Annotated in this window: 58 protein-coding genes and 1 pseudogene; 27 read left to right on the top strand and 32 right to left on the bottom strand. The window is 54.4% G+C overall.

Annotated elements, in window-relative coordinates; genetic code table 11:
* Positions 1 to 174: 174 nt before the first annotated feature.
* Both aac(3)-IVa and aph(4)-Ia read left to right on the top strand, forming a co-directional pair.
* Entirely contained in the window at positions 175 to 951 is a 777-nt protein-coding gene (gene aac(3)-IVa / locus HBO10_RS23280; RefSeq protein WP_169922119.1) for an aminoglycoside N-acetyltransferase AAC(3)-IVa, read from the top strand.
* A gap of 228 nt (positions 952 to 1,179) precedes the next feature.
* Positions 1,180 to 2,205, top strand: a complete 1,026-nt coding sequence (gene aph(4)-Ia, locus HBO10_RS23285; RefSeq protein ID WP_000742814.1) for an aminoglycoside O-phosphotransferase APH(4)-Ia — start codon at positions 1,180 to 1,182, stop codon at positions 2,203 to 2,205.
* 421 nt (positions 2,206 to 2,626) lie between these two features.
* Here aph(4)-Ia and HBO10_RS23295 read toward each other — a convergent pair whose 3' ends face one another.
* The gene (locus tag HBO10_RS23295; protein ID WP_000602738.1) at positions 2,627 to 3,379 is read right to left on the bottom strand and encodes an IS6 family transposase; all 753 of its coding nucleotides are present in this window, start codon (positions 3,377 to 3,379) and stop codon (positions 2,627 to 2,629) included.
* Between the two features lie 61 nt (positions 3,380 to 3,440).
* Here HBO10_RS23295 and HBO10_RS23300 point away from each other — a divergent pair.
* A pseudogene (locus HBO10_RS23300) lies at positions 3,441 to 4,964 on the top strand (Tn3 family transposase); the annotation flags it as partial.
* A gap of 90 nt (positions 4,965 to 5,054) precedes the next feature.
* Here HBO10_RS23300 and HBO10_RS23305 read toward each other — a convergent pair.
* From HBO10_RS23305 to HBO10_RS23325, 5 genes are all read right to left on the bottom strand, one after another.
* Complete coding sequence (locus tag HBO10_RS23305; RefSeq protein WP_000376623.1) at positions 5,055 to 5,555, bottom strand: GNAT family N-acetyltransferase; 501 nt, start codon at positions 5,553 to 5,555, stop codon at positions 5,055 to 5,057.
* Between the two features lie 127 nt (positions 5,556 to 5,682).
* A complete protein-coding gene (sul1, locus tag HBO10_RS23310) occupies positions 5,683 to 6,522 on the bottom strand; it encodes a sulfonamide-resistant dihydropteroate synthase Sul1 (RefSeq protein WP_000259031.1) in 840 nt (279 codons plus the stop codon).
* The gene (locus tag HBO10_RS23315) at positions 6,516 to 6,863 is read right to left on the bottom strand and encodes a quaternary ammonium compound efflux SMR transporter QacE delta 1 (RefSeq protein WP_000679427.1); all 348 of its coding nucleotides are present in this window, start codon (positions 6,861 to 6,863) and stop codon (positions 6,516 to 6,518) included. Before HBO10_RS23315 ends, sul1 begins: the two co-directional genes overlap by 7 nt.
* A 190-nt stretch (positions 6,864 to 7,053) precedes the next feature.
* Positions 7,054 to 7,458 (bottom strand): hypothetical protein, encoded by a 405-nt coding sequence (locus HBO10_RS23320; protein WP_169904211.1) that lies wholly within the window; start codon positions 7,456 to 7,458, stop codon positions 7,054 to 7,056.
* A 121-nt stretch (positions 7,459 to 7,579) separates the two neighbouring features.
* Positions 7,580 to 8,368 carry an ANT(3'')-Ia family aminoglycoside nucleotidyltransferase AadA4 gene (locus HBO10_RS23325; RefSeq protein WP_004356282.1) on the bottom strand — a complete coding sequence of 263 codons (789 nt, stop codon included), beginning with the start codon at positions 8,366 to 8,368 and terminating at the stop codon, positions 7,580 to 7,582.
* A gap of 527 nt (positions 8,369 to 8,895) precedes the next feature.
* On the opposite strand from HBO10_RS23325, the gene intI1 reads away from it, so the two are divergent.
* Together intI1 and HBO10_RS23335 are read left to right on the top strand one after the other, a co-directional pair.
* Positions 8,896 to 9,909 carry a class 1 integron integrase IntI1 gene (gene intI1 / locus HBO10_RS23330; RefSeq protein ID WP_000845048.1) on the top strand — a complete coding sequence of 338 codons (1,014 nt, stop codon included), beginning with the start codon at positions 8,896 to 8,898 and terminating at the stop codon, positions 9,907 to 9,909.
* Positions 9,910 to 10,210: 301 nt separating this feature from the next.
* Positions 10,211 to 11,146, top strand: coding sequence for a recombinase family protein (locus HBO10_RS23335; RefSeq protein WP_003089068.1), 936 nt, complete (start codon positions 10,211 to 10,213; stop codon positions 11,144 to 11,146).
* Positions 11,147 to 11,237: 91 nt separating this feature from the next.
* Here the strand turns inward: HBO10_RS23335 and HBO10_RS23340 are convergent, their stop codons facing one another.
* Together HBO10_RS23340 and HBO10_RS23345 are read right to left on the bottom strand one after the other, a co-directional pair.
* Positions 11,238 to 13,388 (bottom strand): hypothetical protein, encoded by a 2,151-nt coding sequence (locus tag HBO10_RS23340; protein ID WP_078465735.1) that lies wholly within the window; start codon positions 13,386 to 13,388, stop codon positions 11,238 to 11,240.
* Between the two features lie 74 nt (positions 13,389 to 13,462).
* The gene (locus HBO10_RS23345) at positions 13,463 to 14,311 is read right to left on the bottom strand and encodes a hypothetical protein (RefSeq protein ID WP_078465736.1); all 849 of its coding nucleotides are present in this window, start codon (positions 14,309 to 14,311) and stop codon (positions 13,463 to 13,465) included.
* Positions 14,312 to 14,913: 602 nt separating this feature from the next.
* Here HBO10_RS23345 and HBO10_RS23350 point away from each other — a divergent pair.
* A complete protein-coding gene (locus HBO10_RS23350) occupies positions 14,914 to 17,514 on the top strand; it encodes an autotransporter outer membrane beta-barrel domain-containing protein (RefSeq protein WP_078465737.1) in 2,601 nt (866 codons plus the stop codon).
* A 521-nt stretch (positions 17,515 to 18,035) separates the two neighbouring features.
* Here the strand turns inward: HBO10_RS23350 and HBO10_RS23355 are convergent.
* On the bottom strand, positions 18,036 to 18,197 hold the full coding sequence (locus HBO10_RS23355; protein WP_161952140.1) for a hypothetical protein: 162 nt from the start codon (positions 18,195 to 18,197) through the stop codon (positions 18,036 to 18,038).
* 281 nt (positions 18,198 to 18,478) lie between these two features.
* Between HBO10_RS23355 and HBO10_RS23360 the strand changes: the two genes are divergently transcribed.
* The 4 genes from HBO10_RS23360 (at position 18,479) to HBO10_RS23375 (ending at position 20,889) form a co-directional block, all read left to right on the top strand.
* Complete coding sequence (locus HBO10_RS23360; RefSeq protein WP_078465739.1) at positions 18,479 to 19,054, top strand: hypothetical protein; 576 nt, start codon at positions 18,479 to 18,481, stop codon at positions 19,052 to 19,054.
* A gap of 84 nt (positions 19,055 to 19,138) precedes the next feature.
* Positions 19,139 to 19,375, top strand: a complete 237-nt coding sequence (locus HBO10_RS23365) for a hypothetical protein (protein WP_078465740.1) — start codon at positions 19,139 to 19,141, stop codon at positions 19,373 to 19,375.
* A gap of 746 nt (positions 19,376 to 20,121) precedes the next feature.
* Positions 20,122 to 20,319: a hypothetical protein gene (locus HBO10_RS23370; protein ID WP_078465742.1), complete on the top strand. Its 198-nt coding sequence runs from the start codon at positions 20,122 to 20,124 to the stop codon at positions 20,317 to 20,319.
* A gap of 39 nt (positions 20,320 to 20,358) precedes the next feature.
* Positions 20,359 to 20,889 carry a hypothetical protein gene (locus HBO10_RS23375; protein ID WP_078465743.1) on the top strand — a complete coding sequence of 177 codons (531 nt, stop codon included), beginning with the start codon at positions 20,359 to 20,361 and terminating at the stop codon, positions 20,887 to 20,889.
* Positions 20,890 to 20,967: 78 nt separating this feature from the next.
* Here HBO10_RS23375 and HBO10_RS31675 read toward each other — a convergent pair whose 3' ends face one another.
* Positions 20,968 to 21,885, bottom strand: coding sequence for a TonB family protein (locus tag HBO10_RS31675; protein ID WP_153045939.1), 918 nt, complete (start codon positions 21,883 to 21,885; stop codon positions 20,968 to 20,970).
* Between the two features lie 173 nt (positions 21,886 to 22,058).
* Between HBO10_RS31675 and HBO10_RS23385 the strand changes: the two genes are divergently transcribed.
* Positions 22,059 to 22,760, top strand: coding sequence for an ERCC4 domain-containing protein (locus HBO10_RS23385; RefSeq protein WP_078465745.1), 702 nt, complete (start codon positions 22,059 to 22,061; stop codon positions 22,758 to 22,760).
* 4 nt (positions 22,761 to 22,764) lie between these two features.
* Positions 22,765 to 23,232, top strand: a complete 468-nt coding sequence (locus HBO10_RS23390) for a hypothetical protein (protein ID WP_078465746.1) — start codon at positions 22,765 to 22,767, stop codon at positions 23,230 to 23,232.
* A gap of 50 nt (positions 23,233 to 23,282) precedes the next feature.
* On the opposite strand, the gene HBO10_RS23395 is transcribed toward HBO10_RS23390, so the two are convergent.
* The 3 genes from HBO10_RS23395 to HBO10_RS23405 form a co-directional block, all read right to left on the bottom strand.
* Complete coding sequence (locus tag HBO10_RS23395) at positions 23,283 to 24,023, bottom strand: TonB C-terminal domain-containing protein (protein WP_169904209.1); 741 nt, start codon at positions 24,021 to 24,023, stop codon at positions 23,283 to 23,285.
* A gap of 559 nt (positions 24,024 to 24,582) precedes the next feature.
* Complete coding sequence (locus tag HBO10_RS23400) at positions 24,583 to 25,386, bottom strand: M48 family metallopeptidase (RefSeq protein WP_186353504.1); 804 nt, start codon at positions 25,384 to 25,386, stop codon at positions 24,583 to 24,585.
* Positions 25,387 to 25,397: 11 nt separating this feature from the next.
* Positions 25,398 to 25,634, bottom strand: a complete 237-nt coding sequence (locus tag HBO10_RS23405) for a hypothetical protein (RefSeq protein WP_078465749.1) — start codon at positions 25,632 to 25,634, stop codon at positions 25,398 to 25,400.
* Between the two features lie 494 nt (positions 25,635 to 26,128).
* On the opposite strand from HBO10_RS23405, the gene HBO10_RS23410 reads away from it, so the two are divergent.
* Complete coding sequence (locus tag HBO10_RS23410; protein ID WP_169904208.1) at positions 26,129 to 26,623, top strand: hypothetical protein; 495 nt, start codon at positions 26,129 to 26,131, stop codon at positions 26,621 to 26,623.
* A gap of 30 nt (positions 26,624 to 26,653) precedes the next feature.
* On the opposite strand, the gene HBO10_RS23415 is transcribed toward HBO10_RS23410, so the two are convergent.
* The gene (locus HBO10_RS23415; RefSeq protein WP_169904207.1) at positions 26,654 to 27,136 is read right to left on the bottom strand and encodes a hypothetical protein; all 483 of its coding nucleotides are present in this window, start codon (positions 27,134 to 27,136) and stop codon (positions 26,654 to 26,656) included.
* A 308-nt stretch (positions 27,137 to 27,444) separates the two neighbouring features.
* Here HBO10_RS23415 and HBO10_RS23420 point away from each other — a divergent pair, with 308 nt between their 5' ends.
* The 4 genes from HBO10_RS23420 (at position 27,445) to HBO10_RS23435 (ending at position 31,349) form a co-directional block, all read left to right on the top strand.
* Entirely contained in the window at positions 27,445 to 28,011 is a 567-nt protein-coding gene (locus HBO10_RS23420) for a hypothetical protein (protein WP_169904206.1), read from the top strand.
* Between the two features lie 101 nt (positions 28,012 to 28,112).
* Positions 28,113 to 29,822 (top strand): protein-disulfide reductase DsbD domain-containing protein, encoded by a 1,710-nt coding sequence (locus HBO10_RS23425; RefSeq protein WP_169904205.1) that lies wholly within the window; start codon positions 28,113 to 28,115, stop codon positions 29,820 to 29,822.
* Positions 29,823 to 30,307: 485 nt separating this feature from the next.
* Entirely contained in the window at positions 30,308 to 30,745 is a 438-nt protein-coding gene (locus tag HBO10_RS23430) for a hypothetical protein (RefSeq protein ID WP_169904204.1), read from the top strand.
* Between the two features lie 97 nt (positions 30,746 to 30,842).
* A complete protein-coding gene (locus HBO10_RS23435) occupies positions 30,843 to 31,349 on the top strand; it encodes a hypothetical protein (protein ID WP_169904203.1) in 507 nt (168 codons plus the stop codon).
* Between the two features lie 145 nt (positions 31,350 to 31,494).
* Here the strand turns inward: HBO10_RS23435 and HBO10_RS23440 are convergent, their stop codons facing one another.
* The 4 genes from HBO10_RS23440 to HBO10_RS23455 all read right to left on the bottom strand — a co-directional run bounded on the left by HBO10_RS23440 (position 31,495) and on the right by HBO10_RS23455 (position 35,162).
* Positions 31,495 to 31,890 (bottom strand): hypothetical protein, encoded by a 396-nt coding sequence (locus HBO10_RS23440; RefSeq protein WP_169904202.1) that lies wholly within the window; start codon positions 31,888 to 31,890, stop codon positions 31,495 to 31,497.
* Between the two features lie 228 nt (positions 31,891 to 32,118).
* Positions 32,119 to 32,889, bottom strand: coding sequence for a ParB N-terminal domain-containing protein (locus HBO10_RS23445; RefSeq protein WP_346343137.1), 771 nt, complete (start codon positions 32,887 to 32,889; stop codon positions 32,119 to 32,121).
* Positions 32,890 to 33,520: 631 nt separating this feature from the next.
* Positions 33,521 to 33,901: a hypothetical protein gene (locus HBO10_RS23450; RefSeq protein WP_169904200.1), complete on the bottom strand. Its 381-nt coding sequence runs from the start codon at positions 33,899 to 33,901 to the stop codon at positions 33,521 to 33,523.
* An 88-nt stretch (positions 33,902 to 33,989) separates the two neighbouring features.
* On the bottom strand, positions 33,990 to 35,162 hold the full coding sequence (locus HBO10_RS23455) for a site-specific integrase (protein WP_169904199.1): 1,173 nt from the start codon (positions 35,160 to 35,162) through the stop codon (positions 33,990 to 33,992).
* 158 nt (positions 35,163 to 35,320) lie between these two features.
* Between HBO10_RS23455 and HBO10_RS23460 the strand changes: the two genes are divergently transcribed.
* The 4 genes from HBO10_RS23460 (at position 35,321) to HBO10_RS23475 (ending at position 39,042) form a co-directional block, all read left to right on the top strand.
* A complete protein-coding gene (locus HBO10_RS23460) occupies positions 35,321 to 36,181 on the top strand; it encodes a DNA-binding protein (protein ID WP_116827301.1) in 861 nt (286 codons plus the stop codon).
* Positions 36,182 to 36,203: 22 nt separating this feature from the next.
* Positions 36,204 to 36,932, top strand: a complete 729-nt coding sequence (locus tag HBO10_RS23465; protein ID WP_169904198.1) for a hypothetical protein — start codon at positions 36,204 to 36,206, stop codon at positions 36,930 to 36,932.
* Positions 36,919 to 37,347, top strand: a complete 429-nt coding sequence (locus HBO10_RS23470) for a hypothetical protein (RefSeq protein WP_169904197.1) — start codon at positions 36,919 to 36,921, stop codon at positions 37,345 to 37,347. The genes HBO10_RS23465 and HBO10_RS23470 overlap by 14 nt, the downstream gene beginning before the upstream one ends.
* A gap of 258 nt (positions 37,348 to 37,605) precedes the next feature.
* Entirely contained in the window at positions 37,606 to 39,042 is a 1,437-nt protein-coding gene (locus HBO10_RS23475; protein ID WP_169904196.1) for a hypothetical protein, read from the top strand.
* An 803-nt stretch (positions 39,043 to 39,845) separates the two neighbouring features.
* Here the strand turns inward: HBO10_RS23475 and HBO10_RS23480 are convergent.
* Together HBO10_RS23480 and HBO10_RS23485 are read right to left on the bottom strand one after the other, a co-directional pair.
* The gene (locus HBO10_RS23480) at positions 39,846 to 41,111 is read right to left on the bottom strand and encodes a tyrosine-type recombinase/integrase (RefSeq protein WP_233100538.1); all 1,266 of its coding nucleotides are present in this window, start codon (positions 41,109 to 41,111) and stop codon (positions 39,846 to 39,848) included.
* Positions 41,104 to 41,991: an A24 family peptidase gene (locus HBO10_RS23485; RefSeq protein WP_078465770.1), complete on the bottom strand. Its 888-nt coding sequence runs from the start codon at positions 41,989 to 41,991 to the stop codon at positions 41,104 to 41,106. Before HBO10_RS23485 ends, HBO10_RS23480 begins: the two co-directional genes overlap by 8 nt.
* 92 nt (positions 41,992 to 42,083) lie before the next feature.
* On the opposite strand from HBO10_RS23485, the gene HBO10_RS23490 reads away from it, so the two are divergent.
* Complete coding sequence (locus tag HBO10_RS23490; protein ID WP_153045946.1) at positions 42,084 to 42,608, top strand: hypothetical protein; 525 nt, start codon at positions 42,084 to 42,086, stop codon at positions 42,606 to 42,608.
* 98 nt (positions 42,609 to 42,706) lie between these two features.
* Here HBO10_RS23490 and HBO10_RS23495 read toward each other — a convergent pair whose 3' ends face one another.
* From HBO10_RS23495 to HBO10_RS23535, 10 genes are all read right to left on the bottom strand, one after another.
* Positions 42,707 to 43,111 (bottom strand): response regulator, encoded by a 405-nt coding sequence (locus HBO10_RS23495; protein ID WP_078465772.1) that lies wholly within the window; start codon positions 43,109 to 43,111, stop codon positions 42,707 to 42,709.
* Between the two features lie 55 nt (positions 43,112 to 43,166).
* Positions 43,167 to 43,604, bottom strand: coding sequence for a hypothetical protein (locus HBO10_RS23500; RefSeq protein ID WP_078465773.1), 438 nt, complete (start codon positions 43,602 to 43,604; stop codon positions 43,167 to 43,169).
* 224 nt (positions 43,605 to 43,828) lie between these two features.
* Positions 43,829 to 45,505 (bottom strand): hypothetical protein, encoded by a 1,677-nt coding sequence (locus tag HBO10_RS23505; RefSeq protein ID WP_078465774.1) that lies wholly within the window; start codon positions 45,503 to 45,505, stop codon positions 43,829 to 43,831.
* Between the two features lie 10 nt (positions 45,506 to 45,515).
* On the bottom strand, positions 45,516 to 46,085 hold the full coding sequence (locus tag HBO10_RS23510; protein WP_078465775.1) for a hypothetical protein: 570 nt from the start codon (positions 46,083 to 46,085) through the stop codon (positions 45,516 to 45,518).
* A gap of 103 nt (positions 46,086 to 46,188) precedes the next feature.
* Positions 46,189 to 47,124 carry a DUF808 domain-containing protein gene (locus HBO10_RS23515; protein ID WP_078465776.1) on the bottom strand — a complete coding sequence of 312 codons (936 nt, stop codon included), beginning with the start codon at positions 47,122 to 47,124 and terminating at the stop codon, positions 46,189 to 46,191.
* 63 nt (positions 47,125 to 47,187) lie between these two features.
* Positions 47,188 to 48,264, bottom strand: coding sequence for a hypothetical protein (locus HBO10_RS23520; protein WP_169904195.1), 1,077 nt, complete (start codon positions 48,262 to 48,264; stop codon positions 47,188 to 47,190).
* Between the two features lie 148 nt (positions 48,265 to 48,412).
* Positions 48,413 to 49,237, bottom strand: coding sequence for a hypothetical protein (locus HBO10_RS23525; protein ID WP_169904194.1), 825 nt, complete (start codon positions 49,235 to 49,237; stop codon positions 48,413 to 48,415).
* Positions 49,238 to 49,640: 403 nt separating this feature from the next.
* Positions 49,641 to 50,093, bottom strand: coding sequence for a hypothetical protein (locus tag HBO10_RS31460; protein WP_262378120.1), 453 nt, complete (start codon positions 50,091 to 50,093; stop codon positions 49,641 to 49,643).
* The gene (locus HBO10_RS31465) at positions 50,081 to 50,668 is read right to left on the bottom strand and encodes a phospholipase D family protein (protein WP_262378121.1); all 588 of its coding nucleotides are present in this window, start codon (positions 50,666 to 50,668) and stop codon (positions 50,081 to 50,083) included. The genes HBO10_RS31460 and HBO10_RS31465 overlap by 13 nt, the downstream gene beginning before the upstream one ends.
* A gap of 23 nt (positions 50,669 to 50,691) precedes the next feature.
* Positions 50,692 to 51,366: a hypothetical protein gene (locus tag HBO10_RS23535; RefSeq protein ID WP_078465780.1), complete on the bottom strand. Its 675-nt coding sequence runs from the start codon at positions 51,364 to 51,366 to the stop codon at positions 50,692 to 50,694.
* A gap of 382 nt (positions 51,367 to 51,748) precedes the next feature.
* Between HBO10_RS23535 and HBO10_RS23540 the strand changes: the two genes are divergently transcribed.
* From HBO10_RS23540 to HBO10_RS23555, 5 genes are all read left to right on the top strand, one after another.
* On the top strand, positions 51,749 to 52,921 hold the full coding sequence (locus HBO10_RS23540; protein ID WP_078465781.1) for a hypothetical protein: 1,173 nt from the start codon (positions 51,749 to 51,751) through the stop codon (positions 52,919 to 52,921).
* 42 nt (positions 52,922 to 52,963) lie between these two features.
* Positions 52,964 to 54,001: a hypothetical protein gene (locus tag HBO10_RS23545; RefSeq protein ID WP_153045947.1), complete on the top strand. Its 1,038-nt coding sequence runs from the start codon at positions 52,964 to 52,966 to the stop codon at positions 53,999 to 54,001.
* A 130-nt stretch (positions 54,002 to 54,131) separates the two neighbouring features.
* A complete protein-coding gene (locus tag HBO10_RS23550; protein WP_078465783.1) occupies positions 54,132 to 54,473 on the top strand; it encodes a hypothetical protein in 342 nt (113 codons plus the stop codon).
* Positions 54,474 to 54,644: 171 nt separating this feature from the next.
* On the top strand, positions 54,645 to 54,773 hold the full coding sequence (locus HBO10_RS31470; protein WP_262378122.1) for a hypothetical protein: 129 nt from the start codon (positions 54,645 to 54,647) through the stop codon (positions 54,771 to 54,773).
* 99 nt (positions 54,774 to 54,872) lie between these two features.
* Positions 54,873 to 55,214: a hypothetical protein gene (locus HBO10_RS23555; protein ID WP_169904193.1), complete on the top strand. Its 342-nt coding sequence runs from the start codon at positions 54,873 to 54,875 to the stop codon at positions 55,212 to 55,214.
* Positions 55,215 to 55,269: 55 nt separating this feature from the next.
* Here HBO10_RS23555 and HBO10_RS23560 read toward each other — a convergent pair whose 3' ends face one another.
* On the bottom strand, positions 55,270 to 56,043 hold the full coding sequence (locus tag HBO10_RS23560) for a hypothetical protein (protein WP_153045948.1): 774 nt from the start codon (positions 56,041 to 56,043) through the stop codon (positions 55,270 to 55,272).
* A gap of 134 nt (positions 56,044 to 56,177) precedes the next feature.
* The gene (locus HBO10_RS23565; RefSeq protein ID WP_155007503.1) at positions 56,178 to 56,333 is read right to left on the bottom strand and encodes a hypothetical protein; all 156 of its coding nucleotides are present in this window, start codon (positions 56,331 to 56,333) and stop codon (positions 56,178 to 56,180) included.
* Between the last annotated feature and the right edge of the window lie 448 nt (positions 56,334 to 56,781).

Here is a 56,781-nt window from a genome sequence, read left to right on the forward strand (position 1 = left end):
ACCAGCGTACGGCCCACAGAATGATGTCACGCTGAAAATGCCGGCCTTTGAATGGGTTCATGTGCAGCTCCATCAGCAAAAGGGGATGATAAGTTTATCACCACCGACTATTTGCAACAGTGCCGTTGATCGTGCTATGATCGACTGATGTCATCAGCGGTGGAGTGCAATGTCGTGCAATACGAATGGCGAAAAGCCGAGCTCATCGGTCAGCTTCTCAACCTTGGGGTTACCCCCGGCGGTGTGCTGCTGGTCCACAGCTCCTTCCGTAGCGTCCGGCCCCTCGAAGATGGGCCACTTGGACTGATCGAGGCCCTGCGTGCTGCGCTGGGTCCGGGAGGGACGCTCGTCATGCCCTCGTGGTCAGGTCTGGACGACGAGCCGTTCGATCCTGCCACGTCGCCCGTTACACCGGACCTTGGAGTTGTCTCTGACACATTCTGGCGCCTGCCAAATGTAAAGCGCAGCGCCCATCCATTTGCCTTTGCGGCAGCGGGGCCACAGGCAGAGCAGATCATCTCTGATCCATTGCCCCTGCCACCTCACTCGCCTGCAAGCCCGGTCGCCCGTGTCCATGAACTCGATGGGCAGGTACTTCTCCTCGGCGTGGGACACGATGCCAACACGACGCTGCATCTTGCCGAGTTGATGGCAAAGGTTCCCTATGGGGTGCCGAGACACTGCACCATTCTTCAGGATGGCAAGGTGGTACGCGTCGATTATCTCGAGAATGACCACTGCTGTGAGCGCTTTGCCTTGGCGGACAGGTGGCTCAAGGAGAAGAGCCTTCAGAAGGAAGGTCCAGTCGGTCATGCCTTTGCTCGGTTGATCCGCTCCCGCGACATTGTGGCGACAGCCCTGGGTCAACTGGGCCGAGATCCGTTGATCTTCCTGCATCCGCCAGAGGCGGGATGCGAAGAATGCGATGCCGCTCGCCAGTCGATTGGCTGAGCTCATGAGCGGAGAACGAGATGACGTTGGAGGGGCAAGGTCGCGCTGATTGCTGGGGCAACACGTGGAGCGGATCGGGGATTGTCTTTCTTCAGCTCGCTGATGATATGCTGACGCTCAATGCCGTTTGGCCTCCGACTAACGAAAATCCCGCATTTGGACGGCTGATCCGATTGGCACGGCGGACGGCGAATGGCGGAGCAGACGCTCGTCCGGGGGCAATGAGATATGAAAAAGCCTGAACTCACCGCGACGTCTGTCGAGAAGTTTCTGATCGAAAAGTTCGACAGCGTCTCCGACCTGATGCAGCTCTCGGAGGGCGAAGAATCTCGTGCTTTCAGCTTCGATGTAGGAGGGCGTGGATATGTCCTGCGGGTAAATAGCTGCGCCGATGGTTTCTACAAAGATCGTTATGTTTATCGGCACTTTGCATCGGCCGCGCTCCCGATTCCGGAAGTGCTTGACATTGGGGAATTCAGCGAGAGCCTGACCTATTGCATCTCCCGCCGTGCACAGGGTGTCACGTTGCAAGACCTGCCTGAAACCGAACTGCCCGCTGTTCTGCAGCCGGTCGCGGAGGCCATGGATGCGATCGCTGCGGCCGATCTTAGCCAGACGAGCGGGTTCGGCCCATTCGGACCGCAAGGAATCGGTCAATACACTACATGGCGTGATTTCATATGCGCGATTGCTGATCCCCATGTGTATCACTGGCAAACTGTGATGGACGACACCGTCAGTGCGTCCGTCGCGCAGGCTCTCGATGAGCTGATGCTTTGGGCCGAGGACTGCCCCGAAGTCCGGCACCTCGTGCACGCGGATTTCGGCTCCAACAATGTCCTGACGGACAATGGCCGCATAACAGCGGTCATTGACTGGAGCGAGGCGATGTTCGGGGATTCCCAATACGAGGTCGCCAACATCTTCTTCTGGAGGCCGTGGTTGGCTTGTATGGAGCAGCAGACGCGCTACTTCGAGCGGAGGCATCCGGAGCTTGCAGGATCGCCGCGGCTCCGGGCGTATATGCTCCGCATTGGTCTTGACCAACTCTATCAGAGCTTGGTTGACGGCAATTTCGATGATGCAGCTTGGGCGCAGGGTCGATGCGACGCAATCGTCCGATCCGGAGCCGGGACTGTCGGGCGTACACAAATCGCCCGCAGAAGCGCGGCCGTCTGGACCGATGGCTGTGTAGAAGTACTCGCCGATAGTGGAAACCGACGCCCCAGCACTCGTCCGAGGGCAAAGGAATAGAGTAGATGCCGACCGAACAAGAGCTGATTTCGAGAACGCCTCAGCCAGCAACTCGCGCGAGCCTAGCAAGGCAAATGCGAGAGAACGGCCTTACGCTTGGTGGCACAGTTCTCGTCCACAGTTCGCTAAGCTCGCTCGGCTGGGTCGCGGGAGGGCCGGTCGCAGTGATTCAGGCCCTTCTGGATTGTGTTGGTCCCCAGGGCACGATTGTCATGCCCACGCACTCGGGTGATCTGACTGATCCCGCAGATTGGAGATCGCCGCCCGTGCCTGCCGATTGGGTGCAGATCTTGCGCAACGAGATGCCGGCATACGATCCGCAAACCACACCAACTCGGAACATGGGTGCAGTGGCTGAATTGTTCCGGGCGTGTCGCAAACACTTTTGGAGGCAGCTATCACCCAGCCAAGGCCGGTATTTTCATGCTTTGTTAACCTTTTGCAGTCCGAAGAGGCGCGCAAGCAAATCATTCTGGTCATTGACGGTCCAGCCGCCTGAAAAGCCAAAGCCCTTCCGCAGCCACAGCATCGCCTCGAAACCCGCGATGGTTCGCCGCGCCGTGTTAAAGGATTGGAAACCGCCGATCTTCGGCATGTTCTTCTTCACCCGGAAATGGTCGCTCTCAATCCCCTGCTGGAGATGTTTGGTCACATAATGCACGGGATCGGGATGGAGAAGCCCATCATCAACCGACGTTTTGATCGTTGACGGGAAGGTGTTGGCCCCGTCCGTCCCAATCCTGTTCGGCGACAACAAGGGTTCATCTTTAAGCATCTTTCGGAAGAACCGCTTGGCAGCGTCGAGATCGCGCTTAGCGGTCAGCAGGAAATCCACCGGATTGCCATGCTTATCGATGGCTCGGTACAGATAGCGCCATTTGCCGCGGATCTTGACATAGGTCTCATCAATCCGGACCGAGCCGCAATGGGGTCGACGAAACTGCCGCAGCCGTTTCTCGATGACAGGTGCATAAGCCAATACCCAGCGGTTGATCGTGCTATGATCGACCTCGAAGCCCCGCTCGCGAAACATCTCTTCCAAGTCACGATAGCTGAGCGGGTAGCGCAAGTACCAGGCAACCGCCTGTACAATCAGCCAGGCCTCGAAATGCCTGCCCTTGAAATCATCCTTCGACTGGCGCTTCAGCTTTTCGGCAATGGTATTCAAAATCATCGGCTCGCTCCGCAATATCAGGAGCGGCAACTTCTCTCCCCATGGTCAACATCGAGTTAACCTGAAGAATTTGCGACAAGGCCATGCGTTCCGCTCCGGAGATGTCTGGCTTACTAGGTCCCGGCGCTATGGCGATCTGAAACACGCACTCGTTCCGGCACAATCCATCGCGGAAGGCGGTCGTCTCGCTGTGCCATTGCGGCCGGAGGAATGGCTGGCAGACCGGCAAGCTCGCCTCGACATGCGGTTGCGCGAGCTTGGCCGTGCCGCTCGCGCAGGCACGATCCCGGGCGGGTCGATTGAAAACGGCGTTCTGCATATCGAGAAACTCGAAGCCGCCGCGCCGACAGGCGCCGAAGATCTGGTGCTCGATCTCTACAAGCAGATCCCGCCCACGCGCATCACCGATCTCCTGCTGGAGGTGGATGCGGCGACCGGCTTCACCGAAGCGTTCACCCATCTGCGCACAGGAGCACCCTGCGCTGACCGGATCGGGCTAATGAACGTTATCTTGGCGGAAGGGATCAACCTCGGCTTGCGCAAAATGGCGGATGCGACAAACACCCACACCTTCTGGGAATTGATCCGCATTGGACGGTGGCATGTCGAGGGCGAAGCCTATGACCGGGCGCTGGCCATGGTGGTCGAGGCACAGGCAGCGTTACCCATGGCCCGGTTCTGGGGCATGGGCACGTCGGCTTCGAGCGACGGACAGTTCTTCGTCGCTACAGAGCAAGGTGAGGCCATGAACCTGGTCAACGCGAAATATGGCAATACCCCGGGCCTGAAAGCCTATAGCCACGTCTCCGACCAATATGCGCCGTTCGCAACCCAGGTGATTCCTGCAACGGCAAGCGAAGCGCCTTACATCCTCGATGGCCTGCTGATGAACGATGCTGGACGCCATATCCGCGAGCAGTTCACCGACACGGGCGGCTTCACCGATCACGTCTTTGCCGCATGTGCCATTCTCGGCTACCGGTTCGCTCCGCGCATCCGCGACCTGCCATCCAAACGGCTCTACGCGTTCAATCCGTCGGCCGCCCCGGCGCACCTGCGAGCGTTGATCGGCGGAAAGGTCAACCAAGCCATGATCGAGCGCAATTGGCCCGACATCCTGCGCATCGCCGCCACCATTGCTGCCGGGACCGTCGCGCCAAGCCAGATTCTGCGGAAACTCGCCTCCTATCCGCGGCAGAACGAGCTCGCGACAGCCCTGCGGGAAGTCGGTCGCGTCGAGCGCACCCTGTTCATGATCGACTGGATTCTGGATGCCGAACTCCAACGGCGTGCCCAGATCGGGCTCAACAAAGGCGAAGCTCATCATGCGCTGAAGCGGGCAATCAGCTTCCACCGCCGCGGTGAAATCCGCGACCGTTCCGCCGAAGGCCAGCATTACCGCATCGCCGGCATGAATCTGCTCGCCGCCATCATCATCTTCTGGAACACCATGAAGCTCGGCGAGGTCGTTGCAAACCAGAAACGCGATGGAAAGCTGCTATCGCCCGATCTCTTGGCCCATGTTTCGCCGCTCGGATGGGAACACATCAATCTCACCGGAGAATATCGCTGGCCAAAGCCTTAGCGTAGGATTCCGCCCCCTCCCGCAAACGACCCCATCTTGAAGCCACGGGCCCGTCCCACCCCGACATGGACCTCGATGCCCGAACGGACGTTAGATTTCGAGTTCTAGGCGTTCTGCGATGAAGGTTGGATCCCAGCCGGGATTGAAAGTGTCGACGTGGGTGAATCCGAGCCGCTCGTATAGGCCACGCAGGTTCGGGTGGCAGTCGAGCCGCAGCTTGGCGCACCCCTGCGTTCGCGCGGCATGGCGGCAAGCCTCGATCAGCGCGGAGCTGACACCCCGGCCCGCATGTGTCCGTCGCACCGCGAGCTTGTGCAGATATGCGGCCTCCCCCTTGAGGGCGTCGGGCCAGAACTCGGGATCCTCGGCCGACAAGGTGCAACAGCCGACGATGCCGTCGCTGCAACTCGCGACTAGGAGCTCGGATCTCAGGACGAAGGTCTCCGCGAATGTCCGGTCGATCCGCGCGACGTCCCAGGCGGGCGTTCCCTTGGCGGACATCCACGCCGCAGCGTCGTGCATCAGCCGCACAACCTCGTCGATATCACCCGAGCAGGCGACCCGAACGTTCGGAGGCTCCTCGCTGTCCATTCGCTCCCCAGGCGCGGTATGAACCGCCGCCTCATAGTGCAGTTTGATCCTGACGAGCCCAGCATGTCTGCGCCCACCTTCGCGGAACCTGACCAGGGTCCGCTAGCGGGCGGCCGGAAGGTGAATGCTAGGCATGATCTAACCCTCGGTCTCTGGCGTCGCGACTGCGAAATTTCGCGAGGGTTTCCGAGAAGGTGATTGCGCTTCGCAGATCTCCAGGCGCGTGGGTGCGGACGTAGTCAGCGCCATTGCCGATCGCGTGAAGTTCCGCCGCAAGGCTCGCTGGACCCAGATCCTTTACAGGAAGGCCAACGGTGGCGCCCAAGAAGGATTTCCGCGACACCGAGACCAATAGCGGAAGCCCCAACGCCGACTTCAGCTTTTGAAGGTTCGACAGCACGTGCAGCGATGTTTCCGGTGCGGGGCTCAAGAAAAATCCCATCCCCGGATCGAGGATGAGCCGGTCGGCAGCGACCCCGCTCCGTCGCAAGGCGGAAACCCGCGCCTCGAAGAACCGCACAATCTCGTCGAGCGCGTCTTCGGGTCGAAGGTGACCGGTGCGGGTGGCGATGCCATCCCGCTGCGCTGAGTGCATAACCACCAGCCTGCAGTCCGCCTCAGCAATATCGGGATAGAGCGCAGGGTCAGGAAATCCTTGGATATCGTTCAGGTAGCCCACGCCGCGCTTGAGCGCATAGCGCTGGGTTTCCGGTTGGAAGCTGTCGATTGAAACACGGTGCATCTGATCGGACAGGGCGTCTAAGAGCGGCGCAATACGTCTGATCTCATCGGCCGGCGATACAGGCCTCGCGTCCGGATGGCTGGCGGCCGGTCCGACATCCACGACGTCTGATCCGACTCGCAGCATTTCGATCGCCGCGGTGACAGCGCCGGCGGGGTCTAGCCGCCGGCTCTCATCGAAGAAGGAGTCCTCGGTGAGATTCAGAATGCCGAACACCGTCACCATGGCGTCGGCCTCCGCAGCGACTTCCACGATGGGGATCGGGCGAGCAAAAAGGCAGCAATTATGAGCCCCATACCTACAAAGCCCCACGCATCAAGCTTTTGCCCATGAAGCAACCAGGCAATGGCTGTAATTATGACGACGCCGAGTCCCGACCAGACTGCATAAGCAACACCGACAGGGATGGATTTCAGAACCAGAGAAAGAAAATAAAATGCGATGCCATAACCGATTATGACAACGGCGGAAGGGGCAAGCTTAGTAAAGCCCTCGCTAGATTTTAATGCGGATGTTGCGATTACTTCGCCAACTATTGCGATAACAAGAAAAAGCCAGCCTTTCATGATATATCTCCCAATTTGTGTAGGGCTTATTATGCACGCTTAAAAATAATAAAAGCAGACTTGACCTGATAGTTTGGCTGTGAGCAATTATGTGCTTAGTGCATCTAACGTTTAGCTTGAGGGGCGCGGAAACAGGCGGCGAAGCCGGCTGTTGGAGCGTCCCTCTCGAAGCGCTTGTTGGGCAAATAGGTCATGGAATGGCGCGCTCGTACTTTCTTGCTTTTTCTTCTTCGAGGTCGCCGTTTATTTGCACGACAACATTGCCTTTAACAAAAACCCAAGAAAAAAACGCTGCACTTTTCTTTCCAAGGCGTTCGTAGTAACCAGCTATGGCATCCCTGTCAGCCGCGTTTGGACAAGCAAGAGCCCTGCCGCCGCTATCCTCGCCCAGCGAGGGAATGAGAAAACGAACGCCTTTGCAGACGTAGGGGGCAAGGCCATAGTTTCTTGGCCCCATTGGGGTGGGATTTTCTGCTTCAAGACCAGCATTCTTGAACGCAGAAATAACATCTTGTGCTGTTGGGTCAGCAACCGCGACGGTAGACAACGCGGTCAGCGCGACCCCAAAACCAAACTTCTTCCATTGAGTTCTCATTATCTCCCCTCGTGTGAATGCCCAACGCATAGTTGAGCGGCGGGCGCAGCCCGTCCACTTCAACGCGGAGTTAGGCATCAGATGCCTGGGCGCCGGTCGATGCACTTTTCGCACGTGCTGCTCAACGCAAGATTCTCTCAATCGTTGCTTTGGCATATCGAACGAACGCAGCCGTCTCTTCGACGCGCATTGCTAGGTCGTCGTCCTCGCTACCCAGGTACGCCGCGCGTGCCTTGCAAATGATGGGCCGATGCTCGGCAGGCAAACGCTCCGATACCCATGCGGCAGCAACGTCCTTAGGAGCAATGAGACCCGTTGAAGCACTGTACCAAATGCGAGCAAGAGCAAGAACGACGTTCCGCTCGTCACCCTTCCAATCCGACTCTGAATTCCACTGGGCAATCGTGTCGAAAAGCGCCTTGGAAAAATGCTCGTTCGGCACCGGCTCGAAGAACGTGACTGCGGATGGACCTAGCAGAGCAAGGCTGTGTTGCCTCGCCTTGGTCAGCAAAATCGCAAGATCGTGATCCAGAACGGCAGGCTCGAACGTTCCGGAGAGGATGTCGTGGCGGAGCCACTCACCGAACTGAAGCTCACGTCGCGCCGGATAGCGCCAGGGCACTACTTCGCTTCGAGCGACAACAGTCACCTCCAGCGGTCGCCATGGTCCGCCATCGCCTGGCGGTGATGAGACTTTTAGCAGGTCGAGCATTAGTGCCTGCCGGAGCGAATCGTTAGGTGCGGCGCTGACGGTCACGAGCAAGTCGATGTCGCTGTCCGGCTTCAACCCTCCATCGAGCGCAGATCCGAACAGGTGGATTGTGTCCAGCGTTGCAGCCAGATGGCGCTCGATCACCCCGCGAGCGTGGGATAGCTGCTCGGAAATTTGTGCAGGAAAGAATTCACCCATGAAGATGCCTAACGTGTTCGAGTTGAGCGACACCCCGAAGGGGCGTAAGCCGGGAGCGAAGCGAGCGGTGTTCGCTCTAACGAGGCGTTAGGCGCAGATGGCCATGCATCCACGGAACTGGTTTGGATCACGCTTCCCCTCCCTTTGTTTGTGTGACTGGCGATAGCAAAAAACCGCCTCCGCAAACTTGTTATTTAGCGCGAAGCGTAGTGAACGTCGTCCGCATCAACGTCTTTGAGTTATGCGGCGAACGTTCACTACGCTTCGCTCAATATCATTTTTATAAGTAATTGTAAATGCTGCAATTTCCGTTCCATGCACAATGCTAAACATCGTGGGGAACCTGTTCGCCAATCCCATCTGTCGGTAGCGCATGGCTATCTGAGCTTAACTTTGTTTTAGGGCGACTGCCCTGCTGCGTAACATCGTTGCTGCTCCATAACATCAAACATCGACCCACGGCGTAACGCGCTTGCTGCTTGGATGCCCGAGGCATAGACTGTACAAAAAAACAGTCATAACAAGCCATGAAAACCGCCACTGCGCCGTTACCACCGCTGCGTTCGGTCAAGGTTCTGGACCAGTTGCGTGAGCGCATACGCTACTTGCATTACAGCTTACGAACCGAACAGGCTTATGTCCACTGGGTTCGTGCCTTCATCCGTTTCCACGGTGTGCGTCACCCGGCAACCTTGGGCAGCAGCGAAGTCGAGGCATTTCTGTCCTGGCTGGCGAACGAGCGCAAGGTTTCGGTCTCCACGCATCGTCAGGCATTGGCGGCCTTGCTGTTCTTCTACGGCAAGGTGCTGTGCACGGATCTGCCCTGGCTTCAGGAGATCGGAAGACCTCGGCCGTCGCGGCGCTTGCCGGTGGTGCTGACCCCGGATGAAGTGGTTCGCATCCTCGGTTTTCTGGAAGGCGAGCATCGTTTGTTCGCCCAGCTTCTGTATGGAACGGGCATGCGGATCAGTGAGGGTTTGCAACTGCGGGTCAAGGATCTGGATTTCGATCACGGCACGATCATCGTGCGGGAGGGCAAGGGCTCCAAGGATCGGGCCTTGATGTTACCCGAGAGCTTGGCACCCAGCCTGCGCGAGCAGCTGTCGCGTGCACGGGCATGGTGGCTGAAGGACCAGGCCGAGGGCCGCAGCGGCGTTGCGCTTCCCGACGCCCTTGAGCGGAAGTATCCGCGCGCCGGGCATTCCTGGCCGTGGTTCTGGGTTTTTGCGCAGCACACGCATTCGACCGATCCACGGAGCGGTGTCGTGCGTCGCCATCACATGTATGACCAGACCTTTCAGCGCGCCTTCAAACGTGCCGTAGAACAAGCAGGCATCACGAAGCCCGCCACACCGCACACCCTCCGCCACTCGTTCGCGACGGCCTTGCTCCGCAGCGGTTACGACATTCGAACCGTGCAGGATCTGCTCGGCCATTCCGACGTCTCTACGACGATGATTTACACGCATGTGCTGAAAGTTGGCGGTGCCGGAGTGCGCTCACCGCTTGATGCGCTGCCGCCCCTCACTAGTGAGAGGTAGGGCAGCGCAAGTCAATCCTGGCGGATTCACTACCCCTGCGCGAAGGCCATCGGTGCCGCATCGAACGGCCGGTTGCGGAAAGTCCTCCCTGCGTCCGCTGATGGCCGGCAGCAGCCCGTCGTTGCCTGATGGATCCAACCCCTCCGCTGCTATAGTGCAGTCGGCTTCTGACGTTCAGTGCAGCCGTCTTCTGAAAACGACAGGCTCGGTTCGTTAAGCTCCCCACGCTACGGTTCAAATAACTGGTACGCTTTATCAAAGTTCAACTATTACTAACGTAGTCGAGTAAACGGTACTTTTGATGAAGATCGGTTATGCGCGAGTGAGCACTCGGGATCAGAAAGCCGACCTACAAGTCGATGCCCTGAAACAGGCCGGGTGCGAACGCATCTACCAAGACATCGCCAGCGGCGCGAAAAGCGCCCGTCCGGAACTGGACAAACTGCTGGCCAACGTGCGTCCGGGTGATGCCGTGGTGATCTGGAAACTGGATCGCCTCGGGCGCTCGCTCAAGCACCTGGTCGAGCTGGTCGGCGAGCTGGCAGAGCGTAAGGTCGGCTTGCAGAGCCTGAATGACCCCATCGACACCACCCATGCCCAAGGCCGCCTGGTGTTCAACCTGTTCGCCTCGCTGGCCGAGTTCGAGCGCGAGCTGATCCGCGAGCGGACTCAGGCGGGCCTGTCGGCCGCACGGTCGCGGGGCCGGATCGGTGGCCGTCCCAAGGGTCTGCCCGCCAAGGCCGAGGCCACCGCCATGGCGGCGCAAACGCTGTACCGCGAGGGTCGCCTGAGCGTCAGCGCCATCGGCGAGAAGCTACACATCTCCAAGAGCACACTGTACAGCTACCTGCGCCACCGGGGTGTCGAGATCGGCGCATACCAGAAGAGCGCCCGGTCACGCGATCAGCAGATCACGGCCTCGTCGTCATCGCCGGCAGAGCCGCCCGCTGTCGAGCGGGTGGCCACCGTCACCCTGCGCCTGGCGGTGGTGAATAACAGCAAGTTCGTGCGCGGCCGGAAACGGGCCAAGGAGAACATCGAGCGCTACTGCCTGGAACCCTACGGCATGAAACGGCTGGAGTCGGGCCACTACGAGTTGGCCATTTCGTATCGAAGCGACGACGAGCTGGACAAGACCGTGCACGACCTGCTGACCGAGATCAGCCAGGAAGCCGACATGCGCAACTGCTTCATCGAGGCGGATGCCTGGGAAGAAGGCACCGAGCGCAGGTGGTAGGGCTTACGTTGGTTTTTGGTTCCATTGCTCCCCAAACCCCACCGTCGACGCCATCTGAAGTAAAGGGCGACGACGGTAATTGATGCTTCGATCAGTTACTAGATGAGCACTCCAGGTGTGGCCCGGTGTAGGCGATCACTACCTTGCCATCGATGATATCAAAGTGAATTCGCATACCCTCAAGACCAGCGCCATTGCCAGCCTTGAGGTGACGTTCGAAGAAATGGATCTCGCCCTGATATTCAAATTCGCGCTGCGCCCGCAGACGGCGATGCGAGCTAACAGTTTCAGATTCGTTTGCTGAGTACGAGTTGCCGAGAATGGCCCGTGCCGTCGAGTCGGGATTGCCGGCCATAAGCGAATCGTAATACGGAAATACCATCGTGGTGATAACGTCCAGCATGCGCCCGGTCTGCTGGAAAGACGCCGCCTCTTTGGCAGACTTCCAAGCAGAATCCAGCACCACAACGCGCCCTTCAGAAACAGATTCGATGAACATGAGTACGTCCGTGGGCGTAATCGAGTCACGCATAGCTACGCGACGCATCATGTCCATGTTCAAAGCCAACGGTTCAGGCCGGTGAACGGGCAGACCCAGGTTTTCCTTGAAAAGCCGCAGGTTGTAGAGCTCAACACGCATCTCGTTGCTGTCGATGTCCTTCTGCTCAAGCAGGCCCTTAAGAGTCTCAATTTGGGTTTGAAGGTCTTCAACCTCTGGTGAGGTCGCTGTAGGAGCTGCAGGCTGCTTGTGGAGCTTCTCGACGACCGCCAAGGAAGCGGCGTGCTTGTTTGGACCAGGCGAACCTTTACGCAGCAAACGATCCCACTCCTCATAGAACCGCTGCCAGGTGCGTACCAGTGGTGAAAGACTTTCGACCTCGGTTTTGAACCAATTACGGTTGGCCATGATCTCTTCGCTGCCGGCCTGAGCCAGGCTGGCGATCTTGATCATCGCGCTCGCGGTAAGGTTCGCGCCCAACGTTGAGATCTGTGACTCCAACTCGCGGGCCTTGGCTAACTGCTTATCTGCGCGTTTTGTGAAAGCTTCGACATCCATATGCGCATGGTTGAACTGGATAAGCCCCCGAAGCAATTGGACGGCTTCACAGGTGTGACCTTTAGGCTGCTCAATTGCCCGGCCGATGAGGTCCCTCGGGAGAGCCTTGTGATCAAAGGGCACCTCCATCGATCCTGCATGCTTTTGCAATGACTCAGTGAGCGCGTTCCATCGAGGGAGTGCAAAGTCATCACAGAATTGCTTGTATACAATAGTCAGCACGTTTTCGCCGGGACTTAAGGCTAAAGCTGCTGCTTCGGCGGCATTGAGCAAGGCTGGGAGTGGTTGCTTTCGACCTGCGCTCGAACTGTAGTGGAACGTCACAACCTCTTGGACGAGGCTTGCAAACCCGTTCTCAGACATTTGCTCAGCAAGCGGCACAGCAGGGTCCATTGGACCCCGCTTGGCGATCAACCGTTCTTCCTTGGCCGCTTGCTCAGGGAACACTTTAAGAATCGACTCACAGGTTCCTAGGATCACCCCAGAAAACGGCGATGGCAGTGCATTGAGCAAGACAGACAAAGCCATATCAATGCGAAAGCGATCGGTCTGATTAAGCTTCTGAGAGCTATCTGCAAGCCGATCCTTCAGTGCTCCCAGGTATAAAAGCGGCAGTGCAAGCTCACGGTAAAATACGCCTGCCTGGAAAAGGCTGCGCATGATCGGGAAGCATCTTTCAATATGGCTGACAAGATCAGTAGCAGCGGAGGTTTGTGCCATGGTGCGCAGTTGATCGCGGGCCTTATTACCAAGCAGCTGACCGAGGTTGAACTCAAGCTTGGAGCCTAAGTCAATGCGATCGAACTCATCCCCCATAACCTCGGCCACAATGTGCCGGTGCTCGGCAACGCCCAGAAAACTAAGCATTATCGTTGCCGGGGGCACACTCCGCCCTTTGGGCAGGTTGAAAGTGGCTAGGCCCCGAACGTTATTGAGCTTCGGGCTACGTAACCGCATCAAAACATCGGTAACGTCAGCGATGGCCTTTGGAGAGCCATACCAAGTGGTCCAGGCTGCCTGATTTACCATTGGTTGCCGGAATGCTGGTGGCACTATGTAGCTGAGACGGAGCCTTCCGTCACTCTCTTGGGAGTCTCCGCTACCGTTAATCTGATCAGAAATCGAGATATCGGTAACACAAAGCTCGGTATCAGCAGTTGAAACAGTTTCTACGGCAGCGTCCATGATTGGTCCTTGGTTAGGAAGGGGAGAAGCCCAACCTAACGCCAGACTTCTGGATTCCCAGGCGTATGGGCCATTTAGAACTGAGCGTACGAAGAGCCGTAAGCTTGCTTATTCGTCGGCCGGTCGTAGTAAGGGGAGGAGGTGACCGAGTCGCTGTCGGAATCAGCATCCGACATTACAAGTTCGTCATCACCGTCCTCGTCGATGCACATGTCTTCCATAAAGGAGATATCGTCGGATTCGGCGGCGGAATCGACAGACTCAGGGAAGATGAAGGGCAGTTGCCAGTGTTTGGCAAATCCTGTGAGGAACCGAGTGGTGACGTTGAGGGTCTGGGCAGCTGCCTGGATCGGCGCTTTGTCCGCAGCGAGCTTCTCAGCTCGGCAATAGAACTCGTTCTTCACATCCAGCGAAGGGCCGCCAACGAATGTGATTTGCTCATTGTATGCGTAGGTTTTGAGGAAGCGATGGCTGACCTTAAGGATGTCAGCTGCTTCTGCAACGGTGAACAGTTCAGAAAGTTCGACACAACGGGCGAGGAACGCATTTTGACCATTGACCCAGGCGCGGCGGCTTTTGAGCTCCAGACCGGGATTGATGGCTAGGTCACCGGGCTTAACAAATGGGGTAGGGGCTTGGACCTGGCGGGTCTCATAGTGGATCAGATAGTGATCCCAGAGCTTTTTGACTTTACGCTTCTCTGCAGGGGTGCGGCTTTCACGATCGGCAAACGTCACCCCGCGCTGTATTGAGTGCGTCCTCAGAAATCCGGTACTGACACGAAGAAGTCGGGCCGTCTCCTTTATAGAGAAGGTTTCAGATAGCTTGACGACTTTCTCGTGGAAATCGTTCAAGGCTGCCGTTTCGGCTGCCTTAGCCTTATCAGCCAATTTCGGATTCAGGTCCAGAATCTGATTGTGCACTGCTCACCCCCTACATTTATTTGTGAGGGGGCTGTCCATTGACTGGACTCGGCCTTATAGCAGACAAGACAGGGACGGAGGCCGCGCCCAAAAAATGGGTACGACCTTCCCTAGCGAGTAGCGGGGAAATATTTCCCAGCCGTCGGTGCCGTCAACTACAGGCAGAGAGACCAGGTCTCCCCCTCTACACGTGTGTCTGACGGCGGGATAATTCCCAGCACGCCAAACTTTATGAGCCAATTTATTGGCTTCGGGGAGTGATAGTACATTGACACCTTCGTCTGTGAAACCCTTCACAGAGCATTCAGTCCCAATCTGAGGAAATTAATTTTTTATCCTCAAAAAAAACGTATATAAAACAGTGGTTTGAAAATTCCCTGAGAGTTCAGTTTGTCTGACGAACGGTAGTGTGCTAACTAAGCACCCGTTTTGGAGACGTATCAGGGTTGCTACAAAGGCGTTCTGCGGATGAGGATTTTGTCCACCCATTTTGACTGGTCGAAATGATTTTGGTCGTTATGCTCTTTTCCGCAGCCAGCATCCGAAGCAAATTTTAGCCCTTACGGACGCCGGACCCCCCACACATTGCAAGGATTCAACAAGTGAGCCAACACACACTGAGCAAGACCTTCCTGGCCCTGGCCATCACCGCTGCAAGCGCCAGCGCACTGGCTGTTCCTGCCGACCTGAACAAGGATGTTAGTGGAGCCAGCGAGGTGGCTTACTCTCGAGTCAGTTACAACAATGTAACCCTATCCGGCAACGCAAACCGCGAAGCGGATCAAGATGGTACCGGCTTTAAAGGTGCAACCATTACCGGCGACCTGACCAATAACGCGAATGTAACCGCTCACGGTCAATTCGTTGATGCGCTGGACTTGGATTCCTCGGACGACGGCGATGCAGTACCTACCACCGTCAGTGGCAACCTCACCAACAACGGGAACTTCGAACTCTCCGGCATGGCCCCAGTAGGTATCGTTACTGACGGCGCTACGATCGGCGGCAATTTTGTCAACAATGGCAACATGTCCCTGGTCGGCGCTGACAACACCATCGACAGCGACACCCCTCGCGCTATCGAACTGGGTAATACCCAGATCGGTGGCGATGTGATCAATACTGGCAAGCTCTCGGTTAGTGGCACGGGTTCTAAAGGCATTTACGCCTTCACATCCACCGGTACAAGTAATCTGGGCACCATCGGTAAAGACGTCATCAACAAAGGCAATATCGCCGTGTCTGGTAATGATTCGGCCGGCATCAGCCTGGAAAAAATCAACTTCGGCCATGACGTCATCAACGAAGGCACTATCGCAGGCAGCGGCAGCAACACCTCCGGCATCGTCATCAAAAGCCTGAACTTTAACGCCCTTAACAACATCGGCACCATCCAGGTCTCTGGTGACAACGCGGTGGGCATCCGCGTCGTCGACTCACTGGCCCCGGAAGTGAAGACTGCCACCAACGGCATCATCAACACCGGCAACATCATTTCGACTGGTACCGGGATCAGCGTGGAAAGCGTCAACTACGACCCTTCCGAGGGCGGAGATGACAATGCGAATAATCTGTTTGTAATTCACCAGAACGGCGGATCGATCGTCGGCGGCGAGAAATCCATCAACGGTAACTTCCAAACCCGCCTCGAGTGGACTGCCGGCACTATCACCGGCAACATGGAAGGCCTGAACCTCGTCCAGGTCGACGGCAATGGCACCTTCAATGGCCAAGAGATCGAAGCATTCTTGGTCGATGTGAACTCGGGCACCCTTTACCTGGCTTCTACCAGTACCAGCTTTACTGGTGATATGAACGTAGCCTCGGCGGGGACGCTGCAACTTCGAGTCAGCGATCAAACCAACCCGGCAACTCCAATCCTGAATGTGGCCGGTAACGCTACCTTCGCCAGTGGCAGCAAAATCGGTGTTACCGCTAACCCGGGTGACTTCACCGGCAACAGCCAAGGCACCACCTACACTCTGGTGAAAGCCGGTACGCTGACCGACAACGGTCTGTCCGTGGTGAGCAGCTCCGCACTACTGAACATCACCGGCTTCAACGTTAGCGGCGACCAAGTGACCGCAACCGTTACCGGCAAGTCTGGTTCGACTGTTGCCGACCTGATCGCCAAGATGGGCGCTTCAGGTAATGCATCCCGCGCTATCCGCCCCTTCACTGACAGCGTCCTGAGCAAGTTGGATGCAAACGACAAGGTCTTCAAAGCCTTCGCCAATGCTGATGAACAGCAGCTGGCTCGCTTGGCTGAGCAATTGTCCCCGAACGTGAACGGTGGCTCGACTCAAGCTGCACTGGGCGGCCAATCTCTGGTTTCCAACGCTTTGAACGGCCGCAATGCTGAAGTTCGCGGCATGTCCTCCGGTGACGTGCTGAAAGATACCGGCGTATGGGTCAAAGGACTGTACTCGGATGCAGACCAAGGCTCGCGTGATGGTGTTGCAGGCTACAACGCTTACAGCAGCGGTATCGTCATCGGTGCTGACGGCAAGCTGACCCCGGACCTGACCTTGGGTCTTGCCTACAGCTACATCAACTCGAAAGTGAACGGCTTGTACAACAAGACCGACGTCGATGCATACGCTTTGACTGCCTACGGCAGCTGGAACCAAGGCCCTGCTTTCGTAGACGGTAGCGTGACCATCGGTAAGAACGAAAACACCAGCAAGCGTGACATCGCAGACACCGTTGCAAAAGGCGACTACGACAGTGACCTGTTCGGTATCAACGTACTGGGCGGTTACGGCTTCAACTTCGACAACGGCTTCCTCGTCGAACCACGTGCTGCTCTGCGCTACAGCAACCTGAAGATCGATGGTTACACCGAGAAAAACTCCAGTGCTGCTCTCAGCGTCGGTGGCCAGCGTATCGAAGTAGGTGAAATCGGCGGCGGCGTTCGTGTCGCCAAGGACTTCAGCTTCATGAACGGTACGCTGAAGCCTTCGGCGACGGCCATGGCTTACCACGACTTCATCGGAGACAAGGCGAACACCACCAGCACTTACACACTGGGCGGCTCTCCATTCGTGTCCTCGGGCGCGTCTAGCGCTCGCAACAGCCTCGAGCTGGGCCTGGGCGCTGACTACTCGATCGGTGCGGTTACGGTAGGCGCGAGCTACTCCTACCTCAAGAAAACCGACTTCAATGCCGATACCTTCACGGTCAAGGCCCGATACGATTTCTAGAATAAATTCAGGATGTTAGAAGAAGCGGCCAGCATTGCTGGCCGTTATTCTTTTGGATGCACTTGCCGATAGCCTCCTTGAGGGACGCTATCGAGAGATGCATTAGAGAGAGGCTGAAAATGCTTAAGACTATGATCACCAGCATCGCCCTAGCCAGTGCTGCTTTGCTGGGAGGCTGTGCATCACCGGTAAACCTTGCCCAGTTTTCGACAGGCTCCTTGAGAGGAGCCGTGCTACAGACACCTACATTTCCTATTCAGGGAATGGTTCCCGCACCGGGGACTTACAAGCACCTACGTGTGTACATAGAGGGGGACGGCCACGCCTGGGCAACATCCTCCCAACCGAGCACTGATCCAACCCCACACTCTTCACTCATGCTTCAGTTTGCAGCTGAGGATTTAACATCCGCGGCGTACTTGGCCAGGCCATGTCAGTTTGTAAGGTCCAGCGCCTGCACCCTTGATGTCTGGACTGGATCACGCTTCGGTAAGCCGGCCATCGACTCTATGGATTCAGCCCTAACTGCCTTGAAACGTCGCTTCAATGTAGAGACTTTTGAACTGGTTGGGCACTCGGGCGGTGGTGAGGTCGCGCTCGTGCTGGCCGGTATGCGCGATGATGTTGACCAGGTGCAGACCATTGCCGGCAACGTAGACCCGGTATTTTGGACAAAGCTCCACAAGCTGAGCCCACTCAAAGCCCCCATCACCCCTTTGGCGTACAAAGCACGGCTTGCTCAGATTCCCCAAAGACACATTGTTGGTTCCAACGACCCAGTGGTTCCCCCTTCAGTCGCGCAGGCCTACAGCGCTCAGCTTGACGGCTCTTGCGTGGAAATCGTTGTCGTAGACGCAACACACAATGATGGATACGGGACCCTGTGGAATCGCTTTTCTACCACCCCGTTGCTTTGTAAGTCGCGGTAAATAGCCGGCTTCGGCCGGAAGCAAGGAATGCTGTTATGCCTGGATTGTCCAAGGGACATCAGAAGCTGAGCTTGGCCGGCAAAAAAGAAGCGCTGCAACTGCTTCTGGCCACATCTCAGGGTTCATGTGCGGTACCAACGCTTGCTTTTGGCTCTCATGACCCAAGGGTCGTGGCGCTTTTCGATTGCGACTCCTGTTCAAGTGGCGCGATCCTCACCGAGGTAAAGCGCCCGGGCAAGCGAAAGCGTTGGCAGGTCGTCTGCAGTGAGTGCACAAAAAACAGTGGGGAAGCCTCAAAAAACCCTTGGACAGCCTCGCTGCTGTGGAACGGCGTAAATCTCTCTAGTTGCCATTATTGCGAACTGCCGCTGTTCGGCCTGGCAGGCATGTCGCCGAAAGAAGCTCATGACCACATAAAATCCATCCGCGGCATCCTGGTTCTAAGGATCTCACTTTGTGATACAGAGCTTCAGCTGTTCAGAATCGGAGAAAGCACGAGCAAGCCCGGCACTGGGTATGTAGAGCGGCTTGATGCCTACCTCAAGTGGGCGATGCTCGCGCACAGATTAATCAAAGCTTGCAAGGGTCGAACGAGCAACACGATTTCGTAGCATGTGTTTGGTTTGCTAGTGACAGATCTGGGACCTAGCATTGGGTCTGAATGGGCACACCCCCCAAAACATAAGAACTCACCCATGCTAGTCGCGTCCAAGAGCGGTTTGATTTCAGTCGTTGATCTGATTGAAGACACCAAGAAAACATGGGTCGTCATGGATGAAAAGGTCAAAAAAACCATAAGCAAAACCGACGCGAGCACACGGGGATTTAATCTGATGTCTGATGCGTTGAAGTGGGTCGGGGCCGATCCTGAGCTGATTCAAACCTTCCTAGCCAGTGAAGCCGAATCTGCTGAAGAGGCAACAAAGCATTGATACCGCGCATAGGTAGGCACGATTGGTTAAAAGTTGGCTCACCGGTGTTCTGGGGGGCGTCAGCCTTCACCTTGGCCGGGATTGCCGCTGTCGCCGTTTTGCCAGCTGCGACCTGGTCATCTGCGGGGCTTGCATCCTTTGGCCTCCTATCTGCTATTTCAGGTGTTATTTTCCTGATGAGGCGAACTGAGCCGCTTCGCCCTGCCATGAGGCAGACTCTCGGGGTATTCCTAATCGTTTACGGCGCCTGTGCAATTGGTGGTGGGCTCGCCGGTCACGAGGCCCCTACAACGCCGCTCAGGAGCTTGCAGCCACCAGCACAAACACATGAATCGCTATGGAAGCTTGCAAACAACGAAGGGGAAGGGCGGAACCTGATAGCAGCGGCCGTTGCGGCGCGACAGAAGAGTCTGATCCTTTGGACCGCGCCTGGCTGTACTGCATGTTCTTCAGTTTTGGATTTGACAGTTTTGAATCCGAGCGTAAACCCCAAACTTGCTGGCTATAGGCTTATTCGTATCGAAACCCCCGACGCGGCTACCCACAGCATTCGTGAGCAGTTTGGAGTGAATGAAACACCATCCCTCACTCTCATGTTAGGTGATGAGACTGTGCCGGCGTATGGGCGGATCGGAAGAGAGATTGATGCGCCGTCAGTGATGGATCTGTTGGATACCCAGGTTCAGGCGGAAGACGCCGCTCGCTAAGAATTAGGCCGTATAAAGTCTCCAGTATGGGAGTTAGCAATGACACGCATCGCAAGGATGAACATGATCATCAGTGGCCTGGGACATCTGGCCATGATGGCTTGCCTCATCTATTTCAGCGCTACGCTGACCAATTTCTTGATAGCCATTGTTGTGGTGAGCAGTGTTGAAGCTGTCCTTATTCATCTGTACAGAAAATACCGCTTGAGATCGAGAAAACCTGTTTTAAAAGGCTAATGGGCGGCTTTGGAACTGACGACTTAAAGAGGAATCACTTTGAAGGAAATACAGGGCAAGCAAATTGGGAAGCTCATTTCACCTCCGTTGATTTTTATTGGTTGGTGCTGCCTTTCATTCCTGTGGCGCGGCTATGTACCTAAAGAAATTTTCTGGCCAGTAACCGTTTGTACAGCTAGTTGTATGGCTATTTGCACTTGGCTGATTTTGTTCACTCGGAAAGCTGTACGAAATCGGGTGTATCTGAACGTAAAACCTAACGTGATCGAAATCGAAGGTGCCGAGCACTTCAGTGGCAAATTCTCGTCAGACTTACGATTTATCATCAGTTCCGATGCTTTTCAGAAAACGCTCGTGGATGTTGTCCTGCGCGAGTCGTACACCCGAGGCCGTTTTATGTTTCCGCGCGAAGCTGCTTACGTCCGAATCTGGCCAGGGGTTACCGGGATTACGGATCTGGAGGTTGAGGCTATCAACAAGGCCTTAGCTGAAGAGTTCGTTGAGTTTGAAGTCGAAATTGTTAAGGACGCTGATGCTCAACATGCTTATGCAACGGCGGTGCAGGCATAGCTGCCAAGCAGTCGAAAGTAGACTGATGTACATATGCGAAAAAGCCGACATCTAGTCGGCTTTTTTGAAGCAGCTGGTTTAGCCCGAGAGGTCTTCAGGGCTGAAGCGAACTCTGCGTTCTTGGTAAAGGCGCTTGTACGTACCGTCGGTGACCTGGGTCATTTCAGGCAGCTGCTTGACAGCCAGGATGGCAGAAGTCGCAGAGGAGTCGAATGCCTTGTCACCACTCGATTTGACCACCTTTGCCGACTCAATATGACCCTTACGCCCCATCTTGATCACGATCTCGACGGCCATACCGTTCCGGGCGCTTTCAGGCCGCTTCCAGTTTGAGATGATCTTCGATACGAGAATCCCGTCCACACTCTCCAGCACCTTGGGCTCTTCGACTACAACGGGTGCTTTGATCTGATCAAGTACAGGGTGGGGCTTTAACCCCATTGTTGGGGTTTGGAAAGCCGCAAGGATTGTGTCCCCAGCATTTCCGATACTCGCCTGAGGAGCTCCACTTTCACGCACCGGGGACTCTTCGATCCGAGAGTCAGTAGCTTTGAAGACTTTTACGCCGGCAGGAGTCGGGGCAGCCGGCCCTAGAGGGATTTCGGGCTTTGCGATACCCACCGGGATATCGTGCTGCGATTCCCGTACAGCAACCTTAGGAGTCGGGTGGGGTTCGGTTACGGCTGTCGCCGCATCTGGCTGGTCATTGCTCGTATCGGCTTGACTTGATGCAACAGACTGGACCTCATCTTGGGGTGCCTGCTCTTGTGGCGTGGAAATCTCACTTGGGCGCCCCAGGAGCGGCAGCATGGCAATCTGGTTATCTTTTAGCTGCGAAACAAGCGAGTTCAGTTTCCCGATCTCCCGCTGGCTCTCTTCATGCTGGGTCTTCATCTCGGTGCGTGCAGAGTTGACCATGATCAGCGCTGTGGCAGACATGGTTGCTAGGACCAATGAAATTGTCGACGCTAGGAGCGCCAGATGCTTTTCAGTCACCACTCATCCCTCTTGTTGGTGCGGATAGGGTAACGGCTTATAAGGGAATTCAAAGCCAAAACAGGGTGCCCGAATCCAGTAGGGATGATGGTTTTTCAGTATGCAGTTCGAAGTGGCAGAAACGGGCACAGTCGTTATATTGAAGACACTCCTAAACCGGACCAGGAACCGAAATGGTCAAGATATTTGTCGACTCCCGGGAAATTCCATCGCGCATCCCCGAAGCCCTTCGTGAGCTGGGTGCTGAAATCGCAACCGGGAATCTCGAAACTGGCGATTACGTTTTGGAAGCGAACCTAGTGGTCGAGCGCAAGACGGCTGCGGATTTCTGCGCCAGCATCATAGATAGCCGGTTTATCAACCAGGCCAACAAGATGGGGCTGAACTTCAAGAAAGTCATTTGGTTGATAGAAGGCGACATTTTTGCCGTCAGATCGCAGATCCACCCTGACGCACTAGATGGTGCGTTGAGCTACCTTGCAGTGGTTTTGGGTCAAACTGTCATCTGGTACAAAAGCCCGAAGCGGGCTGCGGGGATAATTTATAGAATGGCGAAACACGCCCAGACAGGGCTGGGGTATGAACCTCCCATGCGCAAAGGGAAAGTACCGGCGGGTATTGGCCAGGCACTATTCGATCTAGAGGGGAAGTGCGGTTGTGGTCCTGTAGCCGCCCGAAAACTGCTCAATCATTTCCGCTCTGTTTTCAGGGTCAACAACGCCTCGATAGATGAGCTGTGCGCGGTAAAAGGTATAGGGCCAAAAAAGGCTCAAGCAATTTTCGAAGGGATTCACTACGAACTGCCCGAAGGGGTGTCTGCTGACGATCAGCCAACCCTGCTGGCTGACCAGCCTGCACCTAAGTCACTGGTTTAATCATATGAAAATTTCAAACTTGGTTAAGACCCTTCGCAAGTTTGATGCAGATAGCTGCATTTTTGTGACCCTTGGAGAGGACGGTGAGCCGTACTGTGTATCGATCGAAAGCATCAGACTGGTCGCGGATGCCAGTTCAAAAGCCGGGATCTCAGTGCTCATTCGCGCTTTTGAGATACAGCACGGGAAATGTGCGAGCTCGCTTGATGACCCAGAATGGTTTCTCCGGGATTCGAAAGAAGAATACGATCTGACAAGTGCAGTTATCGAGGCGCTGACGGGATATAGCGCTGATGCAGAGGTATTTGTTGAGCTAGGCCCAGACCATAAACCTTATCAAGTGAAAATTGAGGCTGTCTCGGGCTTTGATGACTCAGCGCTTGAGGATGAGTGTAGTGAGTCTGAAGACTGTACTTCTGTTGGAATACGAGCATACGAGATACCCGCGAACTTCGTTCCCACAGCTGCATAAGGAAGGCCCGCTAATTTAGGGGCCTTCTTGTCTTTCCCTACCTCAATTGCTTACGCGCCGGCTTCGAACTTCACTGTGCGCTGGCGAAGATATTTCACGTATATCGCACGATTCACCGTGGCCATTTCAGGAATTTTGGCCAAATCAGCAGCAGCCTTTATCACTGAGTCGTCCACGTCCTTCGAACCGCTGGAAGTCGGCACCAGTGCGTTGGTAATGGTGCCGTCTGGAGCGAATTGGACTAGAACCTCTACTGACACGGGAGAAGTGGCTGACTCAGGACGCATCCATCGACTCTGAAGGCGAGCGACAAGCATCTTGTCGAAATTCTCAACGCCCTTCTTCTCTGCTTCTTCTACCTGCTTCTGAGCGTCAGCCTTCGCAGCCTCAATTTTGGCCACAGCGGCCTCTTGCTCAGCATCGAGCGCGGCTTTTGCTGTGCGGTAGGACTGTGACTGTTCGATCGACTGCTGCAGGCTGGCAATGCTCTTTTCGGAGGCAAGCTGTTTTTGCTGGATGGCTGCTTGGCTGATCTTAACCTCGGCCGCGTCACTGCTGGCCTGCACTGACTTAGCCTCGATGTTGAGGATCCGCTCACGTTGACTTTGCCAGGCATCATCCACCGCATTCGCAGCACTCATAGCCTTGAAGGAAGCATAGAACGCGATGACTACCAGGACCATCAGAACGACGATGGTGATAAGTGCGCCGGCGACGAGTGTCGTCCGCTTAACGTTAACGGTTGAGGCGTCGCCCTCAACCTGGCTAAGATTTTTAATTAGGGCTCGCATAGCGCTCCATCACTTCAGGGATTCACGCCTTCAGGCGGCTAGGCGGGCTGCCTAGCGCTGGATATTCTCCCCGTGATCCAGTGATGACTCCATTCAAAAGGGGGTCACCAAATTCACGTCTCGGGTCGTGGGGATGTATAAGCGGAGAGGGAGGTCAGCGGGATAACTTGAACAGCCGTGGTGCTTTTATCCAAACTCCAGCGCTGATACCCATAGCAACCCCTATCGTAGTAGGGATTGAGGCATCTGATGCCAGAGCGCATAGGGCAGCCAGAATTCCGTAAGTCGCAGCTATGGCTACCCTCGCGAAGGAATTCTGTTTGCGGACATGGGCTTTCATTCGAAGGAACCTTAATAGGAATGGGTGGGGCTAAGAGTAGGCGAGCTTGTAGTGCGGATTTGACGATCGCGAATTCGCTGGCAGCCTGGCTGCTTTCAGCAACTGAATGAGTTGGTATGGATGAATAGCTTAACGAACGGTGATGAAATGACTACTCAAACCCAGGCTTCGGAATTGCATGAACTCGATGAAGCCTGACCGGCCGCAAATGTGGCAAGGCTATTTCAGGCTAGCTTGGTAGAGAGGCATCACTTTAGGAATTGCAGCTTCGAGCAGCTTCATCCGATCGCCATCGCTCGGGTGAGTGCTCAGGAAATTCGGGGTGGACGAACCCTTGCTAACGGCTGCCATCTTCTTCCAAAGGGTGATTGCTGCGCGAGGGTCAAAACCAGCACGAGCTGCCAACTCCAAACCGATTAAGTCGGCTTCTTCCTCGTCGCGTCGACTAAATGGCAAACCTACCCCGGTGCTCAGCGCCTTAGTGATAGCGCTCTTACCTAACGAACCAGCACCCAGGACATTCGCTCCAACTCCTCCTGCAAGTTCAAAGACAGCATTCTGCGATGCCTGCTCCCGTCCATGCTCACGTATTGCATGCCCAATTTCATGCGCTAGGGCAATCGAAAGCTCGTCATCAGTGAGATTGAGCCTTTTGATCAGGCCGCTATAGACAATGATCTTTCCGCCTGGCCCGCAGTTCGCGTTCACAACGTCGGCATCGATGACGTTAACGAACCATCCCCACTTTTCAGCATCCGGGCGGAAGACGTGTGTTTGCATAACCAGCCGTACAGCAATCTGCTGGACATGTTTGCCAAGTGGAGAGTTCGTGATCAGGACTCCCGACGCCTCGGCCTTTTTCACCCCGGCCCGGTAAGACAGGGCATATGACGTGTCGACATCATTCTGAGAAAGGCCGGCAAACATGTATTGAGTTCGATCCACGCCTACTACGCCTGGATTGGTTGTCTGAATGCCGCTGCAACCCGCCAGAAGGGCAAGCGAGCCAGCTAGGCCGAGCATCAATATCCTTTTCACTTCACACTCCCGCGGTCACGCTTATCGGCCTTGGCAATCATTTCTGGGGTGGCACGCTCGTTGTTGACTTCATTCACTTCGCAACCAGCAGCCCGGAACAAAGCATCAGCTGCTTCCTCGAGTGCCTTCCGACTTCGGGGTCTGGCTCTGCTCATCTCTTCGTTCAGCAAAGGTACCAAAGCATCAAGTTGGGATTGGCTGAGGACGAAACCTCGAAAAATAGGGCTGAACATCACTTACCTCCCGGGCCGTGCAGATAAAAGGGGCTTGGCCATGAGGACAAGAATAACGGCCGCAACCTGAATGGCTACATTTTGGGGCACTTGATACCCCTTTTTTGGGGATGATGCGAGCCGAAATGGCCTCATACTTGATCGACGCCCAACTTAATCCAGCGGTATAGCTGATGCTCCAGATGTTCTTATCCCTGCTCCTTATACCCACGGCAGCAATCACCGTATGGCACCTCGCCCTGAGCCGCATAAGCCGTTTCACATGGCGCGCGTACCAGATAACTGGTGCGATCGGGGCCCCTGTCCATGAGCTATCTCATTTGTTGGCCTGTATCGCGTTCCGCCTGCAGGTCCAACGGGTAGCGCTTTACACGCCTGGCAGAACAGATGGGTGCCTTGGATGCGTAGTATTCACAGCCAACCCCAGATCTATTTTCAATAACGCGGGAATGGCAGTACAGGGTGTTGCACCCTTGATCGGAGGTGCGACGATCGTGCACTACGTCCTGAAGGGCCAAGGTCTTGTGAGCGTGCCGTCTGAGATATCTGGCGATCCAGGCTGGATCGTTGATGAGGCAGTTAGGACGTTGAATGCCACTGTCGTGATGGCTGCGTCTGGCGGCGTGGGTTTCACTGTACTGCTGGGAATACTGGTGATCGCCATGCACTCCATTCCAAGCTGGGCAGATGTACGAGTTGGGCTGAAGGGTTCGCTGATGCTGGGAGTTACTGCAATATTCGCCGGCGCGGCTAGTGAGATAGCGGCCTCATATGTGAGCTTCGGGAGCAGCTTCCAATCATTAGGGCTGCTCATAACGTACTGGATTAGGGTCACACTTGAGATGGGGCTGACCGGAGCCGTCAGGCTTGTCACGCTTGCCATGATTGGGGGCCTGGGACTTGTAGTAGTGCCGGGGATTCTCTTTGAGGGCGGAGCTGGAGTATTTAACTCGCTCAAACGCCGACACATCGCGAGCATTGATGAATAATCGCAGCGCTGAACCGACGCCCGCGCCTTCTTACTTCTTCACCTCGGGCATTAGATCGGCCACCTCGGGGCGGTAAAGTCCTTTCTGTTGTTCGTAGAAATACCGGAGCTGCTCAGGTGGCATAGGCGCATCCCCTCCGATCAGGAAGGCTCTGAGCTCGTAGCTGTCACCAACCGGCCAATCCAAAGTGATGATATTCAGGGCAGGGGCCTTGCTCAACATCGACCAGGTAGGCAGCGAACGGACGTAGTGAATGATCATCACCTCAAGGGGAATTCGATCCCGCAGATCCGGCGAGGGAGCGTTATCCATTGCCCAGAGCCCGAAGACAAGTCGGAGCTTGGGGTCCGGTTGCTTCGTGAGGGAGGTTAGCTGGGTAGCATCTGCACTGAACACAGCGTTTCGCTCATCCGCATCCTTGAGTAGCTTAATCGGGACTCCAGTTGCGCGCCGCACACCGGCGATAGGGCTGTAGCTCAAAATTGAAACGGTTGAATAATCGGGAAGGGCCATCTCACTCTCCATGGCGGGGCTGATCATTCAGTGCAGGGTAACAGCGCGAACTGAATAGTCGATACCAGCTCTACGGCCCAATGGATGGAATGGTAAGGGTTAGGTCAACCCTAGCGCTATTTTGTACCGTCATTTTGGGTTGAGGCGGCAGGGTATTGTTGAAATGATGGTTATAGCAGGTCGCCAACAGCCCGGAACAAAGACCGCTGCCCTTCAACCCATCACCACCGAGGGCGGAGCTCTTCGTCACTACGACCGGCGGTCAACTCAACGGCCGGCCTTTCATTCCCCCGCCCAGGAAAGCAATCATGTTCCGTAAACTCTTTGAATCGCTAAGCCTTAAGTCCCGCAAACCTATAGTGCATATCGATTCTGCTCTCCTCAAGGGCGCCTCAGTCGATAGCTCAGACCCAGGGATCCAACCAATTGACGTAAACCTGCAACAAGGCCCAAGCCAGAGCTGGATAGATCACGCATACCCATTGAAGCAAGTTGTAATCGAGATCCATGGCAGCGCTCAGACTACTCTGGGGCACTTAATTGCTGAGCTTGACCAGGTATTCCTGAAACTCATCAAAGGCGAAACGGTAGGCGAACGTAGTGACGGGGTCGTAACCCATAAGTATGCGTACCAAGAACAAGTAGCAGGCCCATCGTTCTTCGTCGAGCCTGTAGCATTTCACCCAGAAGCACCAACCGCCGGGCAGGCACTGTTCGTTCGCCTGCAGGGTACCCGGCATAGCAACTTCCCTGACATCAACAACCTGATCGCTTCTGTAATGAACGAGATCAACTCGAAAAAAACATCAGGATCCGCTCATGACGATGACTTCGGCTACTCATTTGCCCTCGTGTGCGCCCCTAACCTGAACTGATCAGTTGTCCCAGTGGAGGTGGAAAAGCCCCACCCGTTTTGGGCGGCTTGCCCGAACCAAGTGATCTAACATGGCTGCTCTTCCTGAAGGTGCGGCCCTCAATGTTCCGAAGCTTTATCTCTGCCATCATCGGGCTTACCTGTCTCGCGGTGCTGGTACCTGCTCATGGGTTTGAATTCACATCAAACCAAGACTTCCTACCAGTCCATGAAGCGTTCAAGGTGTCAGCAACTGGTACTCCAGATTCCGTACAAATTCGCATCCTGGCAGCGCCTGGGTACTATTTGTACAAGTCCAAATTGAGTTTTCAAGCTCAGGGCATTGGTGTTCGGTCAGGCGCAGCAGTGCTGCCCGCGGGTGAGCACAAAGCAGATCCCTATTTTGGAAACGTGGTGGTTTATCACGACACATTGGTGGTACGCCTACCAGTTCAGAACCATGGTGCTGATGGCTTTGACGTGAGGGTTGGCTTCCAAGGGTGCGCCGAAAAAGGTCTTTGCTATCCCCCTGATCAACAGATCATCCGTATAGAAGGGGATGCAGGGATTACAGCCGCCAGTGACTGGAGCGCAATGTCAGTGGTTTCCGCATTCATAGCGGGCCTGAATCTGTTCCTCACACCAGGTGTTTTGCCTGTAATTCCACTACTCGCATTTGTGCTTCTACTCGGTAAACCGTCAGTCCGAAGAGGCATCACTATAGGCCTAGCTTTCACGGTACCCATGGCGACAGGTCTTGTGGTCCTCAGCTCGGCTATAGCGCTAACCGAAGCCGGCATCGAGATACAGCCCATCGCTCAGTCCGCATGGATACTCGTACCGTCAGTATTAGTTCTGTTGGGGCTGGCTGTTATGGAAACTGCAATTGGCAAAACCCGGCGAGATGTCCATGGAAATCACGCCAGCAGAGTCTTTGTTTTTTTTGCCAGCGCCCCATGCGCAGTAATGCTGGGCTTAGTATCCCTTATCTACACAACACCATTCACCTCATCATCGATGGCAGCGGTGATGCTGTACCTCAAGGCAGGGGGTGAGCCCATTGGAGGGATAGCGCAACTTGCCGGGATCGCATTGGGTATGAGCTGTCCGCTGGTGATGTTTGCCGCGACATTGGGAGGACTGCTTTCCTCAGTTGGGAAGTGGAATGAGGCGATACTGGTATTCGTTCGCGCGCTTCTGGCCATTGTCGGAATTTGGGTGCTTGGACGTGTGCTGCCAGGGCCGGTAACTCTGGGCCTTTATGGGGTAGTGGCGGTTTATTTGGCCGTGTCACTTGGAGTTTTCGGATCACTGGGGTCAGCGCCATCGCTGTTAAATAGGTTCGCCGCGATTGCGGTCTTGTTATATGGGATCGCCGCATGGATCGGGATGCTCAAAGGCGAAACGTCACCCTTACAGCCCCTTGGTCCAGGCATCTCCTCTGAGGCCCCCCGTGAACAGCCATGGGTAGTGGTCAACACACCACAGCAGTTGGCCATAGCCCTTGCTGAAGCTAAGACTGCGGGAAGCCCGGCTGTTGTGGAGTGGGTAGCGAATTGGGCCCCAGGGAGCGACCAGGTTGCCGACACAGCGCGGCACGTTACATTGATAAGAGACAGTCTCGGGGCTTTCAAAACTATTCGAGTCGACCTCAGTCAGGGTGGCCATTCGGTTCGCAGCTTATTGGAGCTAAACGGACTTTTGGGCCCTGCAGCTGTTCAGGTGTATCGCTCTGGTGGGGTTGAGGTTCAATCATCCAGGCTTGTCGGTGTAACCACGGCCAAGGAGATCGCTATGTCGCTGCAGGCTATCGATAATTATGCAGATAAGTGAGGATGCGTAATGAATACACTTCAATCTAAACCTCCTAGCCAGGATGAAGCCCGTGGACGGCTCACGAAAGATCAATTCATAGCTTTACGATCACTTGCAAAGGGTCATTGGGTACAAGGAAGTGCGATTCAGTGGAAATTCAACCGAAACTGGCTCTCCGTACACGTATCGAATACCTTTTTGGATACGGTTAATTCGCTTCAGACACGGGGCCTGGCCACCAAGGGGAAATGTTGCTTGAAATGCAAACGTGACGTCTACCTGCTGACCGAGGCCGGATTGCAGCTTGTAAGTCATGCCAACTCTCCCTTCCAACATCGCCGAGTGACAAGGGAGGCAGCGATCAAAAAACAGAGCATCACCTCCCGACTGCTCTACTGGCTTGGAAGATAGCCGGTAAACCAATATGGAAATAAACCAAATTAAATTCTGCGCCATCACATCTATTTAAATATTGCGCTTTTGCATTAAGGAACGTGACAAATATGAAAACTTTAGTCGGGATGTTTTGGGGAATGGTCGGCGGTGTATTTGTAGCTTTTGGAATAATCTTGTTTACACAGCTAATTGGGGCCGGAGCCGATTTGATTGGATTTACTGAATGGACTTATCGTTACTACATGATTTGCCTCAGCGTATGCTTCGCCTTTCTACTTCTGTCGAAGCCTGCACGTAAATATTGGAGGTTCATGACAGTTTTCTTTGTTGCAGTTGTCTTGGTCATTGGAGTTGGTTTCAATACCTTTCTTGATACATCAAGCGCCAATGCTCAAATGGATCAGATGGCGAATAGTCTGCTGGCGATATCTTTGATTGTGGCTAAAGCAGTCATGTACGTGGGTCCAGGTGCATTGACAGCATTTTATGCGTTTGTAGCGTTCAACGGGGTGTCAAAAGGTAATGACAGCAAAACTCTCAACTGATAGCTGAACGGTGTGTCACCTGAACCCTTGATTTCGGCAGTTTAAAACGGGCTGCTAAATTACCAGTTACTAGGCGCAAGTCCTCATAGGAATTTACATGAAACGAAATATGGCCATCGCTTCAACGGTGCTGGCTCTTGCGGCAGGGATCGCCGTTGGATATGCAATTTGGCATACCGATCCAGTTGAAACCCAGGTCATACCACCGGCTTCTTTGAAAGATTTTTCACGGCGAGCGCTGGAAGATTTCTGCGGGCATAGCGCTGTATTCTCCGACTTAGTAAGGACCGGTACTGTTAAAGATGGTGTGCGCGAACAGAAGGTGGTACGAGGTTTCCAGATGATCGCAAACCCGCTGTCAGACAGGGCAGCAGTTTGTTCCGTCAAGGCTTCGATCATCACCAGAAGAACCCAGCAAAACGGTAACTCCATGGAGATATCGGGGGATACTCATCTGACTTACCTCGTTGCGCTTAATGGCGATTCAGAAATCATTTCGGAGGAGTTTGCAAAGGAGTTGCTCCGTTCTCACGTGATCCAAGTTGTGGCTTCAAACCTCGGCAACGACGGCACCATCGTTCCGCAAGTTAAACTTAAACTCTAGTTGGGAGTCGGCTGGATGCCATACGCATCACGCCTGTTCTTAAGGAGCGTGGCGCATGAGAAGAGTTGCGCTCCACAGGGAGCTCCAATAGGATTTATCCATGACGAAAAGGGAGCCGAGGCTCCCTTTTCTTGTCAGAATGAAATTAGTTTTTCAGACGGTTAAATGCGTCAGTAATCGCTTCATCAGTGAACTTGTAAAGTTGACCACCTACAATTTGGACAGTCCAAGGGTACTTCGGCCGGCGAGGATGATATCCCACGAGGTTGAACTCGCCGTAAGACGATGATTTAAGGGTCGTATCAGGATCGAAGCCTCGGTGCTTGCATTCCAGCTCAAGCATCGTACGCTCTTTACTCACGCCTCCCGGAATGCGGATTTTAAGCTGAACAGTCAGTTCGCTTCCTGAAAAAGAACCGCTCCCAATTTCAAGCTCATAACCGGTGCTCAATCCATTCATGGCCTTCTGGATGCTCTCAACAGCCGACTTTGCTTTCGTGCGGTCAAAGTTAGCTGCTGCTGGGTTGGCTGCTTGTGTCATGGTGATGCTCCTCTATGAATGTGGAGCCATTTCAACCCACTCTAGCGCGTGCCAGAACCCGCAGAAGACAATTACAGAAAGTATGGTCTACGACACTTTCACGCCTGCGAGCGCCGCGTGCTTATTTGCAGACCGAGTTCGGAAAGGGCCAGTTACTGCAATGGGGCTGTGTGCAACAACTGGCAGTGCGTTCACTCCCGTAATCCCTGGGGGCCTAGTCTTCCGCGTCTATAAATTGACATCATTGTCGCGAAACTCATAAATCACAGACAGAGCAGCGTTAACTATCGGGTTTAGGCGAATCGCATCTGCAACCACTTGCTCTCGCTCTCCATCAGTCAGGTTCTGCCAGATCCCGATGTTAGGGCCGGTGAATGCAACATCGGGCTCCTCAACGTCGAAATAGTCCTCGATATAGGCCAAGATGAACTGGCCGCAATCATCACCTCGACCCTCTATGTGAAGCCGGCCGTCCGCTAAACCTTCCCAGAACATGGATAGGTCCACCTCCAAGTTACTGGAGTCGACGGCACTGTCTTTCATGAGGAGTTGGACGTCCTCGAGGGAGAAGTCGCTTTCTAAAAGCCTGCAAAACCCGATGCCAAGCGGCTCGTCGATCTTGTAGGGTGTCGTCGAGGTATATCTGACAACATCAATAATCGGCATGGGCTGGTCGATCACCTCAGCATGAGGGAGCTCCAGCTCTCCGAGTGGCCGCATGTTATCCATGATCGAAAGCTCAAGGGCTTCAGCGTCGTTAAGCTGGCGAACCTCAGCAGGAATTGTCTCCAGTCCACCAACTATCGCGCCTTTCCAGCGGACCAAGCCGCATACGACTTCGAATAGATCGCCAACGGGCCTGACAATCAGCGGTTCGCGAATGCCATGTACTTTGATGTCAGCGGCCATGGCCTCTACCTGGGCATTGGGTTCAGCAGGGCTGCCTAGGGCTTTGAAGTATTTCAATCGTGAAAGGGGGATCTGAATAATCACAGACACTGGAACCTCTGCCTTGGTTAAACAATTTCATAAGGATGAAATCAGTATAACCCCGTTCATTTTTGGGATCCCTTGCAGGTGCATCAGGGTTGGCTGAGCGAAAATCCTCGTGGACGATTTACCGCTACGATCAGGATTCAGCACTGCTAGGCGGTGTCCGCGATAGATGCGTCGTGGTTTTCGTTTTGTAGGCTGTAGAAATCAGGGTCCGCCCATGCAGCACATAACTTTGCTGATAGGCCGGTAACTGCAACCATGAATCGGCAACAGTCAGGTTCGGAGAATGCCAGCGACTGTCCGACGCTGACAGAGTAGCGGGGGAAAGCTTCGCGATCACCTGACGCAATTTCAGGATCCACTACACCTCGCACATGGCCAATGAGCGTCATGTACCGCCAGTGGGCCGACTCAAGGGACAGCTGTTGAGCAGGGGTTGCGGTGTTAAGGATCGCATTGAATTCTGCGGGATTCATCATTGCCTCGTCTTCTCTGTAGCTCCCTCCGGCTGTTCGCTTCCACCGGTATGAACATCATCTTTTCACGACTTGAGGCTAATGCTATACCCCCGAAAAGCAACCCATTACCTGGCTTCGGAAACCTAATATGAGCGTCACCCACCATCTGGCCAAGATCAAAGCGACCGTGTCTTTGCGGCTAACGCTTCAGGAATTTTGCTACTAGGTAAAAGCCCCAACTCATCACAAATCTCTTTGCCGCCTTCTAGGATGAAGCCTTGCCGCTGTGATCTATTGAAGACAGCAATCTCGGTGATGCCTGCCAAATAGCCACTGCTTGCCTGTTTGAGCCAAACTCTTGCGCAGACACCGTTACTGATGGCCTGAGTAAAGATTTGCGTTGTAACCGTATTCTCATCAAGCACAACCGTGGTTCGGGCTCCTTGTTCCGTCACACTTTCTGGAGCCCAAGCGCTGAGCGCCACCCCGACTTCGCCTGAAGAGTCAGCTGAGGCGAAGCCAGGCACAAGCAAGCCCGCTATGATTCCCCACTTCAAAGACCTCATCCCTTTAGCCATTGCTTCGTACCCAGAGTAAGTGCCACCCGGAAAGGGCTGCATCACTACAATAGTGCCCCACCAGACATCAACGCGGAAGATGAGAACCCGATTCGGGGCTGGAATCGTCCACCTCCACTTCAGGGACGTCATAGCCCGCTAACAGGGTCGTAGCGGCGCTGTTCAGCATGTTGCCGGATTGGAAATACCCCATCACAGTCGAAATGCTGGTGTGTTCTGTCATAGCCATCACATCACCCAGCGGCACACCCTGTCTCCCAGCCTCAGTCACAAAGCCTGATCGTAAACTGTGTGCACCCCAATCACCCTCTAGGCCGGCAAGCTTTGCACGCCTCTGTAGGATTCGGTTTACCTCATGACCAGTCATGGGTGCTGTTCCCACCCTGCCGCCTCGTAGCATCCCCCGAAAAAGCGGGCCACTCTCAATCGGGGCAACACTAAGCCAAGCAGTCAAAGCATGGGCGGCGGCACCCGTCAGAGGCTTCTCACGCCGGACGCCAGCAGTATCTGTCTTGGTTACCCCGAGTGAATACATCCAAGTGTCAGCATCAAGCCTTCGAACGTCCGAAACCTGCAGGGCCACAACCTCAGAGCGGCGCCGACCACCGCCGCTCCACGCTAGGAGGAGTAGAGCCCGATCGCGTATGCCTCGCAGTCCATCAGTTGAGCATGTGTCCAGGATTGCCTTTAAAGGCTCAGCCACGAGTGCTGTCTTCTTGCGAACCGAAATGCCGCCCCGGGCCTGAGCCTTCTGCGCATCCCGCATCAGTGCTTTGACCTCTTTGATATCAGTTGGGCTAGCCCAGCCCTTCATCCCATGCCATTTGCCAAGGACTGCCATACGAAGGCTGACCGTGTTGTAAGAGTGAGGTCCCAAAGTAGCTTTGATCTTGGCGTCGACCAGCGCCTGATCAACCGAAGGGGGGAGGTTGTGCGTCCAGGTGCCGTCATCCTGCGGTCTATTCAAATGGTCAACGATGAATTGGATCGCCACCGCCGCTGGAATTGGCCCATCCCCCAGCGCAACCCCATAACGGACCTGCAGCCACGCTGACCAATAGGTAAGCGCACCCTGGTAACTACGCACCGTATTGGGCGCAGTCCCTGCTTTCAGAAAGTCAGAAACTGCGTCCTGTGATGCCTGGCTGAGCGAGTCAAGCTCAAGCACGGCCGCATTATCTAGGGGCAGTAAGCGCGATAGAGCGCCCACGGTTGTTGGTGCCCTCAATTCCGACTTCATTCCAAACCTCCACGAATTTCACGTTCAAAAGCCCATTTTTGAGAGATTTTGAGCTACTCTTGATTAAAGCGTATTATTTAATACGTGCGACGTATTTTATCGAAACATCATGTCCGTTAACCAATACTTATCGGATATAGAATAGTGGAGTTTGACCCATGTCGACAGGTGTACCTGAGCAGGAAGTCTTTGATGCGGCTGACGCCGTGCTGGAGGGCGGTAAGCGCCCAACGGTTGAGCGGGTACGAGAAAAGCTGGGGCGCGGTAGCCCGGCGCGTGTCGGCGCCCTGCTTGATGAGTGGTGGGTGCGCCTGTCAGCCAGGCTGCGCGCTGAGACGCGCCTGCCAGGCTTGCCCACTGAAGTGGCGCACGCCTTTGTGGACATCTGGAAGCAGGCCACTCTGATGGCAGAGGCTGTGGTGGAGCAGGGCATGTCTGTCCAGCGAAAGGTGCTAGCAGAGGAGCGCGAGCGAATTGCCGGCCTCGAAGAGCAGGCTCGCAAGGACGTAGCCTTCGCAAGATCTCAAACCAACGAAGCACAGACCGCACGACTCGCCATTGAAACTAGACTGAAGGACTTGCAGGTATTGTTGGATCAGCGAAATGCTGACCTAGAGGATATGCGTGAGCAGCGAACTGACTATCGTGCAAAACTCGCGGCCGCGGAGCAGAAGCTGGTAGAAGCATCGGCTCAGGCCGAAAACACTCGGGCTGAGCAGGAGCGCTACACGCGCGATGTTGAGGATCGATCTCACAGAGAAGTTGACCGTGCAAGAGAGGAACTCAAATCGGTTGCTGCACAACTGCAGGAAGCCAATGGCAAGCTTCAATCAACACTGAAGACCCTGCAGGAAAACCAGAGCGCCCTGGCATCATCACGTGAACAGTCAGCAGCGGCCCAGGCACGAGCTGATACGCTGGAACAGCAATTGATTGAGACCAGGAAGGCTGCGGCGGCACCAAAACCTCGAGCGAAGCGCCCACCGAAAAGCACCTCAGGACAGAAGAAAACGGACTGACAATCAACGTCCAGGTAGACCCATGATCAATGACAGCTACGAAAAAACAGTGATCGATGCCGGCCTGTTTAGATTCCCCGGGCAGGACCTGATGAAGAACATCAATAAGGCCTACACGCTGTATTACGACGAAACGAACAATATCCGAAGCCTATCCTTGACTGGAACCGGGCTCAATCATGAGGTTCTGGATTGCTTTGTGCTCGGGGGTGTAGCGCTGGGGCCAGGGGCCAGCCTGCCTGATATTCATGACCTGAGGGCTCAATTGAGAATTCAGCCATCAGTCAAAGAGTTGAAGCTAAAGCACCTTGCCCAAGGGGGTTACATCACCTGCCTCAGCTCCAACAAGCTGGAGCAGTTCCTCACATGGCTTCTGGCGTCGCCAGCTTACATTCACTTCTCTAACTTCAGCATCTTGAACTGGTCGATAGTCGACCTGATTGACTCGCTGCTAGACCATGATCAGTTCGAGGCCTACAGATCCATTCGGGACGATCTGAAAAACGAACTCCACGCCATAGTGAGGCTAGAACCACTTGGGTATTTCCGGCTACTAAAGACCTTCGACTACCCGAACGTACCTGCCGCGCGAATACCCGAATTCCTAAAAGCTGTACGCCAATTTCTCTTCAGGGGCGGCTTCACGTTCAGAAACATGGCAAGAATGGCGCTCTCAGACCTTCTCCAAGAGGCTGCCAGGGTTACTACGTTGGTGTATCTTTGCGGCAACGAGAAGGATGAGTGGTTTTGATACAGCCTTCATCCATAGACTTGCCACATTCGTGAGGTCGGTTCACGTATTTGACGAAGAACCGCGGGTCAGGGAAAGCCTTGAGCGCAACGAAATTGTGTGGGGTGGCCAGCCCGTAAGCTACCGGTTCGCAATTTCACACAATGAACCAGCCATACAGATCTCGGACATTCTCTGCGGACTCCTGGGCAAACATTTCAGCTTTATGGAAAAGTGCAGCATTGATCAACTGGAAGAAGCGAGTGCAAAGCTGTCAGAGCAACAGCGCCGCAACGCTGATCTGGTGGCTAAGCTGATCGACAAAGCAGATGAGGAATGCCCTGCCTTCATCTTTAATCAGGCACCTCATGAGAGCAATGCCAAAAGTCTGTGGTTCTTGCATGGGATTGAATACCCGGAGGAGTACCGCGACTGATGAAGCGCGGCACGAGTGCGGCTGATCAATGCCTGGCCCTTAAATGTCTGCAGCAACCAATCAGCCAATCGTGATAAACGCTTTCCAACAGGGTCAAACGCTTGCAAGCGTTCCTAGTCAGCCTCAAATTATCGTTTTCAAGAGGTGATAGGCAGAACCAAACTTTGCGATACCAAAACCTAGCTACACAATAATCATAAGCGTGGGCAGAAAGCCCTAAACGACAGCCCCGACCGAGGCGATTGGAGATACGCAGGCATGAAGGCAAAATGGTCTTCCGAAGATCTAACCACCCTGGAGCAGAGCGTGCCTCTGCAGGGCATACAGGGAGCTGCCGATCAAACCAAACACTCACTGCGGGAAACATATGAGCTGGCAGTAGCTCTAGGCATCTATGTTCCCCCGAACGGTGCTGGGCCTTGGCCACGATCAAGCAGAGGAGCTGCCTGGCCGAGTGGCGATGAACGAATCCTGCGGCAGGAATATGTTGGCCACCAGTCGATCGCTTCGATAGCTGACCTGCTTGGCAGGTCACCTCAGGATGTCGAGGCTATGACCATAACCCTGGCCCTTGCAGGAACATCTGATGCACCCAACAAAAGAGTTATCAGAGAGCGAAGAAGTAGCCCGCCATTGACCCCAATGCCCCTTACCCCGCAGGCGCTGCATGGCAAACCTCAAGACAAATCAGCAACCACAAAACATGTCTTAGCAACAAAGGGCGATGAGGATCCTGATGAGACAATGCTGCTCGAGCCATTTGTACCGCCGGCCGTAACGTCCGCTAAAGAGTTCCGAAAGGCAGCCGAATCATTTCTCGCCGCTGCGAGCAGTTTCCACATAGCTCCGCACGAATCCCTGCTTAAACCCGTTCCTGATTTGCCACCTAGATCACGCTGGACGAAGGAGAAGGACGACTACCTTAAGCAGCACTACCATAGCCAACCGGTCGAACAGATAGCCGACCACGTCGGAATGTCCTACTACCAAACCACTAACAGAGCTCGACGCTTGAAGGTAGCCAACACACTGGTTACCTGGACCCGCGAGGAAACGATTTTCCTGCTCGAGCATCTCCAAACAGAGCCGCTTCCTTGGGTAGCAGAGCAGTTGGGCCGGACAATGGCTGCTGTTAGTCTGCGTCCAAAGCAGCTGGGTATATTCCCGGGCTGGACAGGTCACGACGATCAGCTGCTGTTACAGAATCTTGGGAAGAAGACCAACGCCGAGATTGGCAAGCTGATCAACAGACCTGAATATGCAGTCGATAAACGAGTGCGATTCCTCAAAAACGAGACCTCTGAGTTTTCAAGGGCGGGACTGAGTCGGCTATTTGAATCCAAAGGCAAAGAATGGGTCGACGGGCTCATCTACTTGCCAGTGCGGCCGGCAGAGGTCAACAAGCGGAAATGGACCAGCGCTGAAATCGAAATTCTGAGGGAGTATTACCCTAAGAAAGGATCGATCTGGTGTGCTGCAAAGCTAGGTATGCTCGCAGAGAGAATCAGGCACAAAGCACAAAGTCTCGGGCTGCACTCCAACAAAGTCACCACGCCTTGGAGTGCCGAAGACGATGCCTGGCTTTTAGCCAATGTGCATACTCTAGCCAGAGAAAAATGCGCCAAGCACCTGAACCGAACTGTGGGTGCGGTATCAGTACGAGCATCAGTGCTCGGAGCCTTCAAGCTCGTCTAGGACTTGAGAGCAATGGGGCGTAGCGCTATGGATAGGCCACAAGCGCTACACCCCTTAACCGGCCTGTCGAACGGGGCACAGGGGCCGACCAGCAGTTCAAACTGGTAACATGGACGTATTCAACTACCAAATAGCAATCAATTCCCCATGAACGACGTACAGCCATTCATTTCACCAGCGAATTTCTACCTACCCGGCACTCTCTGCCTAGCAATATGCATCTGTATCACAATCCGCTACACCTACAGATACCTGGTATTTAGGGCCATCGATCGCGACGGGTATAGCTCACCTCAATTGCAAGCCTTCCACTTGCGCAAGCTAGCAGGTGAGCGCGGCAAGATCATTACCTCGACACGAAAACAGGCTTTGATTGCACTGGCTAGCTTGGCAGGATCTCTGAGCTTGGTGGTCCTCGTCGTACCAACGTGGAGCTTCTGACAGTGCCAACAACCAAAGGAGTCAACTCACTCATCAAAGCAGCCTGGCTGGCATTCCTCATATGGGGGATGTTAATGACCGCTGAACGACTGTACTGGGTGAACGCTGACTCATACTCCATGATACTTGCGAGCCCTTTGACGATAAGCGAGTCGATGGCTACAGGCCCGACGTCGTATGGCGCGCTCTGCCACGGGGAGGGCGCCACCTTAGCTGATAAGTCGAACGGCCATTTTATTCGGTGTGGCTTTACCTGGAGCCCAGGTTCGACATTCAGAATCGAGAACTACGAACAGTTCGCTGAATGGATGTGGAGAGACGTGAAGTAAGGCAGCTGAGAGGCTGCCTTCTGATAAGACAGGTTATCGACCGCGAATACTGCCTCGGTTACTTGCGGAGCGTTCCTGATTAATTGCGTTGTAGTAAATGTCCTGGGTGGTTGAAAGGCTTTCGTGACCCAGATCCATTTGCAGGTGCTTTGCGTCCCGGAATTTGGCATCGAACGTTGCGCCCGTGTGCCGTAACCAGTGCAAGGTAACCTCCATCAATTCCTGACACTCGTCCTCAGGCTGTCCGTCGGCCTGCATTCTGGACCGAGCGCGGTCGAAAACTGGCTGAACAATATTCCGGATCTGGCGTGCAGTCAGGTTGGGCCGGCCATGGCTTGTATAGAGCAGCGGTGCATCGTCGGCCTTGGTCGGCAGTGGCGACATATTCAAGCTCTCACGGTACCGCTTGAGGTAGGGGATAAAGGCATCCTTAACCGTGATCTCACGCTCCTTGTTGCCCTTCCCAACAACCTCGAACCACCATGAACCATTTCTTTTGAAAAAAGAGTTCATGGTCGGAAGCCAATCATCTCGGCCAGACAAGTCACCAACCCGTAAGTACATCGCAAAGAGGGCCACGACGATGAACAGAGTACGCTCGTGTTTGGGGTCCTCATTGGCCATTGTCTCGGCCTCACCGACAAGGTAGTCCCACTGCAGCGTGGTCAATGCCTTGATCTTAGGTTTTCCCCGCTTGCCCTTCACCCGTTTGATAGATTTGAACGGGCTAGCGATGTCCATGCCGTCCTGCAGCAAGAAGTCATAAAACGAACACGCAACCGAGTAGATCAGATCAGTGCTTCCTGATCCCTGTTTCTTCTGACTGGCGACGGGCTTCACATGCGCCTCAGCAGCCCTCTTGCGGTCAGCTTTCTCGATCTTCACGCCGAAAGGTCGCCACCGAGGGTTGAACATAAGCAGGCCATCCTTGGGAGCAAATCTGCGCATCGCAGAAGCACCAACCCATGACTGTGGTGGCGCGACGTTGAACGCGAGGAAAGCCTCAGCATCAGTGCGGGTCAGATCCAGTACGGACTTGCTCTGGACAATCCAACTCCAGAGAATCAAACGCTCCAGATAACCGCGGTAGTTTTTGAAGGTGGACGGCGATTGGCTGTAGGACTTTAAAAAAGCTCGAGCATGACGAAGATCGGTCTCAACACTGATCTCGGCTGGAAAAGCAGCCAGGTAAGGGGCCATGTCTGGATGCAGGTCTTTAAAGTCGGCGTAGTCACCCAGGATCGATTCAATGGTATCGAAAAGGGGGCGGGGAGGAATTGCCTCTACTCGCTTAGTCAAAAAGTAGTGCTCCAATGTTGACGCCGGCTACATGACCATAAAGCGTGTACAGCTCATGGTCGAAGAACAAGGCTAGTAAACCGCCGGCGATGATAAAGGGGCCAAAGGGGAAAGGCTCGCTTCGAGATTTTACCCCTAAACCCGCAATGAGTCCGACAATTGATGCAGCCACGGCAGATACGAGAATTATCAAAGGGAGTGCTTGCCAGCCGAGCCAGGCCCCGAAGAGGGCGAGCAGTTTAAAATCACCGTTGCCCATTCCCTGGCGGCCGGTGATCGCCTGAAAGATCAACGCCGGCAGTGCAAGGAGCAGGTAGCCTGTGACAGCTCCAATGAAGCCATCCTGGAGCGTCGAGAAAAGCCCAAGAAAGCTGGCAGCTAAGCCAACCCATATGCCCGGAATAACGATCGTATCAGGCAGAAGCATCTCATCGAGGTCGATAAGGAAAAGTGCAGTTCCGCCCCAAACCATCAGAAGCGCGAAGCAAGTCTCTGCACCATAGCCAAAGTGCCAGGCCGTGCCGAATGATAGGCCGGCAGTCACCAGCTCAACTATTGGGTATCTTGCCGAAATCGGCGATCGACAGCCTGAACACTTTCGCCTCAACAAGAGCCAGCTGATCAACGGAATGTTCTCCCAAGGCTTGATCGAATGGCCGCAGGATGGGCATCGGGAATTCGGCATTGCAAGGTTGAACGGCTCGGTCGGAGTGGCTTCCATTTGAAGGGCAGCACGGGCATCCTGCAGCCAGGATCGCTTCATCATCACAGGCAGCCTGTAGACAACAACGTTGAGGAAGCTGCCGACCATCAGGCCTACAATCCCCACTAGGATCGCAAAGACTGCTGGATAGAGCTTCAATAAGTGCAACGTGGTCATGGTGTGTCACCGGTGGTAGGTTGGGAGACGGAATCAAACCCGCAACCTTGATTTTACCGGGCTTGGAAAATTCGACACCTCAAAACCTATGCATGGAATTCACCTGTGCTTCACTTAACTTCCAGTCTTTTGAACGGAAAAACACCATTCAGGCCTACCATGGCGCTAGCCGCGATACTTGGCCAGTTATTACTAGAAATCAAACTGAAAGAGTGAAGCCCAGCATGAACAATGAATGCGGAAAACTTGAATCATTCCAACCTACTGAAGAAAACAATTACTCCCTATTTGCCGGAGCATTAGAGCAGGACACCCTAGTCTTCTTTCATGCAACTCCAAAGAAGAATTTGTTCTCAATACTGAAGCATGGTTTCAAATCATCGCTCGATTTGGGCACTGGCCAATTAGCATCGGTGTCTTACGCAAAGAAAAGCAGTTCATGCTTAGCCCATCTCGGCAGGGATATCGCGCAGGAGTTTCTGGTTTTCGCCGTTAGGTTCGAAACCATTGAAGCACCCGAGATTGTCGAGAACATGTCTGATATCCATGTTTTCGGCACCAACGTACAACCATCCCTACTAGGGTACTGTGAAATCCCGGAAGGGTTTAAATACTGATGATAGTGAGGTATTTAGACAGTTGATTATTTTGTGGGGAATGGCAAGGCGGAGGAGGGTAGCTGCGCCCATTTGTTCAGGCGCAGCATAGTGATGCGTTACTTATCGGAACGAGGAAGGCTGGGGCCAGCAAATCCAGGGATCAGACGTGAACAGACTTCGGCAAGAGCCTCAGCAGTAATTGGCTTGACGATGTAAGCCGAAGCGCCAGCATTAGCAGCAATCTGCTTGTCTGCAGGCATTGATCGACTTGTGCAGACGATGATTGGCACCACACTAGCATCATCGTTTCGGTCGCGGATCTCAGCGATCAGCGATATTCCATTCATCAAGTCGTCCAACGTCCAGTCCATGATGACGCAAGAAGGCCTGAATTCCTCCAGTTCCCGGAACACACCCTCCGCGTTGTGCACCGCACGAATTTCTTCAAAAAGTTCAGCTGCACACTTTCTAGCAAGATAAGTGTCGGTGGGGGAATCATCGACAATGAGTAATGTGCTCATTTTGTTTCACCTGATCACACGAAGGGGAAGGGCATGGACAAGGAGACCATTGGGATCAGTAAGCAGAATACTTCTGCTCAATGGTACGTTGTTCGCGCAAGTGTTGCTCATAGGTCAACTGCTTGTCTTCAAGGCGATGATCAAGCTCTCGCAGATCTTTTGCCTTCTCAAACTCTACTTTGCGCCGAGTGGCATAGAAGTTTTGCACTTCAGCTGCGGCAGCAGTATCAAAAGGCATCCACAGAGGACCGAGAGAGATTACCCAAAGCGGGATGGAGAAGACTGCGACTGCGGGATGATTAGTATAAAAGTAACCAGCGGCTGGCAGAACACCCAGTCCAGCGGCTAATGCGACTGACTTCTCTTCAACAGCAAGCCCCTTGCTTTCATACACCTCCATCTCTTGTTTCTGTCCATCTGCCAGGTGAGTGGTGCAGCCTGATGCTACGATTACCATAGAGATTGCTACAGCGATACCTGTGAAACGTTTCATGCTAAATCCTGGCGTGTGTTTTGAGCAGTCTGTTATAACCGTCGGACTGCGATTTACAAGCCGGCGAGCATAGCCCATGGCCAGATAAAGGCGATAGCCAAAAGAGACGCTCCTTTTCCACGCGACAACACTTGATGAGACCAGCAGAGGCTCACACCCGATTGCCCGCTCCGATGCGCAACGCCTGACGTGAAACTTACGCAAGGAGTTTCCAGAAGAGAGGCTCAGAGTGCCTTGAACTGCTCGAGCAGGGAGGCTTCAATAGCGCGCTGATGCAGAAGCGATGCGTCAAGGTCCGAGTTAATGCCAGCTAGCATCTTGCTTCGATTCACACTTAGCACGTCTGCCTTGTCGACCAGGTACACAGCCATGGTAGAGATGATGCCAGTAGCCGCACCAACGATGACTGCTGTAGCAGTGTCGGCAAAAGGAACAAGGAACGGAACCGCCATCATCGACTTGCTAACAGCATCTTCCAGCAGAACGCCACCTACTATGATGCCCCCACCAACTAGCACCTTCGATGCCTCATGCAAGCCCTCTCGGATCCCCATTCCCTCAGGGCGCACAATCAAAGCTTTGCAAGCTCCAACCAAGGCATTGCCACCTTCGCGGATCATACGAACAGTCCGCTTGGCAGTGGTCAGGAAAGCGTTGGTCAGCACAGTGACTAGGTTAGCTAGGAAACCACTGAGAAAGCTCCCAGCCGCGGCTGAGAGCACAGCCTTCCACTGCTTGGCTACTCTCAGTCCGACTTTCCTGAGACGACGCTTGAGCTCAGCAAATATTGAATTACCGTCGGCTCGGCCGTTTTTGTACCAATCGCTTACCTCATCAAATATCCCTGCGAACAACTCGACCAGGATAGCCCCCATTGCTGACTGAAAAGCGGCGCGGCCGCCGGCTGCGACGCTTGTCTTCAAGCAGTCATTCCGGAATTTTGGGCTGCGATAATAGGCGTCGTTGATCTTTTTCTCGTTGGCCGCCCGAGCCTTTCTATCTGCCTCAAGCAAAGGCTCCGGATTTGCCGCGATTTTCTCTTGCTCTTTGAGCTTGGCGAGTTCGTCTTTTTGCTTTTGGCTCATAGGCTCGCCGGCATCAACCTTCGCCTGTAGCTTTGCTTGTTTCTTCGCTCGGGTGTCTTTCGTCTGCTCAAGCCACAGCACATATTCAGTGGCTGTTTTGGTGCCCATTGCCGAGTTTGTTGAGTACGAGGTGATCTGCAGATTTGTTGAAGCATTCGCAAGCTCAACGCCGTCCAATCCTGCGAGAACTCTGCCGGCATCGTTGTGGATCTCTTCTGCGGCAATAACATGATCAATGCTGTGGCTATCACTCCGCTGGCTGCTCATTTGCTCACCGGTGTAGGCATCAGTCACCTTGCCTTCTACCCGATCCCTTGTGCTGTCCTGGCTCATCTTTTTGTAGGCGGGATCACGGTGGTGATAGTTCTCCTTCACCCTCTTCGTGTACTCACCCCTATCCGCATACTTCTGTTCAGCCTCATCAGTGGCATACACACCGGCCCGGGCGTTGTGGATCGTATCCACTACACCGCCGGTCTTGTCATAGGCACTGAGCATTTTCCCGACCCCAAAAGGCCCGGCGATTGCCTGAAGAGCTGATCGACGTGTGTCAGAGAAAAGACGCTCTATACGCTGTGAGTGAAAGGCGATCTCAAGCTCGGATAATCTCGCCCGAACCTCGTATTCAGGGGCCTCATTTCGCCCCAAGAGTCTAGATTCCGTGGGAAAAGCCTGGGCAAGAAACTGATCGTCCACTGGGGCATTAAGTACGCGCTGCGAATCAGCTGGGGAGGGCAGCACAACAAGTGAGGGAGCACTACGGATCTGTGCAAGCAACGCTTGGGTCTGACGGAATCGATCGGCACTTTCGCTCATCAACAAGGCCTCAACCGACGGATCGTAACAGATGCCATTCCGACCGGAATGAGGATCGGCATTGTTCGTTGGCCATCTGCTTAGATTGCGCGACCAGGTCTACGAGTTCATCGAACAGCTTCCAGTTTTCGGGCGAGCCGACCTTAGCGGCAAGTGCATAGGCGGTGTTGATAGATGGAGGTGCTGCTACGGCTTCGTCTACTTTGATCCGGACAAAGCTTGGTATGTACGCCTCGGAAACTCCGAGAAGGTATGCCTTGATCATGGCTACGTCATCATTGCTGACAGGTCCGAATGTAGCCGCGCATGCAACGCCGATCGTGACGCAGGCGAGGGTGATCTTGAACCCTTTTTGGGACTCAGCGTATTTGGCCAACATCTCTGCTGTAGCCGCATTATTCATCTGCCGCAGAATTTCCTGGCGTGCTTTCTCTTCTGCTTCACCTTTTGCCCGGCCAGCAGCGTGGGCTGTTTTATTGGCGCTGCGGTTCCACAAATACATCCCGGGCACCGTCACACATGCAGCGATAGCCGCACCGCCAACGATTAAGGCAACCCTGCCAGCAGCTTGTGCGACCATGATAAATCCGTGAAATGATGAGATGCGCAACTATCTCACCATTCAGTGCCACTTAATAGCCATTACAGGATCACAGATGCCCTCAGCCGCGCGGCTTTGACAGTCACCCTAAGTGCGATTTACGGCCAAGCACAAGCTTCCCAAGCATGAACAGTCCGACCAGCAAGGACCCTACGACAATCCCGACAATGCCATCGAACAAAGGCGCCCCTACTACAGCCAGCGCCGGCCCGGCGACTGCAACACTAGATACGGTTCCAACTACGGTCTCACTCATGACGTGAAGGAAAGGCAACCCATGTGTGTAAATTCCGCCGCCGACAAGCCACATCGCAATTGTCCCCACGACAGCCAATACACGCATCAGCACGGGTGCAAACCACAGAAGAAACCGACCTGACGCATTGCCAATGGTACGTGTGCTCGTTACCAATCGCAGTCCAACATCGTCCATACGAACGATGCCCGCAACAAACCCGTATACCGCGAATGTGATGATTAGAGAAACGACCACCAGCGTGAGGAACTGCTCAAGCAGTGGTTCACTTGCAACGGTAGCCAGCGCCAGCACTAGAATCTCGCCGCTCAGCACAAGGTCGGTTATCACCGCCCCCCGGATTTTCTTTCGCTCAAACTCAACCATGTCGACCTTCGGCTCGGCGATCGCCTTTACGCGTTCGGCCCGCTCTTGGTCAACTTCAGGATGAAGGAAGCGATGAAGGACTTTCTCAACCCCCTCGAAGCAAAGGTAAGCACCGCCAACCATGAGCAAAGGAGTAATTGCCCACGGTGCAAAGGCACTGATCAACATCGCGATTGGGATCAAGGCTGCCTTATTGAGTAGTGACCCTTTGGCGACAGCCAGTACAACCGGGATCTCGCGCTCGGCTCGCACCCCGGTAACCTGCTGAGCATTCAGCGCCAGGTCATCACCAAGCACGCCTGCCGTTTTCGTTGTTGCGATTTTACTTTGGGCCGCCACGTCGTCTAGCAACGTCGCGATATCATCAAGCAAGGCCAAGCCAGATCCAAATGCCACGGTAATTCCAAGTTTTAGAAGTGTTCCATGCAAGGTAACTGCATGATTCAAAATGGCCAGGACTCAGCGAAATGCCTGGATTGCCAAGCCTGCAGCGCCTAGAAAAATACAACCGGCTACAAGTGCCCAGGCCAAAATTCGAGTTTGTCTCCCAAGCTCGATGATGAAATGCGGCGAAGACGGGTAAGTAGCAGATCGAATCTCACTGGCTGTGGCTCTTGCGGGTTCTGAAAGCAGCTGAAGGTAAGCCGCTTTGGCCTCATCCATCTCCCCCGTGACTCTGAACAGATCTGCTTCCGCATCTTCAAGCCCCGATACAAGCTGAGCCTCACGCTCTGCAGCTTGCAGCAGATCGGAGTTCCTTCTTTCTGAAAGCGCCCCTAATTCAGTCCTGGACGCCTCCAGATTATCGGCAGCCGATGCAAGCTCATTTTTAATCGCTTCTACCTGAACGCTGAGAGCCTCACTAGCTTTCTCGGCGCTACTGCAGCGATTGATCGAATTGGCGGCGATGTCAATCAATTGGCCTGGATTCAGAAACTTCACCTTCTCCCAGTTCCAATGGGGTTTCAGCTCAGCGACCTTGCGCGCGCCAATTACCCTTACACCCGCAGCACTGGAAAGGTAAAAACCAGCGTTCCCGAAAACATTTTCTATCCGCCGCTCATTCTCCGCTCTAAGGGCCGCGGGCAGGGCATCAAGCGTGATCTGCGGCAATTCTGTAGTTACAACCTTGTAAGAGCCGTGAGCAGTACCGCCAGATAGAATGCGAAGCAACTGGCCGACAATGTACGACCCGATGCCAAGCCCAGGATGACGAACGATCAAGCCATCTTGAGGGCCGAACTGAACTAATCCATTTTTGTGGTCCACAATGAACCAAGCAACGTCGTGAGTAGGGGAGAAGGCATTCGAAAGTTCCGAGTTCTCGCCGGCGAACCGAAATGAAACCCGGCCGAACAAGGCCCCCGCGAACTCTCCACCGTGATGAACAAAGTTGACCACCTGAGTAACGCCGAGGCGGGTGGAGCCGTCAGGAAGGGTGATCAGACATGCTCGATCAGACGTAGGAAGGGGAGATTTATCCAGTTTTCGAGCTAGAGTAAGTAATGCGCTATCCTGATGTATCAGCTGAGCCATAAACTGGTTTCCAAATCTGAACGGACGCGGCCGGTAGAATGTTTATTCTATCAGGCGCCCACTCCTAAATTTCCGCACATGTGCTTTGGCGGAAAAGCGTTTAATTTCAACAAGTTAACCTCATGTCAGGGCTAATGACCGGGCTTAATTATGAGTAGGCGTATTCAAACGGCGGAATACTCATCGCTTTACGTCGATAAAAGACGCACCAAAAATCAATTTTCAGCAACTCAGCTACTTTGCTATCTGCTGCCGTACCAAGAAGGGAGTCTTCTTCCTCCGACCAAATCCTTTTTTCCCCGTTAAGCTTCCCATCGGTTGATTGAGCAGGGGGCAGGTACGCCGAATCTAGCTGGTTTAAATCGCTCCAATGATCAGACTTCGGCAACTTACAAGGCCTGAAGCGTGCGATGGAGCGGGCATCGCGAGCTCGTTTTATGGTGGTCGCCGCCACCGAATAACGACGGACAAGCACAGAGTCCGGTACCAATCCTAACTGCTGAACAAGCTCTTCTGGCAGGTTGCGACCCTTGGTGTAGGAATCTAAGCCACGAATACCACGTTCTTGTTTAACCTCCTGCAAGGATCGACCGTATTGGCTTGCAAGCTCTACGTCGGGGACCTTACCAAGCAGCGCGAGGGCTTCGTCTGGAAAAGCCACATATTCAGGGCTATCCGGCTTTTTAAGCACTCTGTACCTGGGTATTGATCGATTTTGACGGGCCCGGAAAAGCACAGGCCCTGGAACACCATACCCCTCAGTCAGTTGGGCATCGGGAACCTTGCCCAATTGCTGCACCAGGCCGTCAGGGAGATCGTAACCGCGGGTGAGCGGTTCTATGCATTTCGCTAAGCGTGCTTGCTTGATGAAATAAGGACTCAATCCGGAAAGCTTGGCGAGTTCTCTGTCGGAAACCTGGCCAAGCTTGCCGGCGATTTCAGGCGCGAGTGCACGATGGCGATTCGGGGGCATGGGTACCGATCTGGTCTGTATTCACGACAAGATTAACGCGCTTATTCAGGATGTCACGCCATAAACCACACATGAAATCCGGATGAGTGACAGGTAGGAAGCGGGCAAACCATGCTATACGTAAGAAGGAGGTTTCCATACCTGCTTTTCACATTAATGGATCTCATGCTCCCGCTGAGGGAGCAAGAAAACTGATCTAATGATAGGAAGCGAATAATCGCAAGAATGAGGAACAAAGCCTTAGAAATCAGTTAGTTGTAAATTACCGCCTTTGGGAGTTGGCGGAAATTCGATGGTAGGCTTTTGGGTCGTCAACCTACTCCAGCCTCCGCCAATACCTCACTCTACTCGAATTGTAGATGATGCTGCTCAGAAGGCCTAATCTGCAAACGAGGTCAATCATTCACCGCTCAATTATCTCTGCAATGTGACTGAGGTGAATACGCCGCATACCTTCGTCCAATATCTCTGACTCGTCCCACACAGTTTGCATGTACGGCTTCAACTCCCTGGCCAAAGCCCGGCATTCCATTTTGTTCAAGCTGTGGCCGATCAGCGTCGACGTCGGTCTCGCCAAATCTAACCAGCCAGGCTGACCACCTTCTGAGTACGTAAACTCCAGCTGAGTCGCCGTCATAACGCACGGACCGTCGACGACTACATTGGCTTTCTCCTGATTCCAGAGCATGGCCAAGTATTCGACCTTGCCAGTTGTGTTCAGGTCCTCAGGCCAGCATTCAAATGACCAGCGCTCGGTGCCTTTACCAGGAATTGCCCCCAACGCCTTAGACTCGGCGGCAGCGTGTCGCGCAGTAGCTGCCTTGGCGTCATCCGAGGGGCCGCTCACATACAGCAACCGTACGCATCCCTGTCGATCAGATCCGCCGGCGTGAATTTCGAGAAGCTAAAGGGTCCAGTGGAGCTGCAGTCCGGCCGCGTACCTCGATGCCGCTTATAAGCCACAATTGCTTTCGCGACGTCATCCCGCGTTATCACGCGAACACTAGCGGTGTTCCATAGCTGGTCGAACCAGGCTCGGGCACTTTCTACCTCTTCGATGGCTACTGTATGTACACCTGCCTCAATCCATCGGCCAGTTTCATCGCCATCAAGACCAAGGCCGTTAGCGGAGATATTGGCCGAGCCAATGATCGCCTGTGACCGGCCTACCAAAACCTTTGCATGTAGCACATCGCATTGGCGGATCTGGATGTTGGAATTCAACTCAGCTCGCTTAAGAAAGCGTGCAATGACCCAGGGGTTCGTCCCGCCGCTTAGCAGGTTGCAGATGATGCGGATAGGTTTCGTCTCATCAGGATGCACTTTCATCTCAGCACCCTTCCCCCAAAACGCCACAGCAACGTCCAGCGAAGACTCTTCAGCGACCATCCGCATCAAAGCGGCGCTGTATTGATCTGGTCCCAGGAACATGGGGCAATCCTTACTCCTAGTGATCAGTGAAGGCGTACGGGTGCATGCTCATTGAAAAACGCTGCGCCAGGATCGACCGCAACCATCGAAGCAAGCGCTATGACTACCCGTTCTGATATGTGTTTTCTGAGGCTCGTCTCGATTTGAGGGACTGTGAACGTACGCTTCGTTACGAAGCCGAGCTCCCATGCATCTGCGGCTACCAGTGAGCTGTTCATCATAGAAACGGCGAATGACATGTCTGACTTATCACCCGAGGTGGTCGCGTTGTCGACTGTCTCCTCAAGCGTACGGATTAGTGCGAAGACAACCACTCCAATCCACTTGACATCGTAGGGATTCTTTATCAATTCATCACGGACGCGCGCCAGCACCGTTTGCGCATGTGATGAGCTGCACATCTCGTCTGCCTTCATGCCGGCCGGATTGACCCTGGGGTCATCATTCGAAAGGGCCTTATGGGCATCAGCAGCGCATCGCTGGATGAAATCTGCGAAAACAGGAAGCCGGACAAATGAAGATGCGATCTTACCCGACCAATCGTCAGCGGGCGGCTCAGTCTGTGATGGAGCCCCAACTTCACCTAACGTGATCTTTGGCATCGGGCGGAAAAGCTGCGGGTGAAAAATCAGCCCAGCAGCTTGTGCCAGTGCAGCCCCAACCTGGGCTTCAGTGAATACGGGGGACTTAATGCTCATAGCCAACCTCGAACAGTCTTCAGCATGCTCACCGGAGCATTGCCAAAGTGTTAAACGAATAGTCGGCTCATCATAACGACTGGGCTCACGATCGCACAGAATTCAGAAACGCTGCGCCTAGCCCTGTTGAGTAGAACGAACTTCCACACGAGCATTCAAGTCGGTTTGACTGTAGGCCGGCCCCATTTGAAGCCTAATCAAAAAAAGCTTTCACTCTACCCCTCCTCCTTGAACATCGACTATATTGGCCGCGCCGCCAGGCATACTTGTGCGCGAGTAGAAACCGGCTTTGCACCACCAAATTCTCGTTCAACCCTCTCGCTCGTCGACAGGTCTTAAACGCGCACCCCACACTCCGTCGGCGAGCTTTGAGGATTGACTCATGCTGCTCAAAGAACTTGTATTCTCCCTGCGCCAGAACCTTGCTGAACAGACAGGCGAAAAACCTTCGGTTGGCCACACGTACGAACTGCTTTCAGCGCTGTTGGGGTATGACTCGTTTGCAAGCCTGAATAGCCAGGCATTCATCGTCTCGCTCAGCGGGTGCGATGGCAACGCAGTCGAGAACGTTCGGCTCCTTCTGGCTGGGCTTCTAGATCTTAGGCGGGCCACAGAACGGCATGTCGCACTCCAGGCTGCAGGCTCTCCACGCCTCACTGCGTTGGTGGTGGAGTCTTTTGCACAGCGCCATGAGCTGGCAGCGATTCCCCTCGCAGGGGTGCTTGGCCTATACGATGATCAGGTTTCAATCGACCATGCCACCGAGTTCGCCCTCGAGGAGCTGCACGGCTGCCTCCTTGATATGGAGCCACCTCAACTGCGGCTTTCCTTGGGGATGCTTGAGGATTTCAGCTGCAAGAACCCGTCCGCGCATTACGCCCTTTTCCGGATCTACGAGCGGCTGGTCAAGCATCATGACTCAGGGTCGGTCTACTGGCTGCTCCAGATGCGCTTAGGCCGACAACTATCAGGTTCTGAGAAACAACTTGCCGTCGAAGCTCTCTTCGAAGAGGGTTTGATAGAGCGTGCCGAATTTCATCTATCGAAGGCATCCGCATCTGGCCATCCTGAAGCTATCTTTTTTGAGCTCGACGAATTGCAAAAGCGGATTGCTGTAACCGCGGAGGACTTCGCAGTCCTAGATTCGCATGCAGGGGTGCCGGGACTCGCCGGGCGGGTTGCAACCCTCGCTGAGGCTGCAGGTTTGACTTTGTTGGCGATGTCATGGTCCCAGGTAGCCGCACGCAATGGTGACACTGAAGCGTTACACCGGTTGGTGAGCGCTGACAGAGATGCTCCGACCGTTGAAACCTGGACGTGGATTCATCTGAGCCGTCTACTCGGAAGAGATGTCACGGTCGGGACGCTGCGGGCATACCACGCCGGTGGCCAATACGCAGGAGAAGAGTTTGATGATGACCAGGGCGGCGACTTCTACGTGGATGGTGACGAAGGGCTGGATATTGCTCCGATGAGCGCAGAACTTGACCGGGATGCTCAGGCCGCGGCCGCCATTATTTATGAGCGCATTCAGAATGGACACTCCAAGACGTAGCGGGCTCACCCATCTCCGCCGCGGCATGGTAGACGGTAATCAGTGGATTCCCTACTGCCCGCCGCGCTGATGCTGTTGCGGGCGAGGCTTTCAAATATCTGCGCCGGCCTGAACACTGTTTGCATTACCAGTAGTGGTAGAATGCCAGTTCAGTCAACGGAGGTACGCGATTTGGAGCAATCGATAATTGTCCTGGACAGCTTTGAAGATCTCGCCAAGCGCCCGAACTTCACGCAATCGCTAGCGTTCCGCCCCAAAAGCGATCGCGGCTTCGACGCTGTTGTCATGCCCTACCACTTTCTCGATTCGATCCCCTGCGGCATCGAGTCCTGCCATACCCCGCATCGTCGAGGCTACCTCATCACCACTACGGATGGACTTGAGACTGGCATTGGAGGCCATTGCGGTCGCAAGCATTTCGGGATCAGCTTCACCCTAGAGCGCCAGCGGATCGACAAAGCCCTATCTCGGCAGCGCCGAATTGATTCCATCATGCGCGCACGTGAAGACATCCCTTCGCTGATCCTGGCAGCGAGCAGCCTCAAGCAAGCCCATACCGAGCTCTCAGAGCTGAAGCGCCGTTTCATGGGGGCCGTAGGCACTCCGTTCTATACCCAGCTCAAACAGCGAGCTGATAGAGGCCAGGATCGGATCATCCGTGATGAACCCATGACCGCAGATGAGGCTGCTGCCTACTGGGAGACGACCAACAAGAAGTCCAGAAAGGACTTGCCGACGAAAGAGGTGTTGGTCACCACCCTCTCGGGACTAACGTTCCTCGCCGCCAACTTCAAAGACATGCTGGTGACGAACCTAGTTCTGCCGCTTGAGCAATTCGCCACACAATCCATAGATGACATTGAACGCATGTCACCGCGCGTGCTGCAAAGCACTGCGAAATGGGTCGGACGTGTCCCGCAGGACCTGATCAAAGCCCAGGAAGTGGTTGACGCCGGCCGCGCCTTCTTCACAGTTGAAAATATGCTCAAGCTCGTTAACCTGAATGCCGATATGCAAGCGCTCGGCCCTCTAATTCAGGAACTGAAAAGCAAGCCGGCCTCGCCTGCCACTCGTATGTAGCCGCGTCGATGTTTATCACCAAAAGGGGGTTGCTGTGCCCAGCCGGTGATAGATGCATATGCCCAGCAATACTCCCAGCCCCGCCATAATGCGGGGCCATTTTTTCACATAGTTCAAGAAGAGAATCCAAATGAAATCTGCACTATTCATCGCATTGCTCATGGCGTCCATGTGCGCGTCGGCTAAGAGCGCCGAATCAGGTACATCAGAGGCTGCCGGGGCATTAGCAAAGGATTATATGGCAACTCGGTTCATTCTCGTGGGAACGCCTAAGATTGATGGCGACCACGCGTTGGTAACTGCCAAGATGCTTGGGCAGGAATGCCAACTCAATATGGTCCGCATCGGGAAGGAATCCGGCAATGAGCATGGATGGCAGATATTTGGTCAGGTGTGTGGCCCTATACCTGGTACCGACTCCGGCAAGTGGATCACTGATGAACAGGGCAAACCACAATATGTCCAGCCATAGGACTGGGTTCGCCTCTACAAGAAGTGACCCGGTAGAAACCCGGCACCGGCAAGAGCCGCGCTGGGATGCAAATCCTCAAGGATCTCTGTAATGAGTGCCACCCCCAACGTTAAGGCTGTTTGGTCGCTTACCCTCCTCGTTAGCTGCCCTGCGTGCAAGCAGGAGTTTGATATGTTGGAAACTCACGACATTGCTGCTGAAGGTATTCAGACTTGCGAGCACGACACAGAGGCCAGCCGGGATATCGAACTGTCCTGCCCCGAGTGTGAGCACGAGTTTCAAGCAGACCTGGCCTACTGATCCAATCGAATAAAGCGGCGCTCTGCAACACTCAAATCCAGGCCAGTCGGAGCTGTGCACATAGAGACGCGACCACGCGCTCAACATACGGGGAGTCAAATGACCACAAATATCGTAACCATGAAATCCGCAACCGGTGAGGAAGCTAAGATCGATCTGGCGAATAACGGACGCATTGGCAAGGGCAAGCGCTTTCTTCCGGAATTGGCGTATCTGTCGGATCTGTTGCAGTCGGGGGCCGTTGTTGCCCTTGATGATCTTCAGGTCGAGCAGCTCGACCAGGTACTCACAACCCTTCCGGAAAAAGCTGGTGTCGCGGAACTGGTAGAGGCGTTGGCTGGGTATGAGCAGTTGGCCCAGCTTCGTGCAGCACTGCAGGAGACTCACGACCAGGGTCGCTATGCGACGGTTTTTGATCAGGCTGCCGCCCCCTTCGCCTAACCCAACGCATGTCGCTCCCACTTTTCTCTTCTGCCGGCAGTTGGAACCTATCCCGCTACTCCATTGGGGGATTCAAACGGGGCTGGGCCATGGACTGGCCACCCCAGGCCCTCAGTGATTCCGCACGTTTGAGGAAAGTTCGAAGCTCTCCCTTGGAAACACTGGGAGTTCCTTTGAGGATCCGATTGAGAAGCCCGAAAGCTTCGGTGTCACGCTGTTGCGCATGGTGAAGGCTGGACTCCAGCTCGATTTCCACTTTTTCGGCCGTTTCAGTGAGATCATTTATTTCTTGCCGCAGTCGCTTGACGACAACTCGTTGGTTTGCAAGTTGATTCAGCGCTGCATTCAGTTTGATCCCGCCCTTGCACCAGCTGACAAACGCCAGCTCAACCTCGGGATAGACGAATCTGGCATCAGAGCCTTCACCGACCCGATCAAGCACCAGATAGCCGTTCCACTCCGCGATGAATGCAGACAGCAGATCTTTGGTGAAGTCACGAGTACGAGTTGCCGCCTCAAGCTCCTGAATTGCTCTCGTGAGCACTTCCTTGTTGACTTGAGGTGTGTTGGTCCAGCTGCAGGCCTTTAATGCTTCAGCCGTGTTTGAAGTTAAGTGCTGGCCGGGATTGCAATGAATGCAATGCGCTGTCCACGGAGAGTGCTTGCCCCCACAGCACAGGCAGCCGTACTCCACCGGGACGTCTATGGTCTCGAGCAGAAGTTGTTGGATATCAAAAGCCAATTCCTCACAGCCTTTGGCGAGGAGTTCAGTAGCCGCGCGCTCAAGGACCTCTCTTGCTCTCGCATCATTGATGCGGTCATTGGACATTAACTCCTCCCTCACGAATCTACGCTCCTGAAGCTATGCCTACAGCCATTCGATACCTGAACCTGCTGGCCGCCCTCAATGCATATCAAACACTAAGCAGGGAGCAAGCTTCCGCGGTGCGAAAGGCCACAGTTTCAGCACATGACGTTACGGCCATCGACATGACAAGGACAGCTGCACACTCGCAGCTTTTCAATGACTGAGTCGTCCCAGTCGCCTACGGTCAAATTCTCGACAATTTTCTCGAGGCGTTCCTGATCAACCTCATCTTCGTTGGGTTTGAATTTCATGCGTTCTGCGCCGCAGCAACCAAGCATTGGTAATCGCCTCATCAAGGGTCGGGAGGTCTGGACCTCGGATTGGGATATCTACCCTACTGCGGCTCTAAACGGGGCACAACTCAAAACCTGACTGTGAAAGCCCGGGGCACCGTCGTAGCCTGAAGAGGGTTGATTTAGTATTTGGAAGGTTTAACGAGGGGGGCCTTCACAGGCGAGCGTTGCGGTATCGCAGTACGTTGCCTGGACAACTTGCACTACATTCAGGATCTCGCCTCCCCGACGTCACAGCCCGCTGCAAGGAAAGCCGCAAGATTGGCTTTACCCTTATGGTATATGCAGACGCGTGGTGGCTAATGGGCAAGCGTTACAGGACTGACGACTCCTTAGAGTTTGCACCTCGTGTCATGACCCTAGTCAAGTCTGCCGCACGGGATACCAGCGTGCTCTTGGCAAGCGA

It is taken from the genome of Pseudomonas sp. WS 5503 (assembly GCF_012985385.1).
Taxonomy (GTDB): Bacteria; Pseudomonadota; Gammaproteobacteria; order Pseudomonadales; family Pseudomonadaceae; genus Aquipseudomonas; species Aquipseudomonas paracarnis.

Coding starts and splice junctions, on each gene's coding strand:
- HBO10_RS23295 (WP_000602738.1), bottom strand. CDS start 3,379: ATGATTTTGAATACCATTGCCGAAAAGCTGAAGCGCCAGTCGAAGGAT.
- HBO10_RS23305 (WP_000376623.1), bottom strand. CDS start 5,555: ATGGACAGCGAGGAGCCTCCGAACGTTCGGGTCGCCTGCTCGGGTGAT.
- sul1 (WP_000259031.1), bottom strand. CDS start 6,522: ATGGTGACGGTGTTCGGCATTCTGAATCTCACCGAGGACTCCTTCTTC.
- HBO10_RS23315 (WP_000679427.1), bottom strand. CDS start 6,863: ATGAAAGGCTGGCTTTTTCTTGTTATCGCAATAGTTGGCGAAGTAATC.
- HBO10_RS23320 (WP_169904211.1), bottom strand. CDS start 7,458: ATGAGAACTCAATGGAAGAAGTTTGGTTTTGGGGTCGCGCTGACCGCG.
- HBO10_RS23325 (WP_004356282.1), bottom strand. CDS start 8,368: ATGGGTGAATTCTTTCCTGCACAAATTTCCGAGCAGCTATCCCACGCT.
- intI1 (WP_000845048.1), top strand. CDS start 8,896: ATGAAAACCGCCACTGCGCCGTTACCACCGCTGCGTTCGGTCAAGGTT.
- HBO10_RS23335 (WP_003089068.1), top strand. CDS start 10,211: ATGAAGATCGGTTATGCGCGAGTGAGCACTCGGGATCAGAAAGCCGAC.
- HBO10_RS23340 (WP_078465735.1), bottom strand. CDS start 13,388: ATGGACGCTGCCGTAGAAACTGTTTCAACTGCTGATACCGAGCTTTGT.
- HBO10_RS23360 (WP_078465739.1), top strand. CDS start 18,479: ATGCCTGGATTGTCCAAGGGACATCAGAAGCTGAGCTTGGCCGGCAAA.
- HBO10_RS23365 (WP_078465740.1), top strand. CDS start 19,139: ATGCTAGTCGCGTCCAAGAGCGGTTTGATTTCAGTCGTTGATCTGATT.
- HBO10_RS23370 (WP_078465742.1), top strand. CDS start 20,122: ATGACACGCATCGCAAGGATGAACATGATCATCAGTGGCCTGGGACAT.
- HBO10_RS23385 (WP_078465745.1), top strand. CDS start 22,059: ATGGTCAAGATATTTGTCGACTCCCGGGAAATTCCATCGCGCATCCCC.
- HBO10_RS23390 (WP_078465746.1), top strand. CDS start 22,765: ATGAAAATTTCAAACTTGGTTAAGACCCTTCGCAAGTTTGATGCAGAT.
- HBO10_RS23395 (WP_169904209.1), bottom strand. CDS start 24,023: ATGCGAGCCCTAATTAAAAATCTTAGCCAGGTTGAGGGCGACGCCTCA.
- HBO10_RS23400 (WP_186353504.1), bottom strand. CDS start 25,386: ATGCTCGGCCTAGCTGGCTCGCTTGCCCTTCTGGCGGGTTGCAGCGGC.
- HBO10_RS23405 (WP_078465749.1), bottom strand. CDS start 25,634: ATGTTCAGCCCTATTTTTCGAGGTTTCGTCCTCAGCCAATCCCAACTT.
- HBO10_RS23415 (WP_169904207.1), bottom strand. CDS start 27,136: ATGGCCCTTCCCGATTATTCAACCGTTTCAATTTTGAGCTACAGCCCT.
- HBO10_RS23420 (WP_169904206.1), top strand. CDS start 27,445: ATGTTCCGTAAACTCTTTGAATCGCTAAGCCTTAAGTCCCGCAAACCT.
- HBO10_RS23425 (WP_169904205.1), top strand. CDS start 28,113: ATGTTCCGAAGCTTTATCTCTGCCATCATCGGGCTTACCTGTCTCGCG.
- HBO10_RS23430 (WP_169904204.1), top strand. CDS start 30,308: ATGAAAACTTTAGTCGGGATGTTTTGGGGAATGGTCGGCGGTGTATTT.
- HBO10_RS23435 (WP_169904203.1), top strand. CDS start 30,843: ATGAAACGAAATATGGCCATCGCTTCAACGGTGCTGGCTCTTGCGGCA.
- HBO10_RS23440 (WP_169904202.1), bottom strand. CDS start 31,890: ATGACACAAGCAGCCAACCCAGCAGCAGCTAACTTTGACCGCACGAAA.
- HBO10_RS23455 (WP_169904199.1), bottom strand. CDS start 35,162: ATGAAGTCGGAATTGAGGGCACCAACAACCGTGGGCGCTCTATCGCGC.
- HBO10_RS23460 (WP_116827301.1), top strand. CDS start 35,321: ATGTCGACAGGTGTACCTGAGCAGGAAGTCTTTGATGCGGCTGACGCC.
- HBO10_RS23465 (WP_169904198.1), top strand. CDS start 36,204: ATGATCAATGACAGCTACGAAAAAACAGTGATCGATGCCGGCCTGTTT.
- HBO10_RS23470 (WP_169904197.1), top strand. CDS start 36,919: ATGAGTGGTTTTGATACAGCCTTCATCCATAGACTTGCCACATTCGTG.
- HBO10_RS23475 (WP_169904196.1), top strand. CDS start 37,606: ATGAAGGCAAAATGGTCTTCCGAAGATCTAACCACCCTGGAGCAGAGC.
- HBO10_RS23485 (WP_078465770.1), bottom strand. CDS start 41,991: ATGACCACGTTGCACTTATTGAAGCTCTATCCAGCAGTCTTTGCGATC.
- HBO10_RS23490 (WP_153045946.1), top strand. CDS start 42,084: ATGGAATTCACCTGTGCTTCACTTAACTTCCAGTCTTTTGAACGGAAA.
- HBO10_RS23495 (WP_078465772.1), bottom strand. CDS start 43,111: ATGAGCACATTACTCATTGTCGATGATTCCCCCACCGACACTTATCTT.
- HBO10_RS23500 (WP_078465773.1), bottom strand. CDS start 43,604: ATGAAACGTTTCACAGGTATCGCTGTAGCAATCTCTATGGTAATCGTA.
- HBO10_RS23505 (WP_078465774.1), bottom strand. CDS start 45,505: ATGAGCGAAAGTGCCGATCGATTCCGTCAGACCCAAGCGTTGCTTGCA.
- HBO10_RS23510 (WP_078465775.1), bottom strand. CDS start 46,085: ATGGTCGCACAAGCTGCTGGCAGGGTTGCCTTAATCGTTGGCGGTGCG.
- HBO10_RS23520 (WP_169904195.1), bottom strand. CDS start 48,264: ATGGCTCAGCTGATACATCAGGATAGCGCATTACTTACTCTAGCTCGA.
- HBO10_RS23525 (WP_169904194.1), bottom strand. CDS start 49,237: ATGCCCCCGAATCGCCATCGTGCACTCGCGCCTGAAATCGCCGGCAAG.
- HBO10_RS31465 (WP_262378121.1), bottom strand. CDS start 50,668: ATGTTCCTGGGACCAGATCAATACAGCGCCGCTTTGATGCGGATGGTC.
- HBO10_RS23535 (WP_078465780.1), bottom strand. CDS start 51,366: ATGAGCATTAAGTCCCCCGTATTCACTGAAGCCCAGGTTGGGGCTGCA.
- HBO10_RS23540 (WP_078465781.1), top strand. CDS start 51,749: ATGCTGCTCAAAGAACTTGTATTCTCCCTGCGCCAGAACCTTGCTGAA.
- HBO10_RS23550 (WP_078465783.1), top strand. CDS start 54,132: ATGAAATCTGCACTATTCATCGCATTGCTCATGGCGTCCATGTGCGCG.
- HBO10_RS31470 (WP_262378122.1), top strand. CDS start 54,645: ATGTTGGAAACTCACGACATTGCTGCTGAAGGTATTCAGACTTGCGAG.
- HBO10_RS23555 (WP_169904193.1), top strand. CDS start 54,873: ATGACCACAAATATCGTAACCATGAAATCCGCAACCGGTGAGGAAGCT.
- HBO10_RS23560 (WP_153045948.1), bottom strand. CDS start 56,043: ATGTCCAATGACCGCATCAATGATGCGAGAGCAAGAGAGGTCCTTGAG.
- HBO10_RS23565 (WP_155007503.1), bottom strand. CDS start 56,333: ATGAAATTCAAACCCAACGAAGATGAGGTTGATCAGGAACGCCTCGAG.